45 protein-coding genes and 4 pseudogenes are annotated in these 49,831 nt (G+C 59.2%); 32 read left to right on the top strand and 17 right to left on the bottom strand.

Features of this window, described 5'->3' with window-relative positions; all coding sequences use genetic code 11:
* Nucleotides 1-253: hypothetical protein (locus tag AACY52_RS24195; RefSeq protein ID WP_339560853.1), on the top strand; the 253-nt coding region annotated here is incomplete at its 5' end.
* 63 nt (nucleotides 254-316) lie between these two features.
* On the opposite strand, the gene AACY52_RS24190 is transcribed toward AACY52_RS24195, so the two are convergent.
* Nucleotides 317-1,537, bottom strand: coding sequence for a CaiB/BaiF CoA-transferase family protein (locus tag AACY52_RS24190; RefSeq protein ID WP_339419129.1), 1,221 nt, complete (start codon nucleotides 1,535-1,537; stop codon nucleotides 317-319).
* Between the two features lie 12 nt (nucleotides 1,538-1,549).
* Nucleotides 1,550-2,731 carry an acyl-CoA dehydrogenase gene (locus AACY52_RS24185; RefSeq protein ID WP_339419130.1) on the bottom strand — a complete coding sequence of 394 codons (1,182 nt, stop codon included), beginning with the start codon at nucleotides 2,729-2,731 and terminating at the stop codon, nucleotides 1,550-1,552.
* 157 nt (nucleotides 2,732-2,888) lie between these two features.
* Here AACY52_RS24185 and AACY52_RS24180 point away from each other — a divergent pair, with 157 nt between their 5' ends.
* The 19 genes and pseudogenes from AACY52_RS24180 (at nucleotide 2,889) to AACY52_RS24090 (ending at nucleotide 22,113) form a co-directional block, all read left to right on the top strand.
* On the top strand, nucleotides 2,889-3,788 hold the full coding sequence (locus AACY52_RS24180; RefSeq protein ID WP_339419131.1) for a LysR family transcriptional regulator: 900 nt from the start codon (nucleotides 2,889-2,891) through the stop codon (nucleotides 3,786-3,788).
* A gap of 452 nt (nucleotides 3,789-4,240) precedes the next feature.
* Nucleotides 4,241-5,362: a Re/Si-specific NAD(P)(+) transhydrogenase subunit alpha gene (locus AACY52_RS24175; RefSeq protein ID WP_339419133.1), complete on the top strand. Its 1,122-nt coding sequence runs from the start codon at nucleotides 4,241-4,243 to the stop codon at nucleotides 5,360-5,362.
* A 15-nt stretch (nucleotides 5,363-5,377) separates the two neighbouring features.
* The gene (locus AACY52_RS24170; protein ID WP_003170836.1) at nucleotides 5,378-5,701 is read left to right on the top strand and encodes an NAD(P) transhydrogenase subunit alpha; all 324 of its coding nucleotides are present in this window, start codon (nucleotides 5,378-5,380) and stop codon (nucleotides 5,699-5,701) included.
* Complete coding sequence (locus AACY52_RS24165; RefSeq protein ID WP_339419135.1) at nucleotides 5,698-7,134, top strand: NAD(P)(+) transhydrogenase (Re/Si-specific) subunit beta; 1,437 nt, start codon at nucleotides 5,698-5,700, stop codon at nucleotides 7,132-7,134. Before AACY52_RS24170 ends, AACY52_RS24165 begins: the two co-directional genes overlap by 4 nt.
* Before the next feature lie 179 nt (nucleotides 7,135-7,313).
* Nucleotides 7,314-8,807: an acetyl-CoA hydrolase/transferase family protein gene (locus AACY52_RS24160; RefSeq protein WP_339456362.1), complete on the top strand. Its 1,494-nt coding sequence runs from the start codon at nucleotides 7,314-7,316 to the stop codon at nucleotides 8,805-8,807.
* Nucleotides 8,808-9,125: 318 nt separating this feature from the next.
* Nucleotides 9,126-9,338 (top strand): DUF1127 domain-containing protein, encoded by a 213-nt coding sequence (locus AACY52_RS24155; RefSeq protein WP_049710714.1) that lies wholly within the window; start codon nucleotides 9,126-9,128, stop codon nucleotides 9,336-9,338.
* A gap of 322 nt (nucleotides 9,339-9,660) precedes the next feature.
* On the top strand, nucleotides 9,661-9,783 hold the full coding sequence (locus AACY52_RS24150) for a DUF1127 domain-containing protein (protein WP_370468048.1): 123 nt from the start codon (nucleotides 9,661-9,663) through the stop codon (nucleotides 9,781-9,783).
* A 136-nt stretch (nucleotides 9,784-9,919) separates the two neighbouring features.
* Entirely contained in the window at nucleotides 9,920-10,240 is a 321-nt protein-coding gene (locus AACY52_RS24145; RefSeq protein ID WP_339419142.1) for a DUF2388 domain-containing protein, read from the top strand.
* 80 nt (nucleotides 10,241-10,320) lie between these two features.
* Entirely contained in the window at nucleotides 10,321-10,629 is a 309-nt protein-coding gene (locus AACY52_RS24140) for a DUF2388 domain-containing protein (protein WP_339560852.1), read from the top strand.
* Between the two features lie 39 nt (nucleotides 10,630-10,668).
* On the top strand, nucleotides 10,669-10,989 hold the full coding sequence (locus tag AACY52_RS24135) for a DUF2388 domain-containing protein (protein ID WP_339419146.1): 321 nt from the start codon (nucleotides 10,669-10,671) through the stop codon (nucleotides 10,987-10,989).
* Nucleotides 10,986-12,947: a DUF4105 domain-containing protein gene (locus AACY52_RS24130; RefSeq protein WP_339436874.1), complete on the top strand. Its 1,962-nt coding sequence runs from the start codon at nucleotides 10,986-10,988 to the stop codon at nucleotides 12,945-12,947. Before AACY52_RS24135 ends, AACY52_RS24130 begins: the two co-directional genes overlap by 4 nt.
* A gap of 376 nt (nucleotides 12,948-13,323) precedes the next feature.
* Complete coding sequence (locus tag AACY52_RS24125; protein WP_339419150.1) at nucleotides 13,324-14,631, top strand: CitMHS family transporter; 1,308 nt, start codon at nucleotides 13,324-13,326, stop codon at nucleotides 14,629-14,631.
* Nucleotides 14,632-14,699: 68 nt separating this feature from the next.
* On the top strand, nucleotides 14,700-15,467 hold the full coding sequence (locus tag AACY52_RS24120) for a TerC family protein (protein ID WP_049710720.1): 768 nt from the start codon (nucleotides 14,700-14,702) through the stop codon (nucleotides 15,465-15,467).
* 211 nt (nucleotides 15,468-15,678) lie between these two features.
* Nucleotides 15,679-17,337: a Na/Pi cotransporter family protein gene (locus tag AACY52_RS24115; protein ID WP_339560851.1), complete on the top strand. Its 1,659-nt coding sequence runs from the start codon at nucleotides 15,679-15,681 to the stop codon at nucleotides 17,335-17,337.
* A 57-nt stretch (nucleotides 17,338-17,394) separates the two neighbouring features.
* Nucleotides 17,395-18,777, top strand: coding sequence for a pitrilysin family protein (locus AACY52_RS24110; RefSeq protein ID WP_339560850.1), 1,383 nt, complete (start codon nucleotides 17,395-17,397; stop codon nucleotides 18,775-18,777).
* A 72-nt stretch (nucleotides 18,778-18,849) separates the two neighbouring features.
* On the top strand, nucleotides 18,850-19,881 hold the full coding sequence (locus AACY52_RS24105; RefSeq protein ID WP_339419153.1) for a DUF5924 family protein: 1,032 nt from the start codon (nucleotides 18,850-18,852) through the stop codon (nucleotides 19,879-19,881).
* A gap of 54 nt (nucleotides 19,882-19,935) precedes the next feature.
* Nucleotides 19,936-21,033 (top strand): annotated as a pseudogene (locus AACY52_RS24100) (MlaE family lipid ABC transporter permease subunit); the annotation flags it as partial.
* A gap of 1 nt (nucleotide 21,034) precedes the next feature.
* A pseudogene (locus tag AACY52_RS24095) lies at nucleotides 21,035-21,505 on the top strand (MCE family protein); the annotation flags it as partial.
* Complete coding sequence (locus tag AACY52_RS24090; protein ID WP_339419158.1) at nucleotides 21,502-22,113, top strand: ABC-type transport auxiliary lipoprotein family protein; 612 nt, start codon at nucleotides 21,502-21,504, stop codon at nucleotides 22,111-22,113. The pseudogene AACY52_RS24095 and the gene AACY52_RS24090, both read left to right, overlap by 4 nt.
* Before the next feature lie 24 nt (nucleotides 22,114-22,137).
* Here the strand turns inward: AACY52_RS24090 and AACY52_RS24085 are convergent, their stop codons facing one another.
* The 5 genes from AACY52_RS24085 to AACY52_RS24065 form a co-directional block, all read right to left on the bottom strand.
* On the bottom strand, nucleotides 22,138-23,367 hold the full coding sequence (locus tag AACY52_RS24085) for a nucleoside recognition domain-containing protein (RefSeq protein WP_339438463.1): 1,230 nt from the start codon (nucleotides 23,365-23,367) through the stop codon (nucleotides 22,138-22,140).
* Between the two features lie 98 nt (nucleotides 23,368-23,465).
* Entirely contained in the window at nucleotides 23,466-24,797 is a 1,332-nt protein-coding gene (gene gltP, locus AACY52_RS24080; protein ID WP_339419160.1) for a glutamate/aspartate:proton symporter GltP, read from the bottom strand.
* Between the two features lie 750 nt (nucleotides 24,798-25,547).
* The gene (locus AACY52_RS24075; protein WP_339419162.1) at nucleotides 25,548-26,015 is read right to left on the bottom strand and encodes an inhibitor of vertebrate lysozyme family protein; all 468 of its coding nucleotides are present in this window, start codon (nucleotides 26,013-26,015) and stop codon (nucleotides 25,548-25,550) included.
* A gap of 2 nt (nucleotides 26,016-26,017) precedes the next feature.
* The gene (locus AACY52_RS24070; protein WP_084378456.1) at nucleotides 26,018-26,182 is read right to left on the bottom strand and encodes a DUF1328 domain-containing protein; all 165 of its coding nucleotides are present in this window, start codon (nucleotides 26,180-26,182) and stop codon (nucleotides 26,018-26,020) included.
* Nucleotides 26,183-26,262: 80 nt separating this feature from the next.
* Nucleotides 26,263-26,547 carry a hypothetical protein gene (locus AACY52_RS24065; protein ID WP_339419167.1) on the bottom strand — a complete coding sequence of 95 codons (285 nt, stop codon included), beginning with the start codon at nucleotides 26,545-26,547 and terminating at the stop codon, nucleotides 26,263-26,265.
* Between the two features lie 378 nt (nucleotides 26,548-26,925).
* Here AACY52_RS24065 and algB point away from each other — a divergent pair, with 378 nt between their 5' ends.
* The gene (gene algB / locus AACY52_RS24060; RefSeq protein WP_339419169.1) at nucleotides 26,926-28,272 is read left to right on the top strand and encodes a sigma-54-dependent response regulator transcription factor AlgB; all 1,347 of its coding nucleotides are present in this window, start codon (nucleotides 26,926-26,928) and stop codon (nucleotides 28,270-28,272) included.
* 10 nt (nucleotides 28,273-28,282) lie between these two features.
* On the top strand, nucleotides 28,283-30,070 hold the full coding sequence (locus AACY52_RS24055) for an ATP-binding protein (RefSeq protein WP_339419171.1): 1,788 nt from the start codon (nucleotides 28,283-28,285) through the stop codon (nucleotides 30,068-30,070).
* Here AACY52_RS24055 and AACY52_RS24050 read toward each other — a convergent pair.
* The 7 genes and pseudogenes from AACY52_RS24050 to AACY52_RS32335 all read right to left on the bottom strand — a co-directional run.
* Nucleotides 30,067-30,843 carry an N-acetylmuramoyl-L-alanine amidase gene (locus tag AACY52_RS24050; RefSeq protein ID WP_339438462.1) on the bottom strand — a complete coding sequence of 259 codons (777 nt, stop codon included), beginning with the start codon at nucleotides 30,841-30,843 and terminating at the stop codon, nucleotides 30,067-30,069. The two genes, AACY52_RS24055 and AACY52_RS24050, sit on opposite strands and share 4 nt — an antisense overlap.
* A gap of 88 nt (nucleotides 30,844-30,931) precedes the next feature.
* Entirely contained in the window at nucleotides 30,932-33,001 is a 2,070-nt protein-coding gene (locus AACY52_RS24045; protein ID WP_339438461.1) for a diguanylate cyclase, read from the bottom strand.
* Nucleotides 32,998-33,876: an endonuclease/exonuclease/phosphatase family protein gene (locus AACY52_RS24040; protein WP_339419176.1), complete on the bottom strand. Its 879-nt coding sequence runs from the start codon at nucleotides 33,874-33,876 to the stop codon at nucleotides 32,998-33,000. The genes AACY52_RS24045 and AACY52_RS24040 overlap by 4 nt, the downstream gene beginning before the upstream one ends.
* Nucleotides 33,877-33,886: 10 nt before the next feature.
* Nucleotides 33,887-34,522: a thiol:disulfide interchange protein DsbA gene (dsbA, locus tag AACY52_RS24035; protein WP_339560849.1), complete on the bottom strand. Its 636-nt coding sequence runs from the start codon at nucleotides 34,520-34,522 to the stop codon at nucleotides 33,887-33,889.
* 168 nt (nucleotides 34,523-34,690) lie between these two features.
* Nucleotides 34,691-35,302, bottom strand: a complete 612-nt coding sequence (locus AACY52_RS24030) for a cytochrome c4 (protein WP_339470472.1) — start codon at nucleotides 35,300-35,302, stop codon at nucleotides 34,691-34,693.
* Nucleotides 35,303-35,338: 36 nt separating this feature from the next.
* Nucleotides 35,339-35,458, bottom strand: a pseudogene (locus AACY52_RS32340) (cytochrome c5 family protein); the annotation flags it as partial.
* A gap of 9 nt (nucleotides 35,459-35,467) precedes the next feature.
* Nucleotides 35,468-35,557 (bottom strand): annotated as a pseudogene (locus tag AACY52_RS32335) (cytochrome); the annotation flags it as partial.
* Nucleotides 35,558-35,748: 191 nt separating this feature from the next.
* Here AACY52_RS32335 and yihA point away from each other — a divergent pair.
* Nucleotides 35,749-36,390 carry a ribosome biogenesis GTP-binding protein YihA/YsxC gene (gene yihA, locus AACY52_RS24020; RefSeq protein ID WP_032862650.1) on the top strand — a complete coding sequence of 214 codons (642 nt, stop codon included), beginning with the start codon at nucleotides 35,749-35,751 and terminating at the stop codon, nucleotides 36,388-36,390.
* A gap of 268 nt (nucleotides 36,391-36,658) precedes the next feature.
* Here yihA and polA read toward each other — a convergent pair whose 3' ends face one another.
* Complete coding sequence (polA, locus tag AACY52_RS24015) at nucleotides 36,659-39,436, bottom strand: DNA polymerase I (protein ID WP_339419184.1); 2,778 nt, start codon at nucleotides 39,434-39,436, stop codon at nucleotides 36,659-36,661.
* A gap of 74 nt (nucleotides 39,437-39,510) precedes the next feature.
* Between polA and AACY52_RS24010 the strand changes: the two genes are divergently transcribed.
* On the top strand, nucleotides 39,511-39,801 hold the full coding sequence (locus tag AACY52_RS24010; protein WP_339419185.1) for a DUF2782 domain-containing protein: 291 nt from the start codon (nucleotides 39,511-39,513) through the stop codon (nucleotides 39,799-39,801).
* Between the two features lie 56 nt (nucleotides 39,802-39,857).
* Nucleotides 39,858-40,811: a homoserine kinase gene (locus AACY52_RS24005; protein ID WP_339419186.1), complete on the top strand. Its 954-nt coding sequence runs from the start codon at nucleotides 39,858-39,860 to the stop codon at nucleotides 40,809-40,811.
* A gap of 63 nt (nucleotides 40,812-40,874) precedes the next feature.
* On the opposite strand, the gene AACY52_RS24000 is transcribed toward AACY52_RS24005, so the two are convergent.
* Nucleotides 40,875-41,804, bottom strand: coding sequence for a metal ABC transporter solute-binding protein, Zn/Mn family (locus AACY52_RS24000; protein ID WP_339560848.1), 930 nt, complete (start codon nucleotides 41,802-41,804; stop codon nucleotides 40,875-40,877).
* A 58-nt stretch (nucleotides 41,805-41,862) separates the two neighbouring features.
* Here AACY52_RS24000 and zur point away from each other — a divergent pair, with 58 nt between their 5' ends.
* Genes zur through AACY52_RS23980 form a run of 4 tightly spaced genes read left to right on the top strand, consistent with a single transcriptional unit; the run spans nucleotide 41,863 to nucleotide 44,662 of the window.
* Nucleotides 41,863-42,345 (top strand): zinc uptake transcriptional repressor Zur, encoded by a 483-nt coding sequence (gene zur / locus AACY52_RS23995; protein ID WP_065875637.1) that lies wholly within the window; start codon nucleotides 41,863-41,865, stop codon nucleotides 42,343-42,345.
* Nucleotides 42,345-43,124 carry a zinc ABC transporter ATP-binding protein ZnuC gene (gene znuC, locus AACY52_RS23990; protein ID WP_339427757.1) on the top strand — a complete coding sequence of 260 codons (780 nt, stop codon included), beginning with the start codon at nucleotides 42,345-42,347 and terminating at the stop codon, nucleotides 43,122-43,124. The genes zur and znuC overlap by 1 nt, the downstream gene beginning before the upstream one ends.
* Nucleotides 43,117-43,905, top strand: coding sequence for a zinc ABC transporter permease subunit ZnuB (gene znuB / locus AACY52_RS23985; RefSeq protein WP_339427756.1), 789 nt, complete (start codon nucleotides 43,117-43,119; stop codon nucleotides 43,903-43,905). Before znuC ends, znuB begins: the two co-directional genes overlap by 8 nt.
* A 37-nt stretch (nucleotides 43,906-43,942) precedes the next feature.
* Nucleotides 43,943-44,662, top strand: coding sequence for a PA5502 family lipoprotein (locus AACY52_RS23980; RefSeq protein ID WP_339419193.1), 720 nt, complete (start codon nucleotides 43,943-43,945; stop codon nucleotides 44,660-44,662).
* 99 nt (nucleotides 44,663-44,761) lie between these two features.
* Here AACY52_RS23980 and katE read toward each other — a convergent pair whose 3' ends face one another.
* Nucleotides 44,762-46,924: a catalase HPII gene (gene katE / locus AACY52_RS23975; RefSeq protein ID WP_370467901.1), complete on the bottom strand. Its 2,163-nt coding sequence runs from the start codon at nucleotides 46,922-46,924 to the stop codon at nucleotides 44,762-44,764.
* Between the two features lie 245 nt (nucleotides 46,925-47,169).
* On the opposite strand from katE, the gene AACY52_RS23970 reads away from it, so the two are divergent.
* From AACY52_RS23970 to AACY52_RS23960, 3 genes are read left to right on the top strand one after another with little or no spacing between them, the layout of a single operon-like run.
* Nucleotides 47,170-48,177, top strand: a complete 1,008-nt coding sequence (locus AACY52_RS23970) for a methionine ABC transporter ATP-binding protein (RefSeq protein WP_339529980.1) — start codon at nucleotides 47,170-47,172, stop codon at nucleotides 48,175-48,177.
* Nucleotides 48,177-48,851 (top strand): methionine ABC transporter permease, encoded by a 675-nt coding sequence (locus tag AACY52_RS23965; RefSeq protein WP_339419197.1) that lies wholly within the window; start codon nucleotides 48,177-48,179, stop codon nucleotides 48,849-48,851. The genes AACY52_RS23970 and AACY52_RS23965 overlap by 1 nt, the downstream gene beginning before the upstream one ends.
* A 49-nt stretch (nucleotides 48,852-48,900) precedes the next feature.
* Nucleotides 48,901-49,671, top strand: coding sequence for a MetQ/NlpA family ABC transporter substrate-binding protein (locus AACY52_RS23960; protein ID WP_339419198.1), 771 nt, complete (start codon nucleotides 48,901-48,903; stop codon nucleotides 49,669-49,671).
* Nucleotides 49,672-49,831 lie beyond the last annotated feature (160 nt).

Genomic DNA, 49,831 nt, shown 5'->3' with positions numbered 1-49,831 from the left:
AGCGTTACACGCTGCTGTCAACACCTCTTTTTCTCCGCTTTCGACCGAGAGGATCGAAACGTTAATAGAGCCAAACAACACCGCCCTACCAACTCCTTCTGGGCTTCGATCAACTGAAGCAACTCGCTGTCGAATTTCGCATAACTCTTTGTTTACCAAAGAGTTTTCCGTTTCGACTGCGCCGGAAGTGGGGCGAATTATAGACTTCCAGAATCTGCCGTCAACCCTTAATTTTGCTTTTTATATCAATTAGTTAGGATTGATCAAAAAACCACCAGAAAGGCCACGATAACGCCCTCTATATAGAGGGGAAGACTCAGATAACACCCCGCCCCCTCAGGGCAGCCACGCTGGCCACACCCAATCCCAGCACATCCTGCAGCACTTTCGCCGTATGCTCCCCTAATAGAGGAGGCGCACTCCGGTACTCCACAGGGGTCTTGGACAACCGTATCGGACTGGCAACCTGAGGCACCATCCCCGCCAGCGCATGGGGCAACGCCATCGCCAACCCGCGCGCTTTGACCTGTGGATCGGCAAACACTTGAGCCAGGTCATTGATAGGCCCGCAAGGCACACCGACCCGCCCCAACTGTGACACCCACTCAGCCGTCGTCTTAAACACCGTAGCTTGGCGAATCAACGGAATCAGCTCTGCACGATTGGCCACTCGCACCTTATTAGTAGAGAAACGCGGATCATCCGCCCACTGAGGCTGCCCAGCCACCTCAGCAAACTTACGAAACTGTCCGTCATTACCCACCGTCAGGATGAAGTCACCATCGGCCGTGGGAAAATCCTGATAAGGCACAATATTCGGGTGAGCATTGCCCAAGCGCTTAGGCGCCTCCCCTGTTGTCAGGTAATTCATCGCCTGGTTAGCCAGGCAAGCCACCTGCACATCCAGTAACGCCATATCAATATGCTGCCCGCCACCGTCATGGTCCCGATGAGCCAGCGCCGCCAGTATCGCTACGGTCGAGTAAAGCCCCGTAAGAATGTCAGTCAGGGCCACGCCAACCTTCACCGGCCCAGCACCGTCATCACCCTCGGGCCTGCCCGTCAGACTCATAAGCCCGCCCAGCCCCTGAATCATGAAGTCATAGCCAGCACGCGCCGCATAAGGCCCCGTCTGACCAAAGCCGGTAATTGAGCAGTAGATCAACTCCGGATTGATCTCCTTGAGCGACTCATAATCCAGCCCATACGCCGCAAGACCACCCACCTTGAAGTTCTCGATGAGGATGTCCGACTTGGCCGCCAAGTCGCGCACCAGTGCCTGCCCCTCCGGCCGCGTGAAATCGATAGTCACGGACTGCTTATTGCGATTGGCCGACAGGTAATACGCCGCCTCACTGGTGTTCTCGCCATAGGCATCTTTAAGGAAGGGCGGCCCCCACGCACGCGTGTCGTCGCCATTGCCCGGCCGCTCGACCTTAATTACCTCTGCCCCAAGGTCCGCCAGGATTTGCCCGGACCAGGGACCCGCCAGTACTCGCGATAAATCCAGTACCCGCAGATGCGAAAGCGCGCCCATGCCGTACTCCCGTTAATAGAAAGCCTGAAGACCGGTTTGCGCACGCCCTAAGATCAGTGCATGCACGTCATGAGTGCCTTCATAGGTGTTCACCACCTCGAGGTTGACCAAATGGCGCGCCACCCCGAACTCATCGGAAATACCGTTGCCACCCAACATATCCCGCGCCATACGCGCGATATCCAGCGACTTGCCACACGAGTTGCGCTTCATGATCGAAGTAATCTCCACCGCTGCAGTGCCTTCATCCTTCATACGACCCAAGCGCAGGCAGCCTTGCAGGGCCAGAGTGATCTCGGTCTGCATATCGGCCAGTTTCTTCTGGATCAATTGAGTCGCCGCCAATGGACGACCGAATTGCTGACGATCCAGAGTGTATTGGCGAGCGGTGTGCCAGCAGAACTCTGCGGCGCCCAAAGCCCCCCAAGAGATGCCATAGCGGGCAGAGTTAAGGCAGGTGAAAGGCCCTTTCAAACCACGCACATCCGGAAAAATGTTCTCTTCGGGCACGAATACGTTCTCCATGACGATTTCACCCGTAATGGAGGCGCGCAACCCGACCTTGCCGTGAATCGCCGGGGCGCTCAGACCTTTCCAGCCTTTCTCCAGGACAAAACCACGAATATCACCGGCATCGTCCTTGCCCCAGACCACAAATACATCCGCGATCGGGCTATTGGTGATCCACATCTTCGCGCCGGTCAGGCTGTAGCCGCCGTCTACCTTACGAGCACGGGTAATCATCGCGCCCGGGTCGGAACCATGGTCGGGCTCTGTCAGGCCAAAACAGCCGATCCATTCGCCAGAGGCCAACTTCGGCAGGTACTTCTGTTTCTGCGCCTCAGTGCCAAACTCGTTGATAGGCACCATCACCAGTGACGACTGCACACTCATCATCGAACGGTAGCCCGAGTCGACACGCTCCACCTCACGCGCAATCAACCCATAGCAGACATAGTTCAAACCGCTGCCACCGTACTGCTCGGGAATCATCGCACCGAGCAGCCCGGTCTCACCCATCTCGCGAAAAATTGCCGGGTCGGTCTTTTCATGGCGAAAGGCTTCGAGCACACGCGGTGCCAGCTTGTCCTGGGCGAATTGCTCAGCACTGTCGCGCACCATGCGCTCTTCTTCGGTGAGCTGTTGATCCAGCAGCAGCGGATCGATCCAGTTGAAGCTTGCCTTACTAGCCATGAATAAGTCCTCGCGGAGAAAATCGGAAGTCGTGTAATGAGCCTAGGCCCCCCAGGCGCACAGGGCAAACGAGGTTTCCGCATAGGGTTGTGCTAATTTGTCACTTCGTAACGACCAAGAAAGGCCCATCAGCGCTTTATGAGTGAGGACACGGTATATGCGCAGGAAAATTCCCAGCACCACCGCCCTGGTCAGTTTTGAAGCAGCAGCCCGCCACGAAAGCTTCACCAAGGCCGCACACGAGCTTTCGATCACTCAAGGCGCCATCTGTCGACAGATTGCCAGCCTTGAGGAGTTTTTGAGTGTCGAGCTGTTTCGGCGCTCACGGCGCGGGGTCAAGCTGACGGAAGCAGGGCTTTCCTACAGCCGTCGCGTTGCCACACAGTTGGACGCAGTGGAGCGCGATACGCTTTCGGTAATGGGACAGCAGGGCGCCAACGTCATTGAGCTGGCCGTGGTCCCGACGTTTGGCACTCAATGGTTAATACCTCGCCTAAAGGACTTTCAACGCCAGCACCCTGAAGCCACCGTCAACCTGACCAACCGCACGCGCCCCTTTCTGTTTGCCGATACCGAATTCGACGCCGCCATCTACTTCGGCGATGCCGACTGGTCCGGCACTGAATCCCATCGATTGATGGGTGAGAACCCTGTCCCCGTGTGCAGCCCACGACTTTTGGCTAGCCGCACGCAGCTCAACGCTCAGGAGATTGCAGAGCTGCCGCTCCTGCAGCAGACCACTCGACCCTACGCGTGGCGCCAGTGGTTCAGCGCCCAACAACTGAACATCCCCCGCGACATGACAGGCCCCCGTTACGAGCTATTCTCGATGTTGTCCCAGGCAGCCATGCACGACATGGGAATCGCGCTGATCCCGCCGTTCCTCATCCAGCGCGAGCTGGAGGAGGGCCAACTGGTGATTGCAAACCCCCAGACACTGACCTGCTCAAAGGCTTACTACCTGATGATTCCTGAGAGAAAAGTTGAATCTGCCTCACTGCACGCATTCAGAGACTGGTTGATCGACCAATCGCAGCGCTACAGCCCCAATATCTAAAGGCTAAAACTGAATTGCTGACTCTGTAGTCAATTAATTTTTAAGCCTACAGATGTACATATATGTCGCATTTCAACAGACTGTATCTGTCAATCAAAAATCAGGCTAAAAGCCATGATCTACATGGCTTGTAGCGACTATCACAAGCCAATAACCGACTATTCACACGAACCATTGCAAAACACCGCAAAAACACCTGAAACGCTTTAACCCCATGTATTAGAAGCATTTATTTCGGCTTGTTGCGACAATCAGTCACAGGGTGACTTGTAGTTAATTTTTCGTCACGCGTCATAATCCCTTGAAGGCCGTAAAGTTCGCCTGCAAAATGCCGCGCCCCGCTTTCATTTCAGCGGGATCGTGCTGATCGGCCGCCCCAGCTGCGCCACTCGCGGTGCACTGGCCTTTTTACAAAAAGATCAAAAGCAAAAAGATCATGCAGGAGATTTGACGTGCACATTGGTGTTCCTCTCGAAACCCAGACCGGTGAAACGCGGGTGGCTGCCACCCCGGAAACCATCAAGAAGCTGATCGGCCAGGGCCATAAGGTCACTGTACAAAGCGGAGCAGGCATTAACGCCAGCGTCCCCGACAGTGCCTATGAAACGGCAGGCGCAACCATTGGCGGCGCCAGCGATGCGTTTGGCGCGGCGCTTATTCTCAAGGTGGTTGCCCCCAGCGACAGCGAACTTGCGCTGATCAAAAGCGGCACCGTGTTGGTGGGCATGCTAAATCCGTTCAGCAACGAAACTATCGCCAAACTTGCCGAACGCGGCATCACCGCCTTCGCACTCGAAGCCGCGCCGCGCACCTCGCGGGCCCAGAGCCTAGACGTGCTGTCTTCCCAGGCCAACATCGCCGGCTATAAAGCTGTGCTGCTCGCCGCGCATCACTATCCGCGCTTCATGCCGATGCTGATGACCGCCGCAGGCACCGTGAAAGCGGCGCGCGTGCTGATACTCGGTGCTGGCGTGGCAGGCTTGCAGGCCATCGCCACGGCGAAACGCCTGGGTGCGGTGATCGAAGCGTCTGACGTACGCCCGGCCGTGAAGGAGCAGATTGAGTCCCTCGGCGCGAAGTTCGTCGATGTGCCCTACGAAACCGATGAAGAGCGCGAATGCGCCATCGGTGTCGGTGGTTACGCCCGTCCAATGCCGACCAGCTGGATGCAGCGTCAGGCCCTGGCCGTGCACGAGCGCGCCAAGCAGGCCGACATCGTCATCACCACTGCGTTGATTCCTGGCCGCAAGGCACCGACGCTGCTGAGCGCCGAGACCGTCGCGCAAATGAAGCCTGGCTCTGTGGTCATCGACCTCGCCGCCGCCCAGGGCGGCAACTGCCCGCTGACTATCGCCGATCAAGTGGTGGTCGAGAACGGCGTGATCATTTGCGGCCCGACTAATCTGGCCGGTGCCGTAGCCGCCGATGCATCTGCTTTATATGCACGCAACCTGCTGGACTTCCTGAAGCTGGTCTTCAACAAGGAAGGGCAGTTTGAACTCAACCTCGAAGACGACATCGTCGCCGCGTGCCTGATGTGCCGCGACGGCCAAGTCATCCGCAAAAACGCCTAAGCAGGGATTCAGACGATGGAAGAGCTTATCTCCCCCGGTATCTACAACCTGATCATCTTTGTGCTGGCGATTTATGTCGGTTACCACGTGGTCTGGAACGTTACCCCCGCGCTGCACACGCCTTTGATGGCGGTGACCAACGCCATTTCCGCAATCGTGATCGTCGGCGCCATGCTGGCCGCTGCGCTAACCGTGACACCGCTGGGCAAGACCATGGGCACCCTGGCGGTGGCCCTTGCGGCGGTAAACGTGTTTGGCGGCTTCCTGGTGACCCGCAGGATGCTTGAGATGTTCAAGAAGAAAGCCCCGAAAGTAAAAGAAGAGGCGCCATCGTCATGAGCATGAATCTCGTCACGACGCTCTACTTGATCGCGTCGATCTGCTTTATCCAAGCTTTAAAAGGCCTATCCCATCCAACCACATCCCGACGCGGCAACCTGTTCGGCATGCTCGGCATGGCGCTGGCGGTACTCACCACGGTAGGCCTCATCTATAAGCTCGGCGCTGAACTTGCTACTGCCGGCATCGGCTACGTGATTGTCGGCTTGTTGATCGGCGGCACTGCCGGCTCGATCATGGCCAAGCGCGTTGAGATGACCAAGATGCCGGAGCTGGTCGCGTTCATGCACAGCATGATCGGCCTGGCAGCGGTGTTCATCGCGATTGCTGCGGTGGTTGAGCCGCAATCCTTGGGTATCGTCAAACACCTGGGTGACGCGATTCCTGCCGGTAACCGCCTGGAGCTGTTTCTCGGTGCCGCCATCGGTGCCATCACCTTTTCCGGCTCGGTGATCGCATTTGGCAAGCTGTCGGGTAAGTACAAGTTCCGCCTGTTCCAGGGCGCCCCCGTACAGTTCGGCGGTCAGCACAAGCTTAACCTGGTGCTCGGCCTCGCAACGCTGGGCCTGGGCATGGCGTTCATGTTCACCGGCAACCTCACCGCGTTCTCGCTGATGCTGGCCCTGGCCTTCGTGCTTGGCGTGCTGATCATCATCCCAATCGGCGGCGCCGACATGCCGGTGGTGGTGTCGATGCTCAACAGTTACTCCGGCTGGGCGGCGGCGGGTATTGGCTTCTCGCTGAATAACTCGATGCTGATCATCGCCGGATCCCTGGTGGGCTCGAGCGGCGCGATCCTGTCGTACATCATGTGCAAGGCGATGAACCGCTCCTTCTTTAATGTACTGCTCGGCGGTTTCGGCAATGCGCCGGATGCCGGCGCGGCGGCGGGCTCTAAAGAAGCACGCCCGGTGAAGTCCGGCTCGGCCGACGACGCGACCTTCCTGCTGACCAACGCCGACACCGTGATCATCGTGCCAGGCTATGGCCTTGCAGTGGCTCGGGCGCAACACGCGCTCAAGGAACTGACGGAGAAGCTGACTCACCGAGGCGTCACCGTGAAGTACGCGATCCACCCGGTGGCGGGGCGCATGCCAGGCCACATGAACGTACTGCTGGCCGAAGCAGAAGTGCCTTACGACCAAGTGTTTGAGATGGAAGACATCAACTCCGAGTTCGGCCAGGCCGACGTGGTGCTGGTGCTGGGCGCAAACGACGTGGTCAACCCGGCCGCCAAGAATGACCCGAACTCGCCGATTGCCGGCATGCCCATTCTCGAAGCCTTCAAGGCCAAGACCATCATCGTCAATAAGCGCTCAATGGCCAGCGGTTATGCCGGCCTGGATAACGAGCTGTTCTACCTGGACAAGACCATGATGGTCTTCGGCGACGCCAAGAAGGTCATCGAAGACATGGTCAAAGCCGTCGAGTAACACTGCTTCAGCGCAACACTCGAAACCCCGGCCTGCTGTAGGCTGGGGTTTTTTATGACTGCATGAAACCCGACCAAAGGCTCTAAATCGCTGCCCGGCATTCGACCATGGTAGCGGGCCGAATTTTTTTGAAATCACTAAACTGCGCACCTTGCCTCCGTAGCCCGAGATAACAATCCATGTACCGTGATCGTATCCGCTTGCCTTCGTTGTTGAACAAGGTCATGAGCGCGGCAGATGCCGCCGCACTGATCGAGGACGGCATGACCGTCGGCATGAGCGGCTTCACCCGTGCCGGTGAAGCCAAGGCCGTCCCGCACGCCCTGGCCGAACGCGCCAAGACTTCCCCACTGAAGATCACCCTGATGACCGGCGCGAGCCTGGGCAATGACCTGGATAAACAACTGACCGAAGCCGGCGTACTGTCACGACGCATGCCATTCCAAGTCGACAGCACCTTGCGCAAGGCGATCAACGCCGGCGAAGTGATGTTTATCGATCAGCACTTGTCGGAAACCGTCGAGCAACTGCGCAACAACCAGCTCAAGCTGCCGGACATCGCCGTGATCGAAGCCGTCGCCATCACCGAGCAAGGGCACATCGTGCCCACCACCTCCGTGGGGAACTCGGCCAGCTTCGCCATTTTTGCCAAGCAGGTGATCATCGAGATCAACATGGCGCACAACCCGAATCTGGAAGGGTTGCACGACATCTATATCCCCACTTATCGGCCAACACGTACGCCAATCCCACTGGTCAAAGTTGACGATCGCATTGGCAGCACCGCGATCCCGATTCCACCGGAAAAGATCGTCGCCATCGTTATCACCAACCAGGCCGACTCGGCCTCTACCGTGACGCCGCCTGACAGCGACACCCAGGGCATCGCCAATCACCTGATCAACTTCCTCAAGCAGGAAGTCGACGCTGGCCGCATGAACAACAAGCTCGGCCCGCTGCAGGCCGGGATCGGCAACATTGCCAACGCAGTGATGTGTGGGCTGATCGATTCGCCATTCGAAGACCTGACCATGTATTCGGAAGTGTTGCAGGACTCGACCTTCGACCTCATCGACGCAGGCAAGCTGAGCTTCGCTTCGGGCAGCTCGATCACCTTGTCAGAACGGCGCAATGCCGATGTGTTCGGCAACCTCGAACACTATAAGGACAAGCTGGTATTGCGCCCGCAGGAGATCTCCAACCACCCTGAAGTGGTGCGTCGCCTGGGCATCATCGGCATCAATACCGCGCTGGAGTTCGACATCTACGGCAACGTCAACTCCACTCATATCTGCGGCACCCGGATGATGAACGGCATTGGCGGCTCCGGCGATTTCGCGCGCAACGCGCACTTGGCGATCTTCGTCACCAAGTCGATTGCCAAAGGCGGTGCGATTTCCAGTGTGGTGCCAATGGTCAGCCATGTGGACCACACCGAGCATGATGTCGACATCCTGGTAACAGAAGTCGGATTGGCCGACCTGCGCGGCCTGGCGCCGAGGGAGCGGGCACGGGTGATCATCGACAACTGTGTGCACCCGGCCTACCGCGATGCGCTGAACACTTACTTCAATGCTGCTTGCGCCCTCGGTGGGCATACCCCGCACATCCTGCGCGAAGCACTGAGCTGGCACATTAACCTGGAAGAAACGGGGCACATGCTCAACGCGTGATTGATACAGATTCGAGCTGATGCAAATACAGTTTCATCAGCTCGGCACCTTCCTTGCGATTTTATGAAAAAACTGTACTGCTGTACTGGTCATTTCCTACCCTGATATTCCACACACCTCACTGAAAATGCCTATTTCGCACCCATTTAGTGCGGACAGGTACAGTTGCCCCTTTTTCGTACAGTACAGCACCCTTAAACAGTTAACTGCCCTCTCACAATACAAGTGAACTGTATCTAGAGAGTCTTGCGTCGGAAGAGGATCATTGGCATCAGTTAAACCACTACCTAATCCCGCCACAAGCGGAAGGATGTCATCATGGAACGTACACTCAGTTCCGATCTGTTCTCTGAAAAAGCTGTAAACAACCAAGCTGCCATGCCTCTGCGCGTTCTGGCCAACCTGATGTTGTGGCAGCGCCGCATCTCCAGCCGTCACCAACTGGCTCGCCTGGATTCGCGTCTGCTGGCTGACGCAGGTATCAGCGAAGCTCAACGTTACGAAGAGCTGAGCAAGCCGTTCTGGCGCTAACTTAGCGCTCGCTGGCCCTGACCCACCGGGTCCACTGCCAGCACTGATTCTTCAAAATAAAGCCCGCCCCGGGAAACCGGAGGCGGGCTTTGTTGTTTCAGCGAGGGTGGTTTTGAACGGGAAAACAGAAGCCTTTCATACCGATAGGTACAGTTTAAAAAATATACCAGTTAAGCAGTACAATTTAGCCTTGGTTTATCTGTACCGGTCGCAACGGCTTGCCCAACATGGTGTTTCAGACCTCATGAAAAGTAACCGCCATGGATAAGCCGTCCCCTCTTTATAAGCGGCTCTTGCACCAGACAACCTCCATCCTCGCTAAATGGATGCGCCGCACTACGAACGACGCCAGCTGTCGCGGCTTGATGGTCGGGAGCTGTCGGATCTCGGTATCAGCCATGGCGACCAAATGGCTGAGCTGTCCAAGCCATTCTGGCGTGACTAGGCAGTCAAGGCGCTTCCCGAACGGATAAGTGTCGGCTTAATATCCACTCAATACGTGGCGAACCGCCTAGCACGAGCGTCTGATCCAGAATGGTTGCCCTGCGCCACCTTATCCGTTCATCTACAGGAGTCACCCCATGTCCCGTCTTCGCCTGCTGAGTGCTGCTGCCCTGTTGGCCCTGGCTGCCAATGCCAATGCGACCAGCTTCATCGTGACCACCGACTCCATCGTCGGCGCGCTGAAGGCCACTTCCGACGCCAGCTCCGATGCCACTTCGTCCCTGCGTGACAATAAGGTCGTGCGCGCCGCTCGTGACGACGCCGCCAGCTTTGTCGCCAGCGAAGGCGCCATTCGTGGGGTAAAACTGGAAAGCGCCCTGGCGCAGATTCGCCAACAGGCTCCGCAACTGAACACCGCGACTGACGCCCAACTGGCCCAGGCCATCCTGTCTATCTGACGACAGGACGGATGCCTGGGCGCTGGCTCTCGCCTGGGCATTGCGCTAGCCTTGGCGCTCACTTTCAGTAGTCGAGTCCCATGGCTTTTTCATACCGCCTTTTAATAGTCCCTTTGATATTTTCCGCCGGCTGGTCGCCACTGTCTTCGGCCTTTGACCTGACCACTCAGAGCACAGTCGCCAGCGCGTACGCCACCAGCAAAGTGACCTCTGCACCCTTCGACAAAAAAGTGATAATGGCCGCCCAGGACGACGCTGCCGCGTTTATTGCCACATACGGGCAATGGCGGGGTGCACGGCTGGAGTCGGCGCTGGATTACCTGCGCCGTAACGAACCAAAACTTAACGCCAGCGACCTTGAACTGGCGCAAGCAATTCTCGTCCAATAATCATCTTTGTATTTCCATCTTTGTATTTGGAGTTATTCCATGCGTAGCCCGCTGATCGCCGCCGCCCTTGGCCTGCTGTTGTTGGCCGACGTTGCCCAGGCGCATACCCTGGTTGCCACCAGTAACATCATTGTTCGCGCCTCTGGCCGCACCATTGATTTCACCTCGGACACCACCACCTCCATCCGCGATTCCAAAGTGGTGCGCGAAGCCCACGATGACGCCGCCAGTTTCGTGGCTACCAACGGCGAGATCCGTGGCGCGCGATTGGAAGCCGCCTTCGACACCCTGCGCACACGCTTGCCCGAAGCCCGTGACGCCAGTGACCAGACGCTTGCTGAAGCTATCCTCGCACTGTGAGGCGAATCGCCGCCTGGCTCCTGGCCGGGGCTGTGCTGCTGTGTGCCAGCGCGGCCCAGGCCAGCCTGCAACTGCGGCTCAAGACCGAGGGCTTGAGCCCCGCTGAACAAGAGGCCAGCCAGGCATTGCTCGACGAAGCGATGCGCTCTTTGCCGCCGCGCTTTATCAAGCAGTTGGACCGTCGCATCGATGTTGGCTGGACCGACAAGATGCCCGAAAACGCCTATGGCCAAGCCTCCCTGGTGTCCGAGCTGGACCTCAACGGCAACCTGCTCGCCAGCCTCACCGACGGCAGCGCCGCCACCCAAAAAACCAATCGCCCCCACGGCACTGTGCGCCGGGAAATGCTCGCCACCGTGCTGCATGAACTGACCCACATCTATGACCGTGCGCGCCTGTGGTCCAAAGAAGACCGTGCGCTGATCAATCGTTGCAGCCGCCAGAACAACCTCACCGGCCTCATCGGTCTGCCTGATCAATGCCGTGGCCAGAATGGCCGACGCTTTACCCTCAGCGATGACCCACGCCTGCTGGACCTTGCCGGCTGGCCGCAATACGTTGGCCGTCGCGGCGAGCGTGAGCAGAACAATCACCAGGTCGCCCGCAGCCCGGACATCTACGAAACCACCAGCCCGCTGGAATTTGTGGCCGTCAATATGGAGTACTTCCTCCTTGACCCGAGCTACGCCTGCCGCCGCCCCTCACTGTTCCGCTATTACAAGGAACACTTCGGCTGGGCCCCGCCCGAACAAGACACCTGCGCCAAGAGCTACGCATTCCTGAACGCCGGCAACGACTTCGCCAAGACACCGCTGGGCCATGTCGACCCGGAGCGCGTGTACGAAATTGACTACCTGCTGGCCGAGGCCAACCAGAACCTGGTCAGTCGCTGGGGTCACAGCATGCTGCGCCTGGTGATTTGCGCGCCGGGGCGCCCGCGAGGGCCGGATTGTCGGCTGGACCTGGACCAGCATCTGGTGTTGTCCTACCGCGCTTTTGTCGGTGATGTACAGTTGTCGAGCTGGGATGGCCTGGTCGGCAAGTACCCATCGCGACTGTTTGTACTGCCGCTGGCACAAGTGATCGACGAGTACACCAAGACCGAGTTGCGCGGCTTGGCCTCTGTACCGTTGAAACTGACCCGCCAGGAAATCAACGACACTGTCGAACATGCCGCCGAAATGCACTGGAGCTACGACGGCAACTACTTCTTCATTTCCAACAACTGCGCAGTGGAAAGCCTCAAGCTGTTACGCAGCGGCAGCGCCAACCCACAACTGACCGGCCTGGATAACATCACCCCCAATGGTTTGCTGGAGGTCCTGAGCGCTCGCGGCCTGGCCGACACAACTGTACTGGACGACAAGCGCAAGGCCCTGCGCCTGGGCTATCACTTCGACTCGTTCCGCGAGCGTTACCAAGCGATGTTCGATGTGCTGCGCAAACACCTGCCGATCAAACAAACCCAGGTCGAAGATTGGCTGTCTCTCAGCGCAGAGGAACGTCGCCAGTGGTTCGGCCAGGCCGACCTGCGCACCAGCGCCGCGTTGTTGCTGCTGGAGCAGGCGAGCTTTCGTAAACAGTTGATGCTGGCCCAGGACGAGGTCAAACAACGCTACCTCGGCGCTCGCGAGCTGAAAAACGGTGGCATGGAGAAAGCCAACGCCACGTTGCAACAGATCCTCGCCAACAGCGGCTTCCTCAGCCGCCCGGCGGAGCTGCTGGGCAGCGGTGGCTACGGCCTGCCGCAACCGTCGGAATCCAAGCGCCTGGAATCGGAAAGTGCCGAGCGCCAGAAGCAACTGCAATCGCTGACCGGCGAATTGGATAAAGAGGTGAGGGCGCTGCTGGAGCCTTCCCGCTCCGCCGAAATTGCTGCGTGCGAAGCCAACCTCAAGCAGGTGGGCGAGCATTTGCGGGCATTGCATAAAGCGGCGGGCGGCTTGGAGCTGCCCTGAAAAACTCGCGGCAGACACCTTTCAAATATGGGAGCTGGCTTGCCTGCGATGCAGACACCTCGGTCGTTCAGTTGAACCGAGGTGATGCAATCGCAGGCAAGCCAGCTCCCACATTTGATCTGTGTAAACCTGAAAACCGTATGTCTGGCCTCCATCACCTGTTTTATCAGCGAAAGCTGGCTGAAAGCTTTCGCGACTAGGATCACCTCCAACTGCCGGCAACAGACCGGCTGTACACAACAACAATGGTGATTCCCGATGTCCGCCCGTACCCGCCTGTTCGCCCCAACTCCACCCGTACGCCTCGTGCCTTTCGTTCTGCGCTGACCCCCACCGGTTCGCCATTCCCTAGCCGCGCTACGCCTGGAGTATTCCTATGCTGACTTTCCTTGGCTTTGCCATGGTCATCACGTTCATGTTCCTGATCATGACCAAGCGCCTGTCCGCGCTGATCGCGTTGATCATCGTGCCAATCCTGTTCGCGCTGTTCGGCGGCTTCGCACCGAAGATCGGCCCGATGATGCTCGAAGGCATTACCAAGCTCGCGCCGACCGGCGTGATGCTGATGTTTGCCATCCTCTACTTTGCCCTGATGATCGACTCCGGCCTGTTCGACCCGGCCGTGCGCAAGATCCTCAAGATGGTCAAGGGTGATCCGCTCAAAGTCTCCGTCGGCACCGCTGTGTTAGCCCTGGTGGTGTCCCTCGACGGTGACGGCGCCACCACCTACATGATCTGCGTGGCCGCCATGTTACCGCTGTACCAGCGCATCGGCATGAGCCCGCGGATCATGGCCGGCTTGATCATTCTCGCCGGTGGCGTGATGAACATGACCCCCTGGGGTGGCCCAACCGCCCGTGCCGCCAGTGCGCTGCACGTGGACCCCTCGGATATTTTCGTGCCGATGATCCCGGCCATGGCCGCCGGCGTGGTCGCGATCCTGGTGATCGCCTACATGTACGGCAAGCGCGAACGTGCGCGCTTGGGTGAACTGCACCTGCAAGGTGACGAGATCGACCACAGTGAAATCAGCGTGTCGCAATTCCCGGATGCCCGCCGGCCGAAACTGATCTGGTTCAACGGCGCGCTCACCCTGGCGCTGATGTGCACCCTGATCGCCGGTCTGTTGCCACTGCCGGTGCTGTTCATGGTGGCGTTCAGTATCGCAATGATCGTCAACTACCCGTGCCTGCAGCAGCAGAAAGACCGCGTCGCCGCCCACGCCGGCAGCGTCTTGGCGGTGGTGGGACTGATCTTCGCCGCCGGTATCTTCACCGGCATTCTTTCCGGTACCGGCATGGTCGACGCCATGTCCAAGAGCCTGCTGGCGGTCATCCCGGAAGCGATGGGCCCGTACATGGCGGTAATCACCGCGCTGGTCAGCATGCCGTTCACCTTCTTCATGTCCAACGACGCGTTCTACTATGGCGTACTGCCAGTGCTCGCCGAAGCCGCCAGCCACTATGGCATCACCGCCGTCGAAATGGCCCGCGCGTCTATTGTTGGCCAGCCTGTGCACTTGCTCAGCCCGCTGGTACCTTCGACCTACTTGCTGGTAGCCCTGGCCGGTATCGAATTTGGCGATCACCAGCGCTTCACGCTGAAGTGGGCAGTGCTGGTATGCCTGTGCATAATGTTCGCCGCATTGCTGATGGGGATTTTTCCGCTGTTCAGCACTCTATAATCGTACCGACTCACCCACCGCGCGGCGCTGCAGCTTGCGCGGTTTAACACTTGCTCAAAGGAATACACATGGAATGGCTGACCAATCCGGAAATCTGGATTGCCTTCTTCACCCTGACGGCCCTCGAGATCGTCCTGGGTATCGATAACATCATCATGATTTCGATCCTGGTCAGCCGCATGCCTAAGCATATGCAGGCGCGCACCCGGATCTTCGGCCTGGCGCTGGCCATGGTCACGCGCATTCTGTTGCTGCTGTCGATCACCTGGGTGATGCAACTGACCAACGACCTGTTCGTGGTCTTCGGCCAAGGCATCTCCGGTCGCGACCTGATCCTGTTCTTCGGTGGCCTGTTCCTACTGTGGAAAAGCTCCCAGGAGATGTACCACGCGCTGGAAGGTGAAGACGAAACCCACGAAGAGCCAGGCGGCAAGGGTGGCAAGTTCATCTACACCATCATCCAGATCGCGATCATCGACATCGTGTTCTCCCTGGACTCGGTGATCACCGCAGTCGGCATGGTTTCCCATGTGCCGGTCATGGTTGCGGCGATTGTCGTGGCAGTGCTGGTGATGATGCTGGCGGCCGGCACCATCAGCGAATTCATCGACAAGCACCCGTCACTGAAGATGCTCGCGCTGTCGTTCCTGCTGGTCGTGGGTACCGTGCTGATCGCCGAATCGTTCGATGTGCACGTGCCAAAAGGCTACGTCTACTTCGCCATGGCGTTCTCGCTGGCGGTGGAAGCGGTGAACATCAAGATGCGTACCGCCATCGCGAAAAAGCGCAAACAGCAGGATCCGGTGAAACTGCGCAAAGATATTCCGGGTCAATAAAACTGACTCGCTGCTGAAAAAGGGGCTTTCGAGCCCTTTTTTCTCGTCTGCAAAAAGCTGATTTCATGACAGTTTTGTTTCAATCCCCACTTTAGCTATGCGATGCTGGCGCAGAGCCCATTCGCCAACTACAGCTTAATTACAAGACGTAAAACGGCAGCGGCAATTCTCATTTGCGTCGATTGGCGCACACCCACACGGGGGGCCGAGCATGCTGACCTTGCTCAATCTGCTTTCCGCCGTGACCCTGCTTATCTGGGGCACGCACATCGTCCGGACCGGCATCCTGCGGGTCTACGGCTCCAACTTGCGCCAAGTCATCGGGCAGAACATGTCCAAGCGCTGGCTGGCATTTGTCGCCGGTATCCTGGTGACTGCCATGGTGCAGAGCAGCAACGCCACAGCGATGCTGGTGACTTCCTTTGTTGGCCAGGGCCTCATGGGCCTGATGCCCGCCCTGGCGACCATGCTGGGTGCCGACGTCGGTACAGCATTGATGGCGCGCGTGCTGACCTTTGACTTGTCTTGGCTGTCACCGCTGCTGATCTTTCTCGGGGTGATTTTCTTCCTGTCGCGCAAACAGACGCGGGCAGGGCAGTTGGGCCGGGTCGGGATCGGTTTGGGGCTGATCATCCTCGCACTGCAACTGATCGTCGAAGCCGCCGGGCCGATCACCCACGCCCAGGGCGTGAAAGTGCTGTTCGCTTCGTTAACCGGCGACATCCTGCTCGACGCCCTGATCGGCGCCTTGTTCGCGATGATTTCCTACTCCAGCCTGGCCGCCGTCCTACTGACCGCCACCCTGGCCGGCGCCGGCGTGATCGGCCTGCACGTGGCCATCGGCCTGGTGATCGGCGCCAACATCGGCAGCGGCGTGCTGGCCTTCCTCAGCACCAGCATGCAAAACGCCGCCGGCCGCCAGGTGGCCCTGGGCAGCTTGCTATACAAATTGATCGGCCTGCTGCTGATCATCCCGGTACTCGACCCACTGGTGCTTTGGATGGATGGCCTGGACTACAGCGCCCAAGGCATGGTCATCACCTTCCATCTGCTCTACAACGTCAGTCGTTGCCTGATCCTGTTGCCCACCATCGGACCGATGGCGCGGCTGTGCGCCTGGTTGCTTCCGGAACGACAGGAGGCCAACGGCAAGGCCAAGCCACGCCACCTCGACCCAACCGCCCTCGCGACGCCCAGTCTGGCCCTGGCCAACGCCGCCCGGGAAACCCTGCGCCTGGGCGACTTGATCGACAACATGCTGACCTCGATGCAAGAAGTACTGCGCGGCAAACAGACCGCTATCACCCAGGAAATGCGCAGCCTCAGCGACGATGTCGAAGCGCTCTACAGCGCGATCAAACTCTACCTGGCGCAAATGCCCCGCGAAGACCTCAGCGAACAGGACAGCCGTCGTTGGGCCGAGATCATTGAGTTGTCGATCAACCTGAAACTGGCCGGCGACTTGATCGAACGCATGCTACGCAAAGTCCAGCAGCAGAAAACCTCCCAGCGCCGCCAATTCTCTGAAGTGGGCCTGGAAGAACTGACCGGCCTGCACGGCCAACTGATCGCCAACCTGCGCCTCGGCTTGTCGGTATTCCTCAGCGGGGACCCGGAAAGCGCTCGCCAATTGCTGCGCGAGAAGCGCCGTTTCCGCGCCCAGGAACGCCGTCTGGCCCACGCCCACGTCAGCCGCCTTCAGCACAAAATCGTACAGAGCCTGGAGACCAGTTCCCTGCATCTGGAACTGATTGCCGACATGAAACGCTTGAACTCGTTGTTTTGCAGCAGTGCTTATGTAGTGTTGGAAACGTCCGACACCGGCGCGCTCTCCGCCGAAGATATTGCCGACATCACACACTCGCCCTGAACGGATGATGGCCCGTGAAGTCAGTTAAAGCTGACCTCACTCGCCAGGAAGCTTGTTATGCGTCGCCTGTTATTCGCTTGCCTGTTCATGAGCTGTGCCCACGCCTTTGCCTTTGACCGCCTGCAAGTCGAGGGCTACACCTTGCCCAACGGCCTGCAATTGCTGCTCAAACCGGGCACCGAGCGCGGGCACGTGGCGATTCGCCTGGTGGTGGGCGTAGGGCTGGATGACTTCAGTTGCGAGGACAAAGAGCTGCCGCACTTGCTGGAGCACTTGCTGTTCAGCGGCATCGACGGCGGCGGCGAAGGTGACCTGGAAGACCGCATGCAGGCACTGGGCGGCGAGTGGAACGCCTACACCAGCAATGCCGACACCACCTTTGTGATCGAAGCGCCCGCGCAAAACCAGCGCAAGGTGCTCGACCTGCTGCTGGCGATCATCACCCGTACGGAACTGACCGACGCCAACATCAACGCCGCCAAACACGTGGTCGAGCGCGAAGACGGCGGCCACTATTCACACCTGCAACGCCTGCTGGACCGCCAGGACCTGGGCCACACTGCCAGTAATCAATTGGCCGTTGAACTTGGCCTCAAGTGTGCTGAACGTGCGGAGGTCAATCACCTGACCCGCGACCAATTAGAGAAGCTGCGCAAAAACTGGTACGCGCCCAACAACATGACGCTGATCATCGTCGGCGACCTCGACAAACTGCTACCGGCTTATCTGGAACGCACCTATGGCCAACTCGACCCGGTCGAGCCGACTGAACACCCCGCGCTGCCCGACATCCAGCACGCCGCCGCCAGCCATCGCGAATTGATTCACGGCTGGGTGGGCGACAGCGCCAAGCTGCACTGGCTGTTTCCCGAGCCGGTGCTGGACGACCAGCATGACGAAACCTACGACTTGCTCAAGGACTACCTCGACTGGGCGCTGTACCGCCAACTGCGCCTCAAGCACGGCTTGTCCTACGGCCCCTGGAGCGAGCGCGAAGTACTCGGCGGCGTAGGCTTCCTCAGCCTGAACGCCGACCTTGAGCGGGAAAACCTCCCCGAAGCCGAACAGGTACTCCAGGACCTCAAGGCGCAACTGCTCAAGGACGGCCTCGACCCTGCGGTATTCGCGCGCTTGCAACAAGCTGCCATCGCGCGCCAGGCGTGGGCCGTGCAAGGCAACAGCGCGTTGGCCGACTACTACTGGAGTGCATCTGGCGATTACAACAAAGGCCGCTTCAGCGACCCGGTCAAGCGCATCAAGGCGGTGAGCCTGGACCAGACCAACCAAGCCATGCGCCAAGTGCTCAAGCAGCCAGGCTACTGGCGCATCGAGAAACCGCTGCTGAGCTATGACGCACTCAGTTGGATCGGCGCCGGTGTACTCGGGCTGATCGCCATTGTGTTGATTGGCGTGCGGGTTTATCGCAAACGGATCGCGTAATGGGGCACCGGACGACGGGCTAAGACGCTATTCTGTCTCGGATTTTTCCCTACAAAGACTGCGAACCGCCGAATGCTAAACCTGACCCGCATAATCACCCGCATCCTTGAGCTGATGAAGCGCTACCCAGGGGTGATTGCACTCGGCGGTTTTATCTCGGGTGTGTGCAGCTTCATCCTGGTGGATCGCCAGCAAGGCATGGCGAGTTGGATCGCCGTGATCATGCTGGTGAGCTGGCTGTGGCTGATGTTGGAAAACAGTTTTACCCAGCTGTTCACCAAAGTCTTCAAGCGCGAAATCCCCGAACCCCTGTTGCGTTACGCGACACAGATGATCCACCAGGAAAGTCTGTTTTTTGTGCTGCCGTTCTTTTTTATCACCACAGCATGGAACAGCGGCCAGTCGATTTTTACCGGCTTGCTCGGTGCGGCGGCACTGGTGTCGATTGTTGACCCGCTGTATTACAAATGGCTGGCGCCCAAACGTTCACTGTTCCTCGCGCTGCACACCTTCACCCTATTCGCCGCTCTGCTCACTGCACTGCCGATCATCCTGCACTTGACCACCGCCGAGAGTTACAAGCTGGCCCTCGGCGTCGCGATGGCGCTGTCGATTCCAAGCCTGGCGGTAAGCCTGCCGCTACGCAGCGTCAAAGGCTGGGCGATGCTGCTCGGGGTCACCGCTGCCATAGGCTGCGCCGGATGGTTCCTACGCAGCTGGGTACCGCCAGCCACGTTGTGGATGACTGAAGTCGCCATCAGTACCCAACTGCAAGACCGCACGCCAGGCGACGACCTCAAGGAAGTCAACGCCGCGCAGCTGCGAAGCAGCGGGCTGTACGCCTACACCGCGATCAACGCCCCACGCGGGCTGGATGAACGGATCTACCACGTGTGGAAGTTCAACGGTAAAGAGGTCGACCGCATCGCCTTGGATATCCATGGCGGACGCAAAGAGGGCTATCGCGCCTGGACCCATAAACAGAACTTCCCAGGCGACTCGGTAGGCCGCTGGCAAGTGCAGGTTTTGACAGAAGACGGGCAGGTGATCGGCGTACTGCGTTTCAACGTCACCGACACAGCACAAGCGGACAATCCAAAGTAGGACGTATCGTGCTATTACGTAGGAATTGTGGATAGCCAAACAAGCTCGGAGCTTATGACCACCCGTACGACCGCCGGCGCAGCCCACCTCGATACGTCCACCACCCCGCCACAGCTGAGGATTACGGGGGACTGGACGCTTGCCCACTATGCCAGCCTGAAGAAGCTGTCGGACAAGCTCGACGGCCAATACGATGCCGGCGCGCGCATCGACCTCAATGGCCTCGGCGCGCTGGATACCGCGGGCGCCTCGCTGCTGGTGGAGTTGCTGGGGCCGACCCGTATCGAGCAATCCGCCGAGCAGACCGATTGCAGCCTGTCAGCCGCCGACCGCGCGCTGTTGAAGACCGTCTACCGCTCCCTGAACGATTTTTGCGTGCCGCAGAAAGCACCGGAAGAAGCCACCGGCATCCAGCTGCTGGCGCGCATCGGCCGGGCGGTGGACACCGTCTGGCAGGACAGCAAAAAACTGCTGGGCTTTATCGGCCTGATTCTCGAAACCTTCGCTCGCGGTATTTTCCGCCCCAAGCGCTGGCGCATCACACCGATGGTCGCGCACATCGAACAAACCGGCCTCGACGCTGCGCCCATTGTGGCCTTGCTGACCTTTCTGGTCGGCGCCGTCGTAGCGTTCCTGGGCGCCACGGTGCTCAAGAGCTTTGGCGCGACGATTTTTACCGTGGACCTGGTGGCGTTCTCTTTCCTACGCGAGTTCGGCGTGTTGCTTACCGCCATCTTGATCGCCGGCCGCACAGCCAGTGCCTTTACCGCGCAAATCGGCTCAATGAAGGCCAATGAAGAAATTGACGCCATCCGCACGCTGGGCCTCGACCCGATGGAACTGTTGGTATTGCCGCGCGTGCTGGCGTTGCTGGTGTCATTGCCAATGCTGACCTTTCTGGCAATGCTCTCCGGGATTGTCGGTGGCGGCGTGGTCTGCGCCGTGGCGTTGGATATATCGCCGGCGATGTTTCTCTCGCTGCTGCAATCGGACATTGGTGTGCAGCATTTCCTGGTGGGCATGGTGAAAGCACCGATCTTCGCCTTCTTGATTGCCGCCATTGGTTGCCTGGAAGGCTTCAAGGTCAGTGGCAGTGCCGAATCGGTCGGCGCTCACACCACCTCCAGCGTGGTGCAATCGATTTTCGTGGTGGCTGCTGCACAACGCCAACGACATGTTCTCCGCGCAGAATGTCGAGCGCCTGAGCAACACATTGGACCACTTGGAAAAAACCACGGGGTCGATTGCCGACCAGCGTGGCGACATCAAGGTGGTGATGCAGCAACTGATGCAAGTGAGCAAGCAGGCCTCTGCCGCCCTGGAGCAAACCACAGTGCTGATGCGCAACGCCAACGGCGTGCTCAACGATCAAGGCAAACAAGCCTTTGGCAGCGCCGAGCAGGCCATGAAGTCTCTTGAACAGAGCACCGCCACCATCAACACCTTGCTGACAGACAACAAGAGTTCGGTAAACAGCGGCATGCAAGGCCTCAATGAACTGGCACCGGCCGTGCGCGAACTGCGCGAAACCCTCGGCTCACTGCGCGCCATCTCTCGCCGCTTGGAAGCCAACCCCAGCGGCTACCTGCTGGGCAGCGACAAAAACAAGGAGTTCACGCCATGAAGCGTGCTTACCAAATGATCGCCCCTGTGGCCCTGGCGCTCGTGAGCGCGTGCTCGATTTTGCCCAAGGCCGACCCTTCGGATGTGTATCGCCTGACCTCGGCCCAGACCACCACACAGGGCACCCCGGTAGCCTGGTCGCTGCGCGTGACCAAGCCGCAGACCAGCGAATTTCTCGACAGCCCGCGCATTGCCGTGGTGCCCAATGGCGACCTGATCAGCAGTTATGCGAACTCGCGCTGGAGCGATCCGACGCCGGTGCTGTTGCGTAATCGCCTGCTGGACGGGTTTCAGCGCGATGGGCGGGTAACGTTATTGAGCACCGACGAAACCAATCTGCAGGCCGACTATGAGCTGGGCGGGCAATTGCAGGCATTCCAGAGTGAGTACCGGGGCGGGGCGGTGGAGGTGGTGATACGTCTGGATGCGCGGCTGGTGCGGGGGAGCGATCAGCGGATAATTGCCAGTCGACGATTTGAGGTGAGGCAGCCGGTGAATGACACCAAAGTGCCGGCCGTGGTGGCTGGGTTTGGGCAGGCAGGGGATCAGCTGACTAAGCAGGTGGTGGATTGGGTGGTTGCGCAGGGCAATAATGCACCGAAACGCTGAGGGCCTGCGAAAGGGGTTTAAGCCTCAGCCAAAAAACCAGTAGCACACCGCAATCGCCGCCACGACGCCGGCAAACTCCGCCAGCAACGCACATCCCACCGCATGCCGCGCCCGCTGGATCCCCACCGAACCAAAATAAACCGCCAACACGTAAAAGGTGGTCTCGGTACTGCCCTGAATCGCCGCCGCCACCAATGCCGGGAAGCTGTCTACGCCCTGGGTTTGCATAGTCTCGATCAGCATCGCCCGCGCGGCACTGCCGGAGAACGGCTTGACCATGGCAGTCGGCAAGGCATCCACAAACCGCGTATCCATGCCGGTCCAGGCCACGACGTGGCGAATACCTTCCAGACCAAACTCCAGCGCGCCGGATGCTCGCAGCACGCCGACGGCACACAGCATCGCCACCAGGTACGGCAGCAGATTCTTGGCCACATCGAAGCCTTCTTTGGCGCCTTCGACGAACGCCTCATACACCTTCACCTTACGCAGCGCGCCGATCACTAGGAACAGCATGATCAGGCCGAACAGCGTGAGGTTGCCAAGGATCGACGACAAGCCAGCCAATGCGGTGGCGGACAGCGTCGCCAGCAACGCCATGAAACCGCCCAGCACCAATGCACCCGGAATCAAATAGGCCAGCACCACCGGATCCCACAGACGCAGGCGCTGTATGATCGCCACTGACAACAGACCCACCAATGTAGACGCACTGGTCGCCAGCAGGATCGGCAAAAACACCAGCGTCGGGTCCGCAGCACCTTGCTGCGCGCGGTACATGAAGATGGTCACCGGCAACAGCGTCAGCGAAGACGCGTTTAGCACCAGGAACAGGATCTGCGCGTTACTCGCCGTATTGGGGATGGGGTTGAGTTCCTGCAATGCCTTCATCGCTTTCAAGCCGATGGGCGTTGCCGCGTTATCCAGGCCCAGGCCGTTAGCTGCAAAATTGAGGGTGATCAAGCCAATGGCGGGGTGGCCGGCGGGCACTTCAGGCATCAGGCGGCGAAACAACGGGCCCAGCGCCTTGGCCAGCCACTCGACGATCCCGGCTTTTTCGGCGATGCGCAAAAAGCCCAGCCACAGCGTCAGGGTGCCGAACAGCAGCACCATCACTTCCACCGACAGTTTGGCCATGGCGAAAATGCTTTCGACCATTGCCGCAAAAATCCCGGCATTACCGCCAATCAGCCATTGCGCCAGTGCTGACACCATTGCCACGACAAAGAAGCCAAGCCACAGGCCATTGAGCATCAGTTGAACCCCCCAAAGAATGGGGCGAATGATAACGGGGCTGGCAGAAACGACAAACCCCGGAATTTTCCGGGGTTTGTTTAAGAGCCGTCGTGCTATCAGCTGCGCGTGGCTTGGCCGACCGGCAGCGCTTGCTTGCTGCGCCAGTGCGGCAGGGAGTTCCAGTAACGCTCGCCCTTGGCATCGTCGTACATGCCTTCCCAACGGGAGATGACCAGTACGGCCAGGGCGTTGCCGATCACGTTAAGCGCAGTACGCGCCATGTCCATGATGCGGTCGACGCCGGCGATGAACGCCAGGCCTTCCAGCGGAATGCCCACGCTGCCCAGGGTAGCCAGCAGTACCACGAAGGACACGCCCGGTACGCCGGCGATACCTTTGGAGGTGACCATGAGGGTCAGCACCAGCATCAGCTGCTGGCCGATCGACAGGTCGATGCCGTACAGCTGGGCAATGAAGATCGCCGCGATGCTCTGGTACAGGGTCGAACCGTCGAGGTTGAACGAGTAACCCGTCGGCACCACAAAGCTGCAAATAGCCTTCGGCGCGCCGTAGGCTTCCATCTTCTCGATCACGCGCGGCAGCACGGTTTCGGAGCTGGCGGTGGAGTAGGCCAGTACCAGCTCATCCTTGAAGATGCGCATCAGCTTGACCACCGAGAAGCCGAACAGGCGGGCGATCAGGCCAAGGATCACGAAAGCGAAGAACAAGATGGCGACGTAAACCAGAATCACCAGCTTGGCCAGCGGCAGTAAGGAGGCGAAGCCAAAGTTGGCCACGGTCACGGCGATCAGTGCGAATACGCCGATCGGGGCGTACTTCATGATCATGTGGGTAACTTTGAACATGCTCTCGGACACGCCCTGGAACAGGGTCACCAGCGGCTCACGCAGCTCAGGCTTGAGGCTCGACAAGCCCAGGCCAAACAGCACGGAGAAGAAGATGATCGGCAACATTTCGCCACGGGCCACGGCGGCGAAGATGTTCGATGGGATCAGGTTGAGGATGGTCTCGATGAACGCATGCTCATGCTGCACCTCGGCGGCAGTCGCCTGGTACTTGGAGATATCCACGGTACCCAGGGTACTCATGTCGATGCCAGCACCCGGGTGGAACAGGTTGGCCAGCAGCAGGCCAACCACGATGGCGATGGTGGTGACGATTTCGAAGTAAAGGATGGTTTTGACGCCGATACGCCCGAGTTTTTTCGCGTCACCGACACCGGCAATGCCGACGATCAGCGAGGAGATCACAATCGGGATCACGATCATCTTGATCAGACGGATAAAGATATCGCCCGCTGGCTGCAACACATTGCTGATCCACCAGGCCTTTTCAGCGCTGAAATGGTTGAGCACAGCACCGATTGCGATCCCCAGCACCAAACCGATGAGGATCTGCCAGGCGAGGCTTAGCTTTGCCTTCTTCATGTCATTACCCTTACTTCAAGTGAACTTAAGGCAAACGCGCCAGCTGCAACGCCCGAGGGCGAAAAAGTGTGTGCATCTGCCTCCATGGAAGGTCACCGCAGCGTGGCCGAAATGGCTTACTGGCAGGCGAAAAAAGGCGCAACTATTCCCATGCAAGGGAGCGACGTCTAATGCCGTAAACGCCTACCCTATGCCGAATCGGCATGGTCTTTTTTCATAATAACTGTCCGAACGGTCAGTTCAAATGTGACATTTTGTCCGACAAACATGCCGTGAACCTGCCAAACCCGGCTCGCGCAGAGATTCAGCACGTGTCGCGAGCATTGCCATAAATACTTGGGAATTCCGCTGTTTAGTGTCAGAAATACCTTAAAGGCCCACACTAATTTTCTCGATAGATGGTCGAGCCGACACACTAAGAAATGGTTGGGATCGAGCAGAACGGAAATTTGCGACTATGGAAGGCATAGGCAGGTATATGGAGAGGGGCAAAGAGGCAAAGCATTTACGTCATAAGCGCGCCGCAAATTCAGCAAGCCATAAGCTTGTGAACCTGCGTCGCAGCCTTTCGCCTGACCCGGCCCTTTCGCAGGCACTCCCTGTACCCGTAGGTCACGCCGATCGCGATTGATCAGCACAACCCGGCCCCTTGGTCATGCACAGCACTTGGCGTGCTGTGCAGACAGAAAGAAGCGAGGCGCTTCTTTCAGTGGACGCCAGCTCCGCAGACGACATCGCGTCAGGCGGAACCTAGTACCAATTCGGATCTTTCTTCAATTGCTCCATCAGGAGCTTCTGCATACCTTCGTCCGGCTTGCCGATAAAACGGTAGTCGGCATGCCGCGTGGGCGATTTGTCCGCCGGCAGGCCGGCCGGGACCTCAACCAACATGGCGTAGGCATCTTCCTTGTCGAAGCTGAAGGCAACGATCAAGCGCTTGTTCAGGCACGTGTCAGCGGTTTCGCAGAGCGGCCCAACCAAATACTTATCACCGTCTTCTTCCACGGCATTCATTTGCTCGGCCGTGCCCGACAGGTTCAATACCCATTCTGGCAGACGCTCTTCTTTCTTCACCACGCCTTGCCAGGTTTCACGGTATTGCGGGTCCGAGCTGAGCAATTCGTTGGCTCGGGATTGGCCGTCATTGGCGGCCATCACCAAGCTGCTACCGCCCAGAAGCAGGGCGGCAGTAATGGCTTTGAAGGACAGAGTGGTCATTTTCAGCCTCGGCCGCGACGACCAAAGAAGAAAGAAACGATGAACATCACCAGGAAGACCACAAACAGGATTTTTGCGATACCCGTCGCGGTGCCCGCGATGCCACCGAAGCCCAAGACTGCAGCCACAATGGCGATGATCAGAAATGTGATTGCCCAACTCAACATGGTGATTCTCCTTATCGTTCTTTAAGAGGTAACAGCTGTGGTGCCGTACAGCCACTCAACACGAGTAGCCTTTGTGTTGCCTAGAACACCCAACGCTCTTGGGATGGCAGTTCACTCAGGGAAGACGCCTGGTCAACCATCCGCAATTGCGGGGCTGTTGCGCTGGGAGCAACGCTGCCAACGGAACGGAAATGGGTCTGGGTCATGGCCGGACGCTCAAACTGAGGAACCTGCTGCTGACTCTGCTGCCAATGTTGCAACTGCTGAACACCAATCAACGTGACAATCAGCGCCAAGCTGGCAAACAGCCCTTGCTGCAAGCGCAGTGGCGATACACGCAATTGGCTAAGGCTTTGGCGAGTCATGCTGCTGTTCTCCCACATTTTGATTATTCGTGAGAGGGATATTGCAGAGCGCATGCCAGTTTTTTTACAAAATAAATATCAACAAAATCAATAGGTTATCTATTAATAGATCACCATGAACCCAGCATCCTGCACGATCCCCTACTTGGCGCCGTGCGAAATGCACGATGGCCAGCGGTCGGATCAAGGGATAGAAAGCGCAAGGTGTGTTGCCGAAGTGGCAAGACGGCTTGAAAACGCCATCAGACGGCGCTTTTTAGACAGGGTTGCAGATACCTGCACGACGTCGCCATTTATCAATCAGAATAAACCATGCAACTTGCCCGATTATTCCGGGACTAAACACCATCATTCATACTTTTAGGGAGCGCGGGACAGATGGAATCAGCCAAGGAACTTCAAGGCCGCATTCTTTTAGTGGATGACGAATCCGCGATCCTCCGCACCTTCCGCTATTGCCTGGAAGATGAAGGCTACACAGTGGCTACCGCGAACAGCGCTGCCCAGGCCGATACCTTGATGCAGCGCCAGGTGTTCGACCTGTGCTTCCTGGACTTGCGCCTGGGCGAAGACAATGGCCTGGATGTATTGGCCCAGATGCGGATCCAGGCGCCCTGGATGCGCGTGGTGATTGTGACCGCCCATTCGGCGGTCGACACCGCTGTTGATGCCATCCAGGCTGGCGCCGCCGACTACTTGGTGAAGCCTTGCAGCCCCGACCAACTGCGCCTCGCCACCGCCAAGCAACTGGAAGTGCGTCAACTCTCTGCGCGCCTCGAGGCCCTCGAAGGCGAAGTGCGCCAACCGAAAGATGGCCTCGACTCCCACAGCCCGTCGATGATGGTGGTACTGGAAACCGCACGCCAGGTGGCCGGGACAGATGCCAACATCTTGATCCTGGGTGAATCCGGTACCGGTAAAGGTGAGCTGGCGCGAGCCATTCACGGCTGGAGCAAGCGCTCAAAGAAATCCTGTGTGACCATTAACTGCCCATCGCTGACCGCAGAGCTGATGGAAAGTGAGTTGTTCGGTCATAGCCGTGGGGCCTTTACCGGTGCCAGTGAAAGCACCTTGGGCCGCGTCAACCAAGCAGATGGCGGCACGCTGTTTCTCGACGAGATCGGCGACTTTCCACTCACGTTGCAACCTAAATTGCTACGATTCATCCAAGACAAGGAATACGAGCGTGTGGGCGACCCTGTCACCCGTCGTGCCGATGTACGTATCCTCGCGGCCACCAACCTGAATCTGGAAGACATGGTGCGCGACGGCCGCTTCCGAGAGGACTTGCTCTATCGCCTCAACGTGATCACCTTGCACCTGCCGCCGCTGCGCGAGCGAAGTGAAGACATCCTGACCCTGGCCGACCGTTTCCTGGCGCGCTTCGTCAAGGAATACGCCCGACCTGCACGCGGCTTCAGCGATGAAGCGCGCGAAGCGCTGCTCAACTATCGCTGGCCGGGGAATATCCGTGAGCTGCGCAACGTAGTGGAACGCGCCAGCATCATTTGTCCCCAGGATAAGGTCGAAATCAGCCACCTCGGGATGTCTGAGCAGCCGACCAACAATGCGCCGCGTATCGGTGCGGCGCTGAGCCTCGACGAGCTGGAGAAGGCACACATCGGCGCCGTCCTCGCGACCAGCGACACCCTGGACCAGGCGGCTCGCACCCTGGGTATCGACGCGTCGACCCTGTACCGCAAACGTAAACAGTACAACCTGTGAGCTGTAACCTATGAAGTTAGCGATGAAACTGCGCACTCGGTTATTCCTGAGCATCTCCGCGCTGATCACCGTTGCCCTGCTAGGTTTGATCCTGGGCTTGGTCAGCGTCATGCAAATGGCCAAGACCCAGGAGTCTTCAATTCGCAGCAACTTCGTTACGCTCGACTTGGGGCTCAAGCTGCGTCAGAGCCTGGGCGACCAGTTGATGATGATGCTGGAGGCGCGACCTAATCCGGAAGCCCTGGAAGCCTCGAAAGGACGCTACTTTGATTTGCTGGACCAGGGGATTGCCCATGAGCGGCAAGCTCACACCGGAAGCGGCTTCAGCGAGGCCAAGGCGGACTACCTGAGTTTCCTCGAGGCTTTCGATGAGTCTCAGCAGGCTTCGCCGCCGCCGGGCAGCAAGGAAAAACTCCACGAAACCTTCAACGTGCTGCGTAACGGCCTGATCGCCGAACACAAGCACGCCCTGGAAAGCATCAGCGCCAGCGAACAAAAGTCCCGCGCGCGCGCCTTGCTGATCGCCGGCGTTCTGGGATTGGTGGGGCTCGCGGTGCTGATCATCGGATTCATTACGGCTCATGGCATTGCCAGGCGTTTTGGCGGGCCGATCGAAGCCCTGGCCAAGGCGGCGGACAAGATCGGGCAGGGCGATTTCGAGGTGACGCTGCCCCTCTCCTCTGCCGCGGAAATGAACCTGTTGACCCGGCGCTTCGGCATCATGGCCGAAGCGTTGCGCCAGCATCAGGCGACCAATGTCGATGAACTGCTGGCGGGCCAGCAGCGCCTGCAAGCGGTGCTCGACAGCATCGACGATGGCTTGCTGATGATCGACCGCCAAGGCCGCCTGGAGCATCTCAACCCTGTCGCCCAGCGGCAATTAGGTTGGGACGAGGAACGCCTCGGCCAGGGCCTGGGCGAGGCGTTGGTGCGTCCGGAACTGGACGAGCAACTGCAACTGGTATTGCGAGGCGGTAACCTGGAGCGGGCGCCGGACGATCTGGAAGTGGAAGTCGAAGGCGAACTGCGCCTGCTGACCTACAGCTTGACCCCCGTGAGCCATACCGAGGGGCATATCCTCGGCGCGGTGATGGTGCTGCATGACGTCACCGAACAACGGGCATTCGAGCGGGTGCGCAGCGAGTTCGTACTACGCGCCTCCCATGAACTGCGTACGCCGGTGACCGGCATGCACATGGCATTCGGACTGTTCCGCGAACGCGCGAAGTTTCCCGCAGAGTCCCGTGAAGCGGACCTGCTGGACACGGTTAATGAAGAGATGCAGCGCCTGATGCAGTTGATCAACGACCTGCTCAATTTCTCGCGGTACCAGAACGGCCTGCAGAAACTCACGCTGGGGCCGTGCGATGTGACTGACCTGCTGGAACACGCCCGGGCGCGCTTCGTCGAGCCAGCCAAAGCGCAAAACGTCGAACTGCTGGTAGAAACTCAATCCGACCTGCCCAGATTGTATGCAGACCAGGCACAACTGGAGCGGGTGCTCGATAACCTGCTGGGTAACGCCCTGCGCCATACAGCCACTGGCGGGCAGATTCGCCTGCATGCGCGCCGCCATGGTGAGCGGGTGATTGTCAGCGTCGAAGATAACGGCGAAGGCATCGCTTACGGGCAACAGGGGCGGATCTTCGAGCCCTTCGTCCAGGTAGGCCGCAAGAAAGGCGGCGCCGGCCTGGGGCTGGCGCTGTGCAAGGAGATCGTGCAATTGCACGGCGGCCGCATGGGCGTGTATTCGCGGCCGGGGCAAGGCACTCAGTTCTATATGGCGTTACCGCTTTAACGGTGGTTCAACGCTCGCAGGATCGCTGCACTCTCCGCATCCGGCGCGCCGTCAAATAGCGATGGCCGGAAATGCATCTGGAACGCCGCGATCACGTGACGCGTGGCCACATCCAGCTCTCCGGTCTGGGGTGCCTGGTAGCCCAGACGCGCCAACTCTTCCTGAAACCAGGTGATGCTCGGCAACTCGGTGGCGTATTGCACCTGGTAGCGCGCGAAAGCCTGGGCATCCGGCCATACGCCCAGCCCTTCAGCAGCCAGGCGCTTCCAAGGGAATAGCGGGCCCGGGTCCAACTTGCGCAGCGGTGCGATATCGCTGTGACCAATAATGTTTTTGGGGTCGATGCCGTTGCGCTTACTGATATCTTTGAGCAAGACCACCAGGGATTTCACCTGCGCCTCAGAGTACGGGTACCAGAGTCGGCCAGTCGGTGTGTCCTTGTAGCCAGGGTTCACGATCTCGATACCGATGGAGCTGGAGTTAAGCCAGGTGCGCCCCATCCACTCGCTTTCCCCGGCATGCCAGGCGCGCTGGCTCTCATCTACCAGCTTGTAAATGGTGGCGGAGGCATCGTCGCCGATCAGGTAGTGGCTGCTGACCTGGCCGTGGGTGAGCAATGCCAGGGAGCGTTCAAGGTTGGTGGAGGTGTAATGGACGACCACGAACTGCACGCGGTTGTCGTGATTCACCGAGGGGTGGTTGGTGTCCAGGCGAGGGCCGCTGGCGCAGCCCGCAAGCAGAAGGAACACAAAAGCAAAGTACAAGGATTTCATGGCGGAAGACGTTACACTGAAGACGATAATGCAACAGTGTAACGTACCGGTTGTGGCCCGGCGGTCAAATTACAAAATGGAACATTTTTTAGGCTGCCTGCACCTGATTCCGTCCCGCTGCCTTTGCCCGATATAGCGCCGCATCGGCGCGTTTGAGCGCCAGGTCACTGCGCTCTGCCGGCTGGAACTGCGCCACGCCCATGGAGACCGTGATCGTCACCGGCTCGCCCTTGAAGTGAAACGGGCACGCCTCAATCGCTGCGCGCAACACCTCGCCCGCCGCCAGGGCATCCTTCAAGGATGAGTCAGGCATCAGCAAGACGAACTCTTCACCGCCAAAGCGCGCGATAAAATCAGTCGGTCGCAGGCGTTTGCGCAGCACAGTGGCGATGATTTTCAGCACCCTGTCGCCAGCCAGGTGGCCGTAGCCATCGTTGATGCGCTTGAAGTGATCCAGGTCCAGCATCGCCAGCGACAGGTTGTTGCCGCGTTGGAGCCAAGTGTTGACCTCCTGATCCAGGCGCTCACTCCACGCTGCGCGATTGGGCAAGCCGGTGAGCGGATCGATCAGGGCCTTCTGGCGTTGAACCTCCAAGTGCTCGCGATAGCCTTGGGCTTCCTGCTCCATATTGGCAACCCGTTCGGCCAGGCCCTTCAGACGTGCAGCCGTTTCCTGCTCACGTTGATCGCGCTGCTGCTGGTGCTCATCCATGGTACCTAACAGGCCTTCGAGATGGCTTTCCAATACGTGCTTGAGGCTGTCCAGGTCGGCGGCTTCCTGCACGCTGCTTTGCAGGCCGTCGACCTGTTCGCGGATCTGCGTGTCCAGTTCCCGGGCGGCGGAACGGCTATCGGCGTGGCCGTCGCTGGCGACCTGTAAATGCCCCTGGAACGCTTCGAGGCGCTCGTTGAGCTGCTTAAGGTAAGCCTCGAACTCATGCTGGCCGCTGTCGGTGATCGCCAGCATCAAGACTGCCAGGTCGTCGAGGATAGGCAGCAGTTCGTACCAGTTCAGGCCGTGGGCCAGACGCTCACGCATGGCTTCGGCCTGGGGCCGATGGCGCTCGGGCAATGCCAGCTCTTCCAGCAGGCCGAGCAGGGTGTCTTCGATGTGCTTGGCCACGAAGCTGTAGGACGGCTCCGGCGAGTCGGGTAGGGAATACGCGCCATCCGATTGCAGCTCGTCGGGGTCGGACTCTTCGACCTCCAGCACAGGCGGGAGCGACAGGCTGCCGATGACAGTTTTATCCGGGGTTTCGACCTGAGGTTCGGGGGTTTCGATGAAGGCGGCAAGGGCGCTTTCCGGCGCCAGTTGTTCTGCCTGAAGTTCGACCTCGGGCTCCACACGCGCCAAGGGCGCTGCGAGCGCTTCAATAGGAGCGGCTTGAGCGGCGGCCTCGTAGACGAACGCTTCACTGGAGGCCTCGGCAACCTTTGCCGGTGCATCCGATTCAACTGCAAGGACAACCGGCTCTTGAGGCTGTGGCGCAAAGGCGCGCAAGGCTTGCGTCAGCTCCTCGGACTGCTCGGACTGCTCGGGCTGCTGAGGCTCGGCGACGGGCTTGGCCACAGGGGTTTGCGATGCCGGGATGGGGACCGGTTCGTTTGCTAGCGCCTCGTTCGCGACATCCTTGGAACCAAACAGACGCTGCAAGAGCCCAGGCCCTGCGCGCGTGGTTTCGCCGCCGGGCTCCAGGTTATTCAGCGCCTGGCTTTGCAGGCCACTCAACTCGCTCAGCAACAACGGGATCTCACGTGCCTGGCCGACGCGCCCGTCCAACTGCTTGGCAAACGCCTTCAGCGGACGGATGACCTCACGGGGCAACGGCAGCTTTTGCAGTTGCGTGACCAAGGAGGTCAGCGCAGTGCTGATCTGGTCGACCCGGGTTTCGCGGCGCTGCTCTGACTCAAGAACGGCCTTCTCCAGACGCGGCAGCAACGCGGCGAGGGCGGCGTCCATGTCATCCGTGCGGACAACGTCGCGCATTTCCTTCATGCATTGGTCAACCACGCGATCGGTGCCCTCAGCCGCCAACGTACTGCGTACGAGCCCACGGCGCAGCAGGTCAAGGCGGGCGGCCCAGCGACGTTCGAGCTTTTCCTGTTGCTCGATGCTTTTAAGGTACTTCTCTTTCCAGCGCTGGGCGTCGTCGCTCATGCAAGGGGTCCGTGAGGGCCGGGACTCAGCGCGGGGAATGCATCGGCCGTGAGCGAACCCGGCAGACGAATCTCTACCGCGACCGGCAGGTGATCGGAGATGGGCTGCGCCAGCACCTGCACACTCTCGAGTGTGAGGGTCGGGCTTAGCAGGATATGGTCAAGACAGCGTTGCGGGCGCCAGCTGGGAAACGTAGCTTCGGCTTGCGGTGCCAGTAGGCCAAGGTCGCGCAACGGAGAATTCAGCAGCAGGTCGCTGGCATGGGTGTTCATGTCCCCCATCAGCACCTGGTGTTTGTAATTGCCAATCAGCTCTCGGATGTAGGCCAATTGCAGGGTCCGGGTGCGTGCACCCAGCGCCAGGTGCATCATCACCACGACCAAAGCCTCTGGCCCCTCGCCAAAACGCACAAGGATAGCGCCGCGGCCCTTGGGGCCTGGCAGCGGGTGGTCTTCGATGGCAGAAGGCTTCAAGCGGCTGAGCACACCATTGCTGTGCTGCGCCAGACGCCCGAGGTTGCGATTAAGCTGCTGGTACCAATAAGGGAAGGCACCCAGCTGGGCCAAGTGCTCCACCTGATTGATATAGCCGGAGCGCATGCTGCCGCCATCGGCTTCCTGCAGGGCAACTAGGTCGAAGTCATTCAACAGGTTGCCGATCTTTTGCAGGTTGCCGGCGCGCCCATTGTGGGGCAACAGGTGTTGCCAGCCACGGGTGAGATAATGCCGATACTTCTCGGTACTGATGCCCACCTGGATATTGAAGCTCAGCAGCCGCAGACGACTGTCCGGCGGCAAACCTGTGGTTTCCAGGTGATGTTCGTTGACCTGCGGATCATGCAGGCCAACCACACGTTCGGTACCCCAGCGGCGCATGACAGGCCCCTTACTTGGCTGCGCGCTCTTTGGCGATCAGCTGGTCGGCAACATTAAGGACAGCTTCCGGGCCGCCAGCAGTACCCAGGTCAAAACGGTATTTGCCGTTGACGATCAGCGTCGGTACACCTTGCACGCCATACTTCTGTGCCAGTTCCTTGGCCTGTTTGATCTGGCCCTGTATAGCGAAGGAGTTGAAGGTGGCCAGGAACTTGTCCTTGTCGACGCCTTGGGTGGCAACGAAGTCAGCCATTTCGTCTGGTTTGGTCAGGCGTTTGCTTTCTTTCTGAATCGCATTGAACACGGCGTTGTGCACCTTGTGCTCTACGCCCATGGCTTCCAGGGTCAAGAACAGTTGGCCATGAGCATCCCATGGGCCGCCAAACATGGCAGGGATACGTTTGAAGTTTACGTCCTTAGGCAGCTTCTCAACCCATGGGTTGATCGTCGGCTCAAAAGCGTAGCAATGCGGGCAGCCATACCAGAACAGCTCCACCACTTCGATCTTGCCTGGCACCGAAACCGGAACCGGGTTGGCCAATTCAACATAGGTTTTCCCGGCTTCAAGCGGCACGTCGGCAGCTTGTGCGGTCATGCCGAAGAGGCTGGCAGTGACGAGAGCGGCGCTGAGGATCAGATTACGCATGCTTTACTCCTGGACAAATAAAGTCGCCTCACGCGACCTTTGTTGTGACAGGTCTACGCGGGCATGAGTTCGTTAGTGTAACGGTAGCGGCCACAAAAAAGGGCAGCCTAAGCCACCCTTTTTATGCTTGCATCGATGGATTAATCGAGCGTTAACGTCGTGTGCGCCTCAGTGCAGCCCCTGGATGTAGCTGGAGACCGCCGCAATGTCTTCATCACTCAGCTTGCGAGCAATTGTGCGCATGATCATCGCATCGCCGTCGTTGCTTCGCCCGTCCTCTTCCTTACGGAAATCGGTCAACTGTTTGGCGATGTAGGTTGCGTGCTGGCCACTCAAGTGCGGGAAGCCTGCGGCTGCTATACCGGCGCCATTTGGCGAGTGGCAGCCGGTGCAGGCAGGAAGACCTTTTTCCAGGTCGCCGCCGCGGAACAGTTTCTCACCACGGGCCACCAGTTTCGGATCGGCAGCTCCCACACTGCCTTTCTGGCTGGCAAAATACGCGGCGATGTCTGCCAGGTCCTGATCGCTGAGGTTGGTCAGCAAGCCGGTCATTTCCAGGACCGTGCGCTTGCCAGACTTGATATCCTGCATCTGCTTGGTCAGGTAGCGCTCTCCCTGGCCGGCCAGTTTGGGGAAGTTCGGCGCCGGGCTGTTACCATCCGGTCCATGGCAAGCACCACAGACGGCGGCTTTCGCCTGGCCCGCTGTAGCGTCGCCTGCAGCATGGGCAACACCAGTGATGCCCAAGGTCAACAGCAGACTCACGATCAGTTTGTTCATCAGCTAATCCAACTACGGCTAAGGGTTTAAGAGTTATCAACCGGGTTTACTCACCATCAACTCAATGATGGCCTGGTAATCCTCAGTACTGCAGTCCATGCACAAACCACGCGGCGGCATTGCCTTGAAACCCTGGGTCACGTGTTGCACCCGCGTGACCACGTAAACTCGGTTGTACACCGCTTCCGGATCCTGTGTAGCCTGAGCACCCTAAAGCGGGACCAGGACACCGACAGCGCGCAACCACTTGGTCAGACGTCGACCATTCAGGGTTTGAGAGCGTTTTGCGTTCTAATGCGCAATAAAGGTCTTTCGCTCCCGTGAACTTCGTCCTTCGCTGGGACAAAGCACACACAAAATCTGCGGCATTATATACTGGCGCTACTGAAACGGAAACGACACCGCTTGCCGCACCCTTTCTCGGCATCGCCCACATCGGAAATCTCATGCAACTCAAGAATCCCATCCTCGGCCTGTGCCAACAGTCCACGTTCATGCTCAGCGCCGCCAAAGTTGACCAATGCCCCGATGACGAAGGCTTTGAAGTCGCCTTTGCCGGTCGTTCCAACGCCGGTAAATCCAGCGCACTGAACACCCTGACTCACGCCAGCCTGGCACGTACCTCGAAAACCCCGGGCCGCACGCAACTCCTCAACTTCTTCAAGCTAGACGATGATCGGCGTCTGGTCGACCTTCCGGGCTACGGTTACGCAAAAGTACCCATCCCGCTGAAGCTGCACTGGCAGCGTCACCTCGAGGCTTATCTGGGTGGCCGCGAGAGCTTGAAGGGTTTGATTTTGATGATGGACATCCGCCATCCGATGACCGATTTCGACCTGTTGATGCTCGATTGGGCTGTTGCCAGCGGCATGCCGATGCATATCCTGCTGACCAAGGCAGACAAACTGACCTACGGCGCCGCCAAGAACACCCTGCTCAAAGTGCAGGCCGAAATCCGTAAAGGCTGGGGTGACGCGATCACTATCCAACTGTTCTCGGCGCCGAAGCGTATGGGCCTGGAAGACGCCTACACCGTGCTGGCCGGCTGGATGGAATTGGCCGACAAGGGCGCGGAAATCGCGGAGTAACTTTTCTGCAGGCAAAAAAAAACCCCGGACTTCGTATGGGGAGGGGAAGTTCGGGGTTCAAGTTCCGGACCGCTAGGGCGAGGCCCAGATATCTGCCAACACTTAACACAACATAGGAGCATTGAAGGGCTTCACCACCCATTCAGTAACTCTGAGTGGCAGTTCACAGGTTAAGTTCCGGCAGGCTCAAAACTATTGGAAATAACTGACAGCGACTTCCGGACTAAAGCACTGTGCCACCACCCAAGGTGGTGGCAAAGCCTCGTAATCAGTGCGCTTCGTCCCAGTTATCGCCCACACCTACTTCCACCAGCAGTGGCACATCCAACTGAGCAGCCGCACTCATGTGCTCACGGATCCTCTCGCTGACTTCGGCCACCAAGTCCTCACGCACTTCCAGCACCAATTCATCGTGCACCTGCAGGATGACCCTGGCATCCAGGCCCGAATCGGTCAGCCAATTGTCCACCAGCACCATGGCTTTCTTGATGATATCCGCCGCCGTGCCCTGCATTGGCGCGTTGATCGCGGTGCGTTCTGCCGCCGCGCGCTCCTGTGGCTTGTTGGAATGGATATCCGGCAAATACAGCCGGCGCCCGAAGAAGGTTTCGACGTAACCCTGGTCGGAAGCCTGGGCGCGGGTGCGCTCCATGTACTCGCGAACCCCGGGATAACGGGCGAAGTACACATCGATGTACGCTTTGGCCGTCTTGGTATCGACGCCGATATCCTTGCCAAGCTTCTGCGCGCCCATGCCATAGATCAAACCGAAGTTGATCGCCTTCGCGCTGCGGCGCTGGTCAGACGTAACCTCACCCAGCTCAACCTTGAACACCTCGGCGGCCGTCGCCGTGTGCACGTCGAGGTTGTGACGGAAGGCGTTCATCAACCCTTCGTCCTTCGACAGGTGCGCCATGATCCGCAGCTCGATTTGCGAATAGTCCGCCGCCAGCAGTTTGTAGCCCTTAGGCGCAACAAACGCCTGGCGAATCCGCCGCCCTTCGGCGGTGCGCACCGGAATATTCTGCAGATTCGGGTCACTCGAGGACAAGCGCCCGGTAGCCGCCACGGCCTGGTGATAGGACGTGTGGATCCGCCCGGTGCGCGGGTTGATCTGTTCCGGCAAGCGATCGGTGTAAGTGCTTTTCAGCTTGCTCATGCTGCGGTACTGCATCAGCACCTTGGGCAGCGGATAGTCATCTTCGGCCAGCTTGGCCAGCACTTCTTCGGCAGTCGACGCCTGGCCCTTACCGGTTTTTTTCAACACCGGCAGGCCGAGTTTTTCGTAAAGGATCGCGCCGAGCTGCTTGGGCGAACCCAAGTTGAATTCCTCGCCGGCGATCTCGAACGCCTCGCGCTCCAGTTCGACCATCTTGTTGCCCAGTTCGATGCTCTGGATACCCAGCAGCTCCTTGTCCACCAGCGCACCCTGGCGCTCGATACGGGCCAGCACCGGTACCAACGGAATCTCGATATCCTTGAGCACACTCACCAGGCTCGGGATTGCTGACAGTTGCGCGAACAGCTCCTGATGCAGGCGCAAGGTCACATCGGCATCTTCAGCCGCATAAGGGCCGGCCTGCTCCAATGCGATCTGGTTGAAGGTGAGCTGCTTGGCGCCCCTGCCGGCGATGTCCTGGAAACTGACAGTGTCGTAATCCAGGTACTTCTTCGCCAGGCTGTCCATGTCATGCCGGGTTGCGGTGGCGTTTAACACATAGGATTCGAGCATGGTGTCAAAGGCGATGCCCCGCACCGTAATGCCGTGTGCGGGGTCGCCGCCGATGGCGCAGTTGGCCAGGATATTCATGTCGAACTTGGCGTGCTGGCCGACCTTGAGCTTGGTCGGGTCTTCCAGCAACGGTTTCAGGGCCAGCAGCACGGTGTCACGGTCCAACTGCTCAGGCACGCCGACATAGGCGTGGGTCAGCGGGATGTAGGCGGCTTCATGGGGCTGCACGGCGAAGGAAACACCGACCAACTGTGCCTGTTGGGCGTCGATGCCGGTGGTTTCGGTGTCGAAGGCGAACAACTTCGCGTCGTTGAGCTTTTTCAACCAGCTATCGAAGGTCGCCTGGTCGAGGATGGTGGTGTAGGTGGTCTGCGCTGGCGCCACGGGTTCAACGACTGCTTCAACAACAGGAGCAGCCTTGAGCTCCACTCGCTTGGCGTCGCGCTGGATCTCGTCAATCCAGCTCTTGAACTCCAGCAGCGTATACAGCTCCAGCAGTTTTTCACGGTCCGGTTCGATCAGGTGCAGATCATCCAGGCCCACATCCAGTGGCACATCAATCTTGATCGTCGCCAGCTGGTAGGAAAGGAACGCCATCTCTCGATGCTCTTCCAGCTTGGCCGGCAGCGTCTTCGCGCCACGGATAGGCAGGGTCGGCACGATATCCAACTGCTCATAAAGCTCTTTAAGGCCGCCGTTCACACCGACAAGCAAGCCGGACGCGGTCTTAGGACCGATACCAGGAACACCCGGAATGTTGTCGGACGAATCGCCCATCAACGCCAGATAGTCGATGATCTGCTCCGGTGCGACGCCGAATTTCTCCTTTACGCCCTCGATATCCATCGCACTACCGGTCATGGTATTGACCAAGGTAATGTGGCCGTCCACCAATTGCGCCATGTCCTTGTCACCGGTCGAAATCACCACCGGGCGGTCAGCGGCGGCGCTGCTGCGGGCCAGGGTGCCGATCACGTCATCGGCCTCGACGCCTTCGACGCATAGCAGCGGGAAGCCCAGCGCGATCACGCTTTGATGCAATGGCTCGATTTGCAGGCGCATGTCATCAGGCATGCTGGGGCGATTGGCCTTGTATTCGGCGTACATGTCATCGCGAAAGGTCCCACCCTTGGCGTCGAACACCACCGCGAACGGGCTGTCCGGGTACTGCCTGCGCAGGCTTTTGAGCATGTTCAACACGCCCTTGACCGCACCAGTCGGCAGGCCTTTGGAGGTGGTCAGCGGTGGCAGCGCATGAAAAGCGCGGTACAGATAAGAAGAACCGTCCACCAGGACGAGGGGTGCTTGGCTCATGAGCAGAATCAACCTTTTCGGCGGGTCAGGCGCTAGAATAGCCAGACCAATGACGACAAAGGGACAAGGTTATCATGCGTACATTTAATCGCCTGCTGTTGACCGGCTTGATTTCACTCACTCCGTTGGCTGCCATGGCGGCAGACGATGCGCCTGGGGGTGATCCGCAAGTGACCATTCGCACGGAAGGCGACAAGACCATCCAGGAGTACCGTCAGAACGGGTTCCTGTACGCAATCAAGGTCACTCCGAAAGGGGCGCCTCCGTATTTCCTGGTGCGCGCGGACGGAACCGATGCGAACTTCATCCGCTCTGACCAGCCGGATATGCTGATCCCGTCATGGAAGATCTTCGAATGGAAGTGATTTCTTAACTTAAATTGGCGCCGCGCACAGCGGCGCCCGTACTGGCAGTTTTAACCATGTCTGTGTTCACCCCCCTGGCTCGGCCCGAGCTGGAAACCTTTCTCGCCCCTTACGGGCTCGGCCGCCTGATTGATTTCCAGGGGATTGCCGCCGGTAGTGAAAACACCAATTTCTTTGTCAGCCTTGAGCGGGGCGAGTATGTCCTGACACTGGTTGAGCGCGGCCCGGTCGCAGAAATGCCGTTCTTCATCGAACTGCTCGACGTGCTCCACGACGCTGACCTACCCGTGCCTTATGCCCTGCGTACAACCGACGGCGTGGCACTGCGCGAGCTGAAAGGCAAACCGGCACTGCTGCAACCGCGCCTGGCCGGCAAGCACATCAAGGACGCCAACGCCCAGCACTGTACCCAGGTCGGCGACCTGCTTGGCCACCTGCACCTAGCGACTCAAGGCGAAAAGGTGCTGGAACGCAAGACCGATCGTGGCCTGGATTGGATGCTGACTGAAGGCACGCAACTGATCTCGCACCTGAATGACGCACAGCAACACCTGCTGAAAGCTGCACTGACGGAAATCGAAGCCCACAAGATCCAGATCCTCGCCCTGCCGCGCGCCAACGTCCACGCCGACCTGTTCCGCGACAACGCGATGTTCGAAGGCACGCACCTCACAGGCCTGATCGACTTCTACAACGCCTGCTCCGGGCCGATGCTGTACGACGTGGCGATCGCCCTGAATGACTGGTGCTCGGATGCCGACGGCGTGATTGACGGGCAACGCGCCCGTGCGCTGCTCGGCGCCTATGCCGGCCTGCGACCGTTCACCGCCAAGGAAGCCGAACTGTGGCCGACGATGTTGCGGGTGGCGTGCGTGCGGTTCTGGCTGTCACGCCTGATCGCCGCCGAGTCGTTTGCAGGGCAGGATGTGTTGATCCATGACCCGGCGGAGTTCGAGTATCGCTTGGCACAACGCCAGCAGGTCACGATCCAACTGCCGTTCGCCCTCTAAAGCCCCAACTCGGTCAATGTGGGAGCTGGCTTGCCTGCTCCCACATTAGACCTGCGCGGTCTGTTACAACGACTCCAGGCACCCAGCCAAGTCATTCCCCAACTTTTCCAACACCTGCTCATAACCCTGAGCCGTAGCCGGGGTATACCCGCCCAACGCATCCAACTCCGCCAGCTTCACCGGCAAGCCCGCCACCAGCGTTTCAGCCAAACGCGGACGCAACGGCGGCTCGCTGAACACGCAGGTCTTACCCACTTCCTGCAAACGCGTACGCATCGCCGCTACGTGCTGGGCGCCGGGCTGCACTTCAGCGGCGACACTGAACACACCGGCATGTTTGAGCCCATAAGCGTCTTCGAAGTAATCGAAGGCTTCGTGGAACACGAAGTAAGGTTTGCCGCCAACCGGCGCCAGGCGGGCTTTCAGGCGAGCATCCAAAACATCCAGGCGCTCATCAAAGGCTTTCACATTACCCTGGTAACTCACGGCATTGGCCGGGTCTGCGGCCGCCAGATCAGCAGCCATGCGCGCCGCAATCACACGAGCATTCACGGTCGACAGCCACAAGTGCGAATCCAGGCTGCCTGGGCGGTGATCATGATCATGTTCGTCGGCATCGTCGCTATGGGAGTGGCTATCTTCGGCGAAGCGCCGCAGCTTCATACCCGGAAGATCCTGCACCGCCACCGTTGTTGCCGTACGACCTTTCAGCACGCGCGGCAGGAAACTCTCCATATCCGGACCGATCCAGTACAGCAGGTCCACCGACTGCACGCGCCGTACGTCGGATGGACGCAGCGCGTAGTTATGCGGCGACGCACCCGGCGGCAGCAACACCTCCGGTACCGCCACGCCGTCCTGCACAGCCGCGGCTATCAACTGCAATGGCTTGATGCTGGTCAGCACCTTGACCTCGGCCTGAGCGGCGCCATTGATGAACAAACTGGTGACAAATACGATAAAAACGGGAAAAAGTCGGGACACGATGACCACTCAATGGCGTAGGAACGGGTAACATAATAACGTCTCTATCAAATGTCTGTCGCCGCTCATGCCTATTACACCGCTTGCCAGCCGTCCCCACGATCACTCCCACTGCGTGCATACCGCGCTGTCGGAGGCCGATACCCTCTGCGCACAAAAGGGGTTGCGCCTGACCGCCTTGCGTCGGCGGGTACTGGAACTGGTGTGGCAGAGCCACAAGCCGCTGGGTGCCTACGACATTCTCGGGGTGCTCAGTGAGCAGGACGGCCGCCGTGCAGCGCCACCCACGGTCTACCGTGCGCTGGATTTCCTGCTGGAAAACGGCTTGGTGCACCGCATTGCCTCGCTCAACGCCTTTGTTGGCTGCAACCACCCGGAACACGCGCATCAAGGTCAATTCCTGATCTGCCGCGCGTGCCATGCCGCCATCGAACTTGAACAAAAAAGCATCAGCGACGCCATTATCAGCAGCGCTGCCGATGTCGGCTTTACGGTCGAAGGGCAAACGGTCGAAGTAGTCGGCCTGTGCTCGGGCTGCCAGGGGGCTTGATGAGCAATGCGTTAATCCGCCTGGAACAGGTCGGGGTCACGTTCGCCGGGCAACACGTGCTGGATAACATCGCACTGAGCGTGGAGCCGGGGCAGATCGTCACCCTGATCGGCCCTAACGGCGCCGGCAAGACCACGCTGGTGCGCGCCGTGCTCGGCCTGCTCAAGCCCGACACCGGCAGCGTCTGGCGCAAGCCGAAGCTACGCGTCGGCTACATGCCGCAGAAGCTGCACGTCGACGCGACGCTGCCACTCTCGGTGTTGCGATTCCTTCGCCTGGTGCCGGGCGTGGACCGAGCCCGCGCGCAGGCTGCGCTCAAGGAGGTCGGCGCCGAACAGGTGATCGACAGCCCGGTACAAAGTATCTCCGGCGGCGAAATGCAGCGCGTGCTGCTGGCCCGCGCCTTGTTGCGAGAGCCGGAACTGCTGGTACTGGATGAACCCGTGCAAGGCGTCGACGTCGCCGGCCAAGCCGAGCTGTACAGCCTGATCACGCGCCTGCGCGACCGCCATGGCTGCGGCGTGCTGATGGTGTCCCACGACTTGCACTTGGTGATGAGCACCACCGACCAGGTGGTCTGCCTCAATCGGCACGTGTGCTGCTCCGGCCACCCGGAGCAGGTCAGCGGCGACCCGGCGTTCGTCGAGCTGTTCGGCAAAAACGCGCAGAGCCTGGCGATCTATCACCACCACCACGACCACGCGCATGACCTGCATGGCGCGGTCGTGGACGATCCTTCTACCCCTCACGTTCATGGAGATAGCTGCAAGCATGGCTGATTTTCTGCTCTACGCCCTGCTGGCAGGCTTGGCTTTGGCACTGGTTGCAGGCCCGTTGGGCTCCTTCGTGGTCTGGCGGCGCATGGCGTATTTCGGCGACACCTTGTCGCATGCCGCGTTGCTGGGCGTGGCCATGGGCTTTTTGCTCGATGTAAGCCCGACCATCGCGGTGACCGTAGGCTGCCTGCTCCTGGCGGTGCTGCTGGTGACCCTGCAACAGCGCCAGCCACTGGCCTCCGACACCCTGTTGGGCATCCTGGCACCAAGCACCCTGTCTTTGGGCCTGGTGGTGCTGAGCTTTATGCACGAAGTGCGCATCGACCTCATGGCCTATCTGTTCGGCGATCTGCTGGCGATCAGCCCCACTGACCTGACCTGGATCCTCGGCGGCAGCGCGACCGTGCTGGTGTTGCTGGTGGCCCTGTGGCGCCCATTGCTGGCGATCACCGTGCATGAAGAGCTGGCCAGGGTGGAGGGTTTGCCCGTACCCGCGCTGCGCATGGCCCTGATGTTGCTGATCGCCGTGGTGATTGCTGTCGCGATGAAGATTGTCGGCGTATTGTTGATCACATCGCTGCTGATCATTCCCGCCGCCGCCGCTCAGCGCCATGCCCGTTCGCCGGAGCAAATGGCGATCGGCGCCAGCCTGTTGGGGGTGTTTGCAGTGTGCGGGGGCTTGGCGCTGTCCTGGTTCAAGGACACGCCTGCCGGGCCATCGATTGTGGTCACGGCCGCCGCCCTGTTTCTGCTGAGTTTTGTCCTGCCCCGTCGAGGGGTGTAGACTTGCTCGCTTTTTGCGCAAATAGAGAGTCGCAGGAATGAAGCCGTTCACCGCCCGATATCTGCTCCTTGCCGCATTTTCCCTGCTGCTGGGCGCCTGTCAAAGCACACCGCCCGCCGCCCCACAGGCACAGGACGCACGTGCTGTGGCCATCACGCAACTGGAGCAAAACCTGGCCAGCAGCGAGCTGGCTACCGCCGAAGATCAGTTGGCCACCCTGCAAGCCCAGTCGCCCAACGACCCGACGCTTGAGGGCTACCAACGCCAATTGGCCGAGGCCTACCTGCAGCGCAGCCAGATAGTGTTGCAAAAAGGTGACGTCAACGCAGCTGCCACTGCGCTAAGCCGAGCGCGTGCGCTGATGCCAAAGGCACCGGCACTCACTGGCGGCGTTAACAGCGCCATCAGCCACGCCCGCAAAGCCGAGCTGGATAAAGCCGAAGCCGCCCTGAAAGCCGCTGAAACTCAGCCCGCCGCCAAGGTCATCGACCCGGCAGCGCCAAGCACCACCGTGGCACTGAACCTCACCGACATCGAAGCACTGCGCCATCAGCTGGATGCAATCGCCACCGACGTCGTGAATTACCAGTGCGACGTGAGCATCCAGGCGCCGCGCACCGAGGATTACCCGTGGCTGGCCACGTTACTGACCAAACGGGTGAAGCGTATTGATTCGGGGTATGACCTGAAGATTCACCGGCAGATTCTGAAGCACATTCCGGCGCAAGTTGTGTTGATTCCGCGCAAAGCGGACTAAACGCATCGCGGGCAAGCCCGCTCCCACATTTGAACGGTGAACACTTCAAGTGGGGGAGCGGGCTTGCCCGCGATAGCGATCTAACAAACAACAGATGACTTAAGCCGGAATCGCCTTCGCCTTCACCTCACGATCCCAAACCCGATGCTGGCCAATCGCAGCAAAGAATGCCTTGAACGCTTTGGCATCCGACCCCACGATCAACCCCGCATCCGCCTCCAGCTTCAGCAGATCCAGCAAAGGCTTCACGTCACTGGCCACCGCAATCGCCTTCAGGTGCTTGTACGCCTCCAACACGTAATGCAGTGCCACGCCGTCGCCGCTCAGCGCCTTCACCGACTCTTTCCCACCCGGGATAAACACCGCATCAAACGCAATGGACGGCATACCCTCCATCGACGCGTCGACTGGCAGGCTCTTGCCATCAGCCGTCTTCACCGGCGCTGACGTCGGCCCCAGCAGCTTGGCATGTGCGCCTTGCGCTGCGAGTGCCTTCTTCAACGCGTCAATCGCCACGCCGTCCACACCATTCGCCGCCAGGATCGCCACCTTGCGGGTTTTGATATCACCCGGCAGCAAGTTCGCCTGGCTCAACGCTGGCGAACGTTCCGGCTTGGTTTGGCGCTCAGGCACAGTACCTTTGGTCGGTGCTGGCAGCCCCAGGTTATGCGCCACGCGCTTGGCCAGTTCCAAGTCGATGTTGGCCAGGATCTCATTGACCTGGCGCGCACGAATAAACTCACGCTCAACCTTACCCAGCTCAAAGCTGTAGGCCGCAATGATGTGCTCCTGCTCGTGCTTGCTCATGCTGCGGAAGAACAGGCGGGCCTGAGAGAAGTGATCGCCGAACGACTCGCTGCGCTCACGGATCTTGTGGGCGTCGATGCGCTCTGGGTACGTCTCGAAGCCGCCATCCTGCGCCGCTGGCGGGGTTTCTTTCGGCCAGCCGCCATCGATCGAGTTTGGCTCGTAAGCCGCACGACCTTTATCAATGGTGGTGCGGTGCATGGCATCGCGCTGGTTGTTATGGAACGGCACGACCGGCTGGTTGATCGGCAACTGGTGAAAGTTCGGGCCACCCAGTCGGCTGATCTGTGTATCGGTGTACGAAAACAGCCGACCTTGCAGCAATGGATCATTAGAGAAGTCGATACCCGGCACGATATGCCCGGGGCAGAACGCGACCTGCTCGACTTCAGCGAAGAAGTTGTCCGGATTACGGTTCAGCACCATTTTGCCCAGCGGGGTGATCGGCACCAGCTCCTCAGGAATCAGCTTGGTCGGGTCGAGAATGTCGAAGTCAAACGCATGCTCCTTATCCTCAGGAATCACCTGCACGCCCAATTCCCACTCAGGGTAATCGCCCATCTCAATGGCTTCCCAGAGATCGCGGCGATGGTAGTCGGTGTCTTTACCGGCGAGCTTTTGCGCTTCATCCCACACCAGCGAGCAAGTACCCGCGGTAGGACGCCAGTGGAATTTGACGAAGTTGGATTTACCCTCGGCATTCACCAAGCGGAAGGTGTGCACACCAAAACCCTGCATGCTGCGCAGGCTTTTTGGAATGGCGCGGTCAGACATTGCCCAGATCACCATGTGGGCAGATTCAGGCTGCAACGAGACGAAGTCCCAGAACGTATCGTGAGCCGAGCCGCCTGTAGGAATCTCGTTGTGAGGCTCTGGCTTAACGGCGTGCACAAAGTCAGGGAACTTGATCGCGTCCTGAATGAAAAACACCGGCATGTTGTTGCCCACCAGGTCGAAGTTGCCTTCTTCGGTGAAGAACTTCACGGCAAAACCCCGTACATCTCGCACCGTATCGCCAGAGCCGCGTGGCCCCTGCACAGTCGAAAACCGGGTAAATACCGGCGTCTTGTGGCCTGGGTCACGCAGGAACCCGGCCTTGGTCAGCGCCGAATGGTTCTCATACGTCTGGAAATAGCCATGAGCGCCAGTGCCACGGGCATGCACGATGCGCTCCGGGATGCGCTCATGGTCAAAGTGCGTGATTTTTTCACGCATGATGAAGTCTTCCAGCAGCGACGGGCCACGGGAGCCGACTTTCAACGTGTTCTGGTTATCGGAAATCTTGACGCCTTGGTTGGTACGCAGGGCCTGGCCGGTCGCATCGGAACGGAATTCCTCCAAGGCCTGCAGCTTGGCGTTGGTGTTGCCACGGTCCAGGGTATCGGTGCCCGCGAGCTCACTCTTCGACGGGGTGGCTGGCTTCTTGGTACTCATCAGACAAAACTCCTTATTCAAAGTGGCCAGAGCGATCCCCGGCTCGTTTGAGCAAAAACCCCAGGCACGGCACCTGGGATATCGCGTTGCTTAAGTAGTGACTGATGAGGTTTTGGGCCGTTCCTTTTTTATGACCTTTGATCGCGTTATTGCCAAATCGCTGGTTGAATGCGAAATAAATGCTAAGAAACGCTATACGGACAGGCTAAAATGCGCGCCCGGCTAACCGCTGATCCCTTTTCCATGCGCCCCACAAGGTTCGCTACGTGATCGAGTTTCATAACGTCCATAAAACCTACCGCGTCGCCGGTAAGGATATTCCCGCACTGCATGCCACCAGCCTGAGTGTCGAAAACGGCCAGGTGTTCGGCCTGATTGGCCACTCCGGTGCAGGCAAAAGCACACTGCTGCGCCTGATCAACCGCCTGGAAGAACCGAGTGGCGGCCAGATCACGGTTGATGGCGAAGAAGTCACCGCCCTGGACGCCAACGGCCTGCGCCGTTTCCGCCAGCAGGTCGGGATGATCTTCCAGCACTTCAACCTGCTCGCGTCCAAGACCGTTGCCGACAACGTGGCGCTGCCTCTGACCCTGGCCGGCGAATTGTCGCGCAAGGAAATCGACCAGCGCGTCGCCGAATTGCTCGCCCGTGTCGGCCTGTCAGACCACGCCAAGAAGTACCCGGCGCAGTTGTCCGGCGGCCAGAAGCAACGCGTCGGCATCGCTCGTGCCTTGGCGACCAAGCCAAAGATCCTGCTGTGCGACGAAGCCACCAGCGCCCTCGACCCGCAAACCACCGCTTCGGTGTTGCAACTGTTGGCCGAGATCAACCGCGAGTTGAAGCTGACCATCGTGCTGATCACCCATGAAATGGACGTGATCCGCCGCGTCTGCGACCAGGTGGCGGTAATGGACGCCGGCGTGATCGTCGAGCAAGGCTCGGTCGCCGATGTGTTCCTGCACCCCAAGCACCCGACCACCAAGCGCTTCGTACAAGAATCCGAGCAGGTCGACGAAGGTGAACAGCGCGATGATTTCGCCCACGTCCCAGGCCGCATCGTGCGCCTGACGTTCCAAGGTGAATCGACCTACGCGCCGTTGCTGGGTACCGTCGCCCGTGAAACGGGTGTGGACTACAGCATCCTTGCCGGTCGTATCGACCGCATCAAAGACATTCCCTACGGGCAATTGACCCTGGCCATTACCGGCGGTGACATGGAAGCGGCCTTCGCCCGCTTTACCGCAGCCGATGTGCACATGGAGATCCTGCGTTAATGGACGTTTTACTGCATTACTTCGACAAAGTTGACTGGGCTGACATCTGGGTTGCCACCGGCGACACCATGCTGATGCTCAGTACCTCGCTGCTGTTCACCGTGCTGGTGGGCCTGCCGCTGGGCGTTCTGCTGTTTCTCTTCAGCCCTCGACAGTTGCTGGAGCAGAAGAACACCTACGCAGTACTGGCATTCGTGGTCAACGCCATACGCTCTCTGCCATTTATCATTCTGCTGATTGTGATGATCCCTACGACGATCTTTATCACAGGCACATCGCTTGGCGTGGCCGGGGCCATTCCACCGCTGGTGGTAGGAGCTTCGACGTTCTTCGCACGGCTGGTGGAAACCGCCCTACGCGAAGTGGACCGCGGCATCATCGAGGCGACTCAAGCAATGGGCGCCACCACCCGGCAGATTATCATCAAGGCGCTTTTGCCGGAGGCTAAGCCCGGTATCATTGCTGCAATCACAGTCACTGCGATCGCACTGGTAGGCTACACCGCGATGGCCGGTGTAGTGGGCGCCGGAGGCTTGGGTGACCTGGCCATTCGTTATGGATACCAGCGTTTTCAGGACGACGTCATGGTCGTCACCGTGGTGATGTTGATTGTGCTGGTACAAATTCTGCAGACCATCGGCGATAAGCTGGTGACGCACTATTCTCGAAAATAACGGCCATTGCCGGCCCCCGCCGGCTATGCCCGAACAAGGAGCTTGCTGGATGAAAAAACTACTGGTTGCTTTCGCCGCCGTTGCCGCGTTTTCCGCCCACGCCGAGACCATTACGGTCGCCGCTTCGCCGGTCCCGCACGCGGAAATCCTGGAATTCGTGAAACCTGCCCTGGCTAAAGAAGGCGTGGACCTGCAGGTCAAAGTCTTCACCGACTACGTGCAGCCGAACGTACAGGTGGCTGAAAAGCGCCTGGACGCCAACTTCTTCCAGCATCAGCCGTACCTGGATGAGTTCAACAAAACCAAGGGCACTCACCTGGTGAGCGTAGCCGGTGTACACCTGGAACCCCTGGGCGCTTACTCCAGCAAATACAAGAAACTGGACGAGTTGCCTGATGGTGCCAACGTGGTGATCCCGAACGACGCCACCAACGGCGGCCGTGCGCTGTTGCTGCTGGCCAAGCACAACCTGATCACCCTGAAGGATCCGACAGACATCCTGTCGACCATCAAAGACATCACCGCCAACCCGAAAAACCTGAAGTTTCGCGAACTCGAAGCCGCCACCCTGCCGCGCGTGCTGACCCAGGTTGACCTGGCGCTGATCAACACGAACTACGCGCTGGAAGCCAAGCTGGACCCGTCCAAGGACGCGCTGGTCATCGAAGGCAGCGACTCGCCTTACGTGAACATCCTGGTCACCCGCGAAGACAACAAAGACTCGGACGCCGTGAAGAAGCTGGTCGCAGCCCTGCACACGCCTGAAGTGAAGAAATTCATCGAAGAGAAGTACAAAGGCGCGATCAAGCCGGCGTTCTGACCTGACTCGATCTCCCAAACACTGGAGATCAAAAAATGTGGGAGGCCCCACTACATCTTCGACGTAGCGCTGTCGCGCATCAAACTGGTTCATCGTAAGGTTATAGAACGCGTGCGGGGCAAAGGCCGTAGCCAGCACTGGTGTGTCAGCACCCGAGTGG

The sequence above is a fragment of the Pseudomonas sp. EA_65y_Pfl1_P113 genome (genome assembly GCF_963970525.1).
GTDB classification, from domain to species: domain Bacteria; phylum Pseudomonadota; class Gammaproteobacteria; order Pseudomonadales; family Pseudomonadaceae; genus Aquipseudomonas; species Aquipseudomonas tritici.
This window is presented reverse-complemented; position numbering and strand designations above follow the sequence as displayed.

Coding starts and splice junctions, on each gene's coding strand:
- AACY52_RS24190 (WP_339419129.1), bottom strand. CDS start 1,537: ATGGGCGCGCTTTCGCATCTGCGGGTACTGGATTTATCGCGAGTACTG.
- AACY52_RS24185 (WP_339419130.1), bottom strand. CDS start 2,731: ATGGCTAGTAAGGCAAGCTTCAACTGGATCGATCCGCTGCTGCTGGAT.
- AACY52_RS24180 (WP_339419131.1), top strand. CDS start 2,889: ATGCGCAGGAAAATTCCCAGCACCACCGCCCTGGTCAGTTTTGAAGCA.
- AACY52_RS24170 (WP_003170836.1), top strand. CDS start 5,378: ATGGAAGAGCTTATCTCCCCCGGTATCTACAACCTGATCATCTTTGTG.
- AACY52_RS24165 (WP_339419135.1), top strand. CDS start 5,698: ATGAGCATGAATCTCGTCACGACGCTCTACTTGATCGCGTCGATCTGC.
- AACY52_RS24160 (WP_339456362.1), top strand. CDS start 7,314: ATGTACCGTGATCGTATCCGCTTGCCTTCGTTGTTGAACAAGGTCATG.
- AACY52_RS24155 (WP_049710714.1), top strand. CDS start 9,126: ATGGAACGTACACTCAGTTCCGATCTGTTCTCTGAAAAAGCTGTAAAC.
- AACY52_RS24150 (WP_370468048.1), top strand. CDS start 9,661: ATGGATGCGCCGCACTACGAACGACGCCAGCTGTCGCGGCTTGATGGT.
- AACY52_RS24145 (WP_339419142.1), top strand. CDS start 9,920: ATGTCCCGTCTTCGCCTGCTGAGTGCTGCTGCCCTGTTGGCCCTGGCT.
- AACY52_RS24140 (WP_339560852.1), top strand. CDS start 10,321: ATGGCTTTTTCATACCGCCTTTTAATAGTCCCTTTGATATTTTCCGCC.
- AACY52_RS24135 (WP_339419146.1), top strand. CDS start 10,669: ATGCGTAGCCCGCTGATCGCCGCCGCCCTTGGCCTGCTGTTGTTGGCC.
- AACY52_RS24125 (WP_339419150.1), top strand. CDS start 13,324: ATGCTGACTTTCCTTGGCTTTGCCATGGTCATCACGTTCATGTTCCTG.
- AACY52_RS24120 (WP_049710720.1), top strand. CDS start 14,700: ATGGAATGGCTGACCAATCCGGAAATCTGGATTGCCTTCTTCACCCTG.
- AACY52_RS24115 (WP_339560851.1), top strand. CDS start 15,679: ATGCTGACCTTGCTCAATCTGCTTTCCGCCGTGACCCTGCTTATCTGG.
- AACY52_RS24110 (WP_339560850.1), top strand. CDS start 17,395: ATGCGTCGCCTGTTATTCGCTTGCCTGTTCATGAGCTGTGCCCACGCC.
- AACY52_RS24105 (WP_339419153.1), top strand. CDS start 18,850: ATGCTAAACCTGACCCGCATAATCACCCGCATCCTTGAGCTGATGAAG.
- AACY52_RS24090 (WP_339419158.1), top strand. CDS start 21,502: ATGAAGCGTGCTTACCAAATGATCGCCCCTGTGGCCCTGGCGCTCGTG.
- AACY52_RS24085 (WP_339438463.1), bottom strand. CDS start 23,367: ATGCTCAATGGCCTGTGGCTTGGCTTCTTTGTCGTGGCAATGGTGTCA.
- gltP (WP_339419160.1), bottom strand. CDS start 24,797: ATGAAGAAGGCAAAGCTAAGCCTCGCCTGGCAGATCCTCATCGGTTTG.
- AACY52_RS24075 (WP_339419162.1), bottom strand. CDS start 26,015: ATGACCACTCTGTCCTTCAAAGCCATTACTGCCGCCCTGCTTCTGGGC.
- AACY52_RS24070 (WP_084378456.1), bottom strand. CDS start 26,182: ATGTTGAGTTGGGCAATCACATTTCTGATCATCGCCATTGTGGCTGCA.
- AACY52_RS24065 (WP_339419167.1), bottom strand. CDS start 26,547: ATGACTCGCCAAAGCCTTAGCCAATTGCGTGTATCGCCACTGCGCTTG.
- algB (WP_339419169.1), top strand. CDS start 26,926: ATGGAATCAGCCAAGGAACTTCAAGGCCGCATTCTTTTAGTGGATGAC.
- AACY52_RS24055 (WP_339419171.1), top strand. CDS start 28,283: ATGAAGTTAGCGATGAAACTGCGCACTCGGTTATTCCTGAGCATCTCC.
- AACY52_RS24050 (WP_339438462.1), bottom strand. CDS start 30,843: ATGAAATCCTTGTACTTTGCTTTTGTGTTCCTTCTGCTTGCGGGCTGC.
- AACY52_RS24045 (WP_339438461.1), bottom strand. CDS start 33,001: ATGAGCGACGACGCCCAGCGCTGGAAAGAGAAGTACCTTAAAAGCATC.
- AACY52_RS24040 (WP_339419176.1), bottom strand. CDS start 33,876: ATGCGCCGCTGGGGTACCGAACGTGTGGTTGGCCTGCATGATCCGCAG.
- dsbA (WP_339560849.1), bottom strand. CDS start 34,522: ATGCGTAATCTGATCCTCAGCGCCGCTCTCGTCACTGCCAGCCTCTTC.
- AACY52_RS24030 (WP_339470472.1), bottom strand. CDS start 35,302: ATGAACAAACTGATCGTGAGTCTGCTGTTGACCTTGGGCATCACTGGT.
- yihA (WP_032862650.1), top strand. CDS start 35,749: ATGCAACTCAAGAATCCCATCCTCGGCCTGTGCCAACAGTCCACGTTC.
- polA (WP_339419184.1), bottom strand. CDS start 39,436: ATGAGCCAAGCACCCCTCGTCCTGGTGGACGGTTCTTCTTATCTGTAC.
- AACY52_RS24010 (WP_339419185.1), top strand. CDS start 39,511: ATGCGTACATTTAATCGCCTGCTGTTGACCGGCTTGATTTCACTCACT.
- AACY52_RS24005 (WP_339419186.1), top strand. CDS start 39,858: ATGTCTGTGTTCACCCCCCTGGCTCGGCCCGAGCTGGAAACCTTTCTC.
- zur (WP_065875637.1), top strand. CDS start 41,863: ATGCCTATTACACCGCTTGCCAGCCGTCCCCACGATCACTCCCACTGC.
- znuC (WP_339427757.1), top strand. CDS start 42,345: ATGAGCAATGCGTTAATCCGCCTGGAACAGGTCGGGGTCACGTTCGCC.
- znuB (WP_339427756.1), top strand. CDS start 43,117: ATGGCTGATTTTCTGCTCTACGCCCTGCTGGCAGGCTTGGCTTTGGCA.
- AACY52_RS23980 (WP_339419193.1), top strand. CDS start 43,943: ATGAAGCCGTTCACCGCCCGATATCTGCTCCTTGCCGCATTTTCCCTG.
- AACY52_RS23965 (WP_339419197.1), top strand. CDS start 48,177: ATGGACGTTTTACTGCATTACTTCGACAAAGTTGACTGGGCTGACATC.
- AACY52_RS23960 (WP_339419198.1), top strand. CDS start 48,901: ATGAAAAAACTACTGGTTGCTTTCGCCGCCGTTGCCGCGTTTTCCGCC.